This is a genomic window from Nocardia sp. 2TAF39 (genome assembly GCF_052114905.1).
GTDB lineage: Bacteria > Actinomycetota > Actinomycetes > Mycobacteriales > Mycobacteriaceae > Nocardia.
Window position 1 is genome coordinate 115,344 of the sequence record NZ_JBFRFQ010000004.1, and the last position, 56,632, is coordinate 171,975.

Annotated in this window: 51 protein-coding genes (1 of these 51 running past the window's edge); 31 read left to right on the forward strand and 20 right to left on the reverse strand. The window is 67.9% G+C overall.

The genetic code is table 11. From position 1 onward, the window contains the following. Nucleotides 1-981 precede the first annotated feature (981 nt). Both AB4Z47_RS04110 and AB4Z47_RS04115 read right to left on the reverse strand, forming a co-directional pair. Nucleotides 982-1,446 (reverse strand): hypothetical protein, encoded by a 465-nt coding sequence (locus AB4Z47_RS04110; RefSeq protein ID WP_441947925.1) that lies wholly within the window; start codon nt 1,444-1,446, stop codon nt 982-984. A 142-nt stretch (nt 1,447-1,588) separates the two neighbouring features. After that, entirely contained in the window at nt 1,589-3,265 is a 1,677-nt protein-coding gene (locus AB4Z47_RS04115; RefSeq protein WP_441947926.1) for a fumarate hydratase, read from the reverse strand. Between the two features lie 278 nt (nt 3,266-3,543). Between AB4Z47_RS04115 and AB4Z47_RS04120 the strand changes: the two genes are divergently transcribed. Beyond that, on the forward strand, nt 3,544-4,014 hold the full coding sequence (locus AB4Z47_RS04120) for a MarR family winged helix-turn-helix transcriptional regulator (protein ID WP_441947927.1): 471 nt from the start codon (nt 3,544-3,546) through the stop codon (nt 4,012-4,014). 4 nt (nt 4,015-4,018) lie between these two features. On the opposite strand, the gene mftD is transcribed toward AB4Z47_RS04120, so the two are convergent. Both mftD and mftE read right to left on the reverse strand, forming a co-directional pair. Then, nucleotides 4,019-5,257, reverse strand: coding sequence for a pre-mycofactocin synthase MftD (gene mftD, locus AB4Z47_RS04125; protein ID WP_441947928.1), 1,239 nt, complete (start codon nt 5,255-5,257; stop codon nt 4,019-4,021). Continuing rightward, on the reverse strand, nt 5,254-5,955 hold the full coding sequence (mftE, locus tag AB4Z47_RS04130) for a mycofactocin biosynthesis peptidyl-dipeptidase MftE (protein WP_441947929.1): 702 nt from the start codon (nt 5,953-5,955) through the stop codon (nt 5,254-5,256). Before mftE ends, mftD begins: the two co-directional genes overlap by 4 nt. Nucleotides 5,956-5,995: 40 nt before the next feature. On the opposite strand from mftE, the gene mftR reads away from it, so the two are divergent. The 6 genes from mftR (at nt 5,996) to AB4Z47_RS04160 (ending at nt 11,364) form a co-directional block, all read left to right on the forward strand. Beyond that, nucleotides 5,996-6,616 (forward strand): mycofactocin system transcriptional regulator, encoded by a 621-nt coding sequence (gene mftR / locus AB4Z47_RS04135; RefSeq protein ID WP_441947931.1) that lies wholly within the window; start codon nt 5,996-5,998, stop codon nt 6,614-6,616. A gap of 141 nt (nt 6,617-6,757) precedes the next feature. Then, nucleotides 6,758-7,651 carry an STAS domain-containing protein gene (locus AB4Z47_RS04140; RefSeq protein ID WP_327118405.1) on the forward strand — a complete coding sequence of 298 codons (894 nt, stop codon included), beginning with the start codon at nt 6,758-6,760 and terminating at the stop codon, nt 7,649-7,651. A gap of 13 nt (nt 7,652-7,664) precedes the next feature. After that, nucleotides 7,665-8,054 (forward strand): STAS domain-containing protein, encoded by a 390-nt coding sequence (locus AB4Z47_RS04145; protein ID WP_040779629.1) that lies wholly within the window; start codon nt 7,665-7,667, stop codon nt 8,052-8,054. After that, on the forward strand, nt 8,044-8,457 hold the full coding sequence (locus AB4Z47_RS04150; RefSeq protein WP_357262434.1) for an ATP-binding protein: 414 nt from the start codon (nt 8,044-8,046) through the stop codon (nt 8,455-8,457). Before AB4Z47_RS04145 ends, AB4Z47_RS04150 begins: the two co-directional genes overlap by 11 nt. Continuing rightward, nucleotides 8,450-9,082: a SpoIIE family protein phosphatase gene (locus tag AB4Z47_RS04155; RefSeq protein WP_441947932.1), complete on the forward strand. Its 633-nt coding sequence runs from the start codon at nt 8,450-8,452 to the stop codon at nt 9,080-9,082. The genes AB4Z47_RS04150 and AB4Z47_RS04155 overlap by 8 nt, the downstream gene beginning before the upstream one ends. Continuing rightward, nucleotides 9,079-11,364: a SpoIIE family protein phosphatase gene (locus AB4Z47_RS04160; protein ID WP_441947934.1), complete on the forward strand. Its 2,286-nt coding sequence runs from the start codon at nt 9,079-9,081 to the stop codon at nt 11,362-11,364. Before AB4Z47_RS04155 ends, AB4Z47_RS04160 begins: the two co-directional genes overlap by 4 nt. 216 nt (nt 11,365-11,580) lie before the next feature. Here AB4Z47_RS04160 and AB4Z47_RS04165 read toward each other — a convergent pair whose 3' ends face one another. Then, a complete protein-coding gene (locus tag AB4Z47_RS04165) occupies nt 11,581-12,753 on the reverse strand; it encodes an ROK family protein (protein ID WP_441947935.1) in 1,173 nt (390 codons plus the stop codon). A gap of 81 nt (nt 12,754-12,834) precedes the next feature. Here AB4Z47_RS04165 and AB4Z47_RS04170 point away from each other — a divergent pair, with 81 nt between their 5' ends. The 6 genes from AB4Z47_RS04170 (at nt 12,835) to AB4Z47_RS04195 (ending at nt 18,989) form a co-directional block, all read left to right on the forward strand. Beyond that, nucleotides 12,835-14,145 (forward strand): ABC transporter substrate-binding protein, encoded by a 1,311-nt coding sequence (locus AB4Z47_RS04170; RefSeq protein WP_441947936.1) that lies wholly within the window; start codon nt 12,835-12,837, stop codon nt 14,143-14,145. Nucleotides 14,146-14,147: 2 nt separating this feature from the next. Beyond that, nucleotides 14,148-14,993 (forward strand): carbohydrate ABC transporter permease, encoded by an 846-nt coding sequence (locus AB4Z47_RS04175; protein ID WP_441947937.1) that lies wholly within the window; start codon nt 14,148-14,150, stop codon nt 14,991-14,993. 67 nt (nt 14,994-15,060) lie between these two features. Beyond that, a complete protein-coding gene (locus tag AB4Z47_RS04180; RefSeq protein ID WP_441947939.1) occupies nt 15,061-15,930 on the forward strand; it encodes a carbohydrate ABC transporter permease in 870 nt (289 codons plus the stop codon). Between the two features lie 13 nt (nt 15,931-15,943). Then, nucleotides 15,944-17,032, forward strand: coding sequence for an ABC transporter ATP-binding protein (locus AB4Z47_RS04185; protein WP_441947940.1), 1,089 nt, complete (start codon nt 15,944-15,946; stop codon nt 17,030-17,032). A gap of 67 nt (nt 17,033-17,099) precedes the next feature. After that, complete coding sequence (gene ggh, locus AB4Z47_RS04190; RefSeq protein ID WP_441947941.1) at nt 17,100-18,461, forward strand: glucosylglycerate hydrolase; 1,362 nt, start codon at nt 17,100-17,102, stop codon at nt 18,459-18,461. A 63-nt stretch (nt 18,462-18,524) separates the two neighbouring features. Continuing rightward, complete coding sequence (locus tag AB4Z47_RS04195; protein ID WP_441947943.1) at nt 18,525-18,989, forward strand: PPOX class F420-dependent oxidoreductase; 465 nt, start codon at nt 18,525-18,527, stop codon at nt 18,987-18,989. A gap of 1,456 nt (nt 18,990-20,445) precedes the next feature. Here the strand turns inward: AB4Z47_RS04195 and AB4Z47_RS04200 are convergent. Continuing rightward, nucleotides 20,446-20,598: a hypothetical protein gene (locus AB4Z47_RS04200; RefSeq protein WP_441947944.1), complete on the reverse strand. Its 153-nt coding sequence runs from the start codon at nt 20,596-20,598 to the stop codon at nt 20,446-20,448. A 76-nt stretch (nt 20,599-20,674) separates the two neighbouring features. Between AB4Z47_RS04200 and AB4Z47_RS04205 the strand changes: the two genes are divergently transcribed. Then, nucleotides 20,675-21,205: a DUF2165 domain-containing protein gene (locus tag AB4Z47_RS04205; RefSeq protein WP_441947945.1), complete on the forward strand. Its 531-nt coding sequence runs from the start codon at nt 20,675-20,677 to the stop codon at nt 21,203-21,205. A gap of 152 nt (nt 21,206-21,357) precedes the next feature. On the opposite strand, the gene AB4Z47_RS04210 is transcribed toward AB4Z47_RS04205, so the two are convergent. After that, entirely contained in the window at nt 21,358-21,990 is a 633-nt protein-coding gene (locus AB4Z47_RS04210; RefSeq protein ID WP_441947947.1) for a PadR family transcriptional regulator, read from the reverse strand. Nucleotides 21,991-22,601: 611 nt separating this feature from the next. Here AB4Z47_RS04210 and AB4Z47_RS04215 point away from each other — a divergent pair. The 3 genes from AB4Z47_RS04215 (at nt 22,602) to AB4Z47_RS04225 (ending at nt 23,969) form a co-directional block, all read left to right on the forward strand. Further along, entirely contained in the window at nt 22,602-22,808 is a 207-nt protein-coding gene (locus AB4Z47_RS04215) for a hypothetical protein (protein WP_441947948.1), read from the forward strand. A gap of 144 nt (nt 22,809-22,952) precedes the next feature. Beyond that, nucleotides 22,953-23,114, forward strand: coding sequence for a hypothetical protein (locus AB4Z47_RS04220; protein ID WP_441947950.1), 162 nt, complete (start codon nt 22,953-22,955; stop codon nt 23,112-23,114). Nucleotides 23,115-23,630: 516 nt separating this feature from the next. Then, nucleotides 23,631-23,969 carry an STAS domain-containing protein gene (locus AB4Z47_RS04225; protein WP_441948048.1) on the forward strand — a complete coding sequence of 113 codons (339 nt, stop codon included), beginning with the start codon at nt 23,631-23,633 and terminating at the stop codon, nt 23,967-23,969. Between the two features lie 46 nt (nt 23,970-24,015). On the opposite strand, the gene AB4Z47_RS04230 is transcribed toward AB4Z47_RS04225, so the two are convergent. After that, nucleotides 24,016-25,053, reverse strand: a complete 1,038-nt coding sequence (locus AB4Z47_RS04230; protein WP_441947951.1) for an LLM class F420-dependent oxidoreductase — start codon at nt 25,051-25,053, stop codon at nt 24,016-24,018. Between the two features lie 150 nt (nt 25,054-25,203). Here AB4Z47_RS04230 and AB4Z47_RS04235 point away from each other — a divergent pair, with 150 nt between their 5' ends. Continuing rightward, nucleotides 25,204-25,863, forward strand: a complete 660-nt coding sequence (locus AB4Z47_RS04235; RefSeq protein WP_441947952.1) for a cyclodeaminase/cyclohydrolase family protein — start codon at nt 25,204-25,206, stop codon at nt 25,861-25,863. Between the two features lie 62 nt (nt 25,864-25,925). Here the strand turns inward: AB4Z47_RS04235 and AB4Z47_RS04240 are convergent, their stop codons facing one another. Next, nucleotides 25,926-26,828: an NADP-dependent oxidoreductase gene (locus AB4Z47_RS04240; RefSeq protein ID WP_441947954.1), complete on the reverse strand. Its 903-nt coding sequence runs from the start codon at nt 26,826-26,828 to the stop codon at nt 25,926-25,928. Between the two features lie 66 nt (nt 26,829-26,894). On the opposite strand from AB4Z47_RS04240, the gene AB4Z47_RS04245 reads away from it, so the two are divergent. From AB4Z47_RS04245 to AB4Z47_RS04255, 3 genes are all read left to right on the forward strand, one after another. Then, nucleotides 26,895-27,329 carry a winged helix-turn-helix transcriptional regulator gene (locus AB4Z47_RS04245; RefSeq protein ID WP_441947955.1) on the forward strand — a complete coding sequence of 145 codons (435 nt, stop codon included), beginning with the start codon at nt 26,895-26,897 and terminating at the stop codon, nt 27,327-27,329. Between the two features lie 195 nt (nt 27,330-27,524). Next, complete coding sequence (locus AB4Z47_RS04250; RefSeq protein ID WP_441947956.1) at nt 27,525-28,277, forward strand: L,D-transpeptidase; 753 nt, start codon at nt 27,525-27,527, stop codon at nt 28,275-28,277. 381 nt (nt 28,278-28,658) lie between these two features. After that, nucleotides 28,659-29,408 carry a hypothetical protein gene (locus AB4Z47_RS04255; RefSeq protein WP_441947958.1) on the forward strand — a complete coding sequence of 250 codons (750 nt, stop codon included), beginning with the start codon at nt 28,659-28,661 and terminating at the stop codon, nt 29,406-29,408. 135 nt (nt 29,409-29,543) lie between these two features. On the opposite strand, the gene AB4Z47_RS04260 is transcribed toward AB4Z47_RS04255, so the two are convergent. After that, complete coding sequence (locus AB4Z47_RS04260) at nt 29,544-30,398, reverse strand: bifunctional 5,10-methylenetetrahydrofolate dehydrogenase/5,10-methenyltetrahydrofolate cyclohydrolase (protein ID WP_441947960.1); 855 nt, start codon at nt 30,396-30,398, stop codon at nt 29,544-29,546. Between the two features lie 206 nt (nt 30,399-30,604). Here AB4Z47_RS04260 and AB4Z47_RS04265 point away from each other — a divergent pair, with 206 nt between their 5' ends. Together AB4Z47_RS04265 and AB4Z47_RS04270 are read left to right on the forward strand one after the other, a co-directional pair. Beyond that, entirely contained in the window at nt 30,605-31,477 is an 873-nt protein-coding gene (locus AB4Z47_RS04265) for a YdcF family protein (RefSeq protein WP_441947962.1), read from the forward strand. A gap of 110 nt (nt 31,478-31,587) precedes the next feature. Continuing rightward, nucleotides 31,588-32,388: a putative protein N(5)-glutamine methyltransferase gene (locus AB4Z47_RS04270; RefSeq protein WP_441947964.1), complete on the forward strand. Its 801-nt coding sequence runs from the start codon at nt 31,588-31,590 to the stop codon at nt 32,386-32,388. Between the two features lie 99 nt (nt 32,389-32,487). On the opposite strand, the gene AB4Z47_RS04275 is transcribed toward AB4Z47_RS04270, so the two are convergent. Beyond that, nucleotides 32,488-33,318: an SDR family NAD(P)-dependent oxidoreductase gene (locus AB4Z47_RS04275; protein ID WP_441947966.1), complete on the reverse strand. Its 831-nt coding sequence runs from the start codon at nt 33,316-33,318 to the stop codon at nt 32,488-32,490. Nucleotides 33,319-33,350: 32 nt separating this feature from the next. Further along, nucleotides 33,351-34,922 (reverse strand): succinic semialdehyde dehydrogenase, encoded by a 1,572-nt coding sequence (locus AB4Z47_RS04280; protein WP_441947967.1) that lies wholly within the window; start codon nt 34,920-34,922, stop codon nt 33,351-33,353. Between the two features lie 149 nt (nt 34,923-35,071). On the opposite strand from AB4Z47_RS04280, the gene AB4Z47_RS04285 reads away from it, so the two are divergent. After that, nucleotides 35,072-35,755 carry a TetR/AcrR family transcriptional regulator gene (locus tag AB4Z47_RS04285; protein WP_441947968.1) on the forward strand — a complete coding sequence of 228 codons (684 nt, stop codon included), beginning with the start codon at nt 35,072-35,074 and terminating at the stop codon, nt 35,753-35,755. A 16-nt stretch (nt 35,756-35,771) separates the two neighbouring features. Here AB4Z47_RS04285 and AB4Z47_RS04290 read toward each other — a convergent pair whose 3' ends face one another. From AB4Z47_RS04290 to AB4Z47_RS04305, 4 genes are read right to left on the reverse strand one after another with little or no spacing between them, the layout of a single operon-like run. Further along, nucleotides 35,772-36,686: a short-chain dehydrogenase/reductase gene (locus AB4Z47_RS04290; RefSeq protein WP_441948050.1), complete on the reverse strand. Its 915-nt coding sequence runs from the start codon at nt 36,684-36,686 to the stop codon at nt 35,772-35,774. Nucleotides 36,687-36,691: 5 nt separating this feature from the next. Continuing rightward, nucleotides 36,692-37,234 (reverse strand): hypothetical protein, encoded by a 543-nt coding sequence (locus AB4Z47_RS04295; RefSeq protein WP_441947969.1) that lies wholly within the window; start codon nt 37,232-37,234, stop codon nt 36,692-36,694. A 12-nt stretch (nt 37,235-37,246) separates the two neighbouring features. After that, on the reverse strand, nt 37,247-38,317 hold the full coding sequence (locus AB4Z47_RS04300; protein WP_441947971.1) for a PDR/VanB family oxidoreductase: 1,071 nt from the start codon (nt 38,315-38,317) through the stop codon (nt 37,247-37,249). After that, nucleotides 38,314-39,189: a metal-dependent hydrolase gene (locus AB4Z47_RS04305; RefSeq protein WP_441947972.1), complete on the reverse strand. Its 876-nt coding sequence runs from the start codon at nt 39,187-39,189 to the stop codon at nt 38,314-38,316. Before AB4Z47_RS04305 ends, AB4Z47_RS04300 begins: the two co-directional genes overlap by 4 nt. A 104-nt stretch (nt 39,190-39,293) precedes the next feature. Here AB4Z47_RS04305 and AB4Z47_RS04310 point away from each other — a divergent pair, with 104 nt between their 5' ends. From AB4Z47_RS04310 to AB4Z47_RS04320, 3 genes are all read left to right on the forward strand, one after another. Next, nucleotides 39,294-39,947, forward strand: coding sequence for a TetR/AcrR family transcriptional regulator (locus AB4Z47_RS04310; RefSeq protein WP_441947973.1), 654 nt, complete (start codon nt 39,294-39,296; stop codon nt 39,945-39,947). A gap of 232 nt (nt 39,948-40,179) precedes the next feature. After that, the gene (locus AB4Z47_RS04315; RefSeq protein ID WP_441947974.1) at nt 40,180-41,118 is read left to right on the forward strand and encodes an undecaprenyl-diphosphate phosphatase; all 939 of its coding nucleotides are present in this window, start codon (nt 40,180-40,182) and stop codon (nt 41,116-41,118) included. A 364-nt stretch (nt 41,119-41,482) separates the two neighbouring features. After that, nucleotides 41,483-41,788 (forward strand): nitroreductase/quinone reductase family protein, encoded by a 306-nt coding sequence (locus AB4Z47_RS04320; RefSeq protein ID WP_441947975.1) that lies wholly within the window; start codon nt 41,483-41,485, stop codon nt 41,786-41,788. Nucleotides 41,789-42,120: 332 nt separating this feature from the next. On the opposite strand, the gene recD is transcribed toward AB4Z47_RS04320, so the two are convergent. The 3 genes from recD to recC all read right to left on the reverse strand — a co-directional run bounded on the left by recD (nt 42,121) and on the right by recC (nt 51,045). After that, the gene (gene recD / locus AB4Z47_RS04325) at nt 42,121-44,025 is read right to left on the reverse strand and encodes an exodeoxyribonuclease V subunit alpha (RefSeq protein WP_441947976.1); all 1,905 of its coding nucleotides are present in this window, start codon (nt 44,023-44,025) and stop codon (nt 42,121-42,123) included. After that, nucleotides 44,022-47,426 carry a UvrD-helicase domain-containing protein gene (locus tag AB4Z47_RS04330; protein WP_441947978.1) on the reverse strand — a complete coding sequence of 1,135 codons (3,405 nt, stop codon included), beginning with the start codon at nt 47,424-47,426 and terminating at the stop codon, nt 44,022-44,024. The genes recD and AB4Z47_RS04330 overlap by 4 nt, the downstream gene beginning before the upstream one ends. Nucleotides 47,427-47,658: 232 nt before the next feature. Continuing rightward, nucleotides 47,659-51,045 carry an exodeoxyribonuclease V subunit gamma gene (gene recC, locus AB4Z47_RS04335; protein WP_441947979.1) on the reverse strand — a complete coding sequence of 1,129 codons (3,387 nt, stop codon included), beginning with the start codon at nt 51,043-51,045 and terminating at the stop codon, nt 47,659-47,661. Nucleotides 51,046-51,312: 267 nt separating this feature from the next. On the opposite strand from recC, the gene AB4Z47_RS04340 reads away from it, so the two are divergent. Together AB4Z47_RS04340 and AB4Z47_RS04345 are read left to right on the forward strand one after the other, a co-directional pair. Then, entirely contained in the window at nt 51,313-51,519 is a 207-nt protein-coding gene (locus tag AB4Z47_RS04340) for a hypothetical protein (protein WP_441947980.1), read from the forward strand. 211 nt (nt 51,520-51,730) lie between these two features. Then, on the forward strand, nt 51,731-52,516 hold the full coding sequence (locus AB4Z47_RS04345) for a tat pathway signal sequence (RefSeq protein ID WP_441948052.1): 786 nt from the start codon (nt 51,731-51,733) through the stop codon (nt 52,514-52,516). A gap of 35 nt (nt 52,517-52,551) precedes the next feature. Here AB4Z47_RS04345 and AB4Z47_RS04350 read toward each other — a convergent pair whose 3' ends face one another. Then, nucleotides 52,552-54,048 (reverse strand): cytochrome P450, encoded by a 1,497-nt coding sequence (locus AB4Z47_RS04350; RefSeq protein WP_441947982.1) that lies wholly within the window; start codon nt 54,046-54,048, stop codon nt 52,552-52,554. A 224-nt stretch (nt 54,049-54,272) separates the two neighbouring features. Between AB4Z47_RS04350 and AB4Z47_RS04355 the strand changes: the two genes are divergently transcribed. Together AB4Z47_RS04355 and AB4Z47_RS04360 are read left to right on the forward strand one after the other, a co-directional pair. Then, on the forward strand, nt 54,273-55,697 hold the full coding sequence (locus AB4Z47_RS04355; RefSeq protein ID WP_441947983.1) for an NAD(P)/FAD-dependent oxidoreductase: 1,425 nt from the start codon (nt 54,273-54,275) through the stop codon (nt 55,695-55,697). A gap of 440 nt (nt 55,698-56,137) precedes the next feature. Then, nucleotides 56,138-56,632, forward strand: the 5' portion of a protein-coding gene (locus tag AB4Z47_RS04360; RefSeq protein ID WP_441947984.1) for a hypothetical protein. It continues 432 nt past the right edge of the window; only the first 495 of its 927 coding nucleotides appear in the window; the start codon lies at nt 56,138-56,140; the stop codon falls past the right edge of the window.

A 56,632-nucleotide genomic window follows, 5' to 3' on the forward strand; every position in this document is an offset into this window, starting at 1 on the left:
GTATATTGGACCAGTCAGCAAGCGCGACCAGGTGATCGGCGTGGTTCGAGCGCTGACGCTGGCGCTGCCACGTCGGAGGAGACTGCACCCACAGGACGCAGGTGGCGGGTATCAGGGCGTTCGCCGCGAGTTCGGCCGTTGGGTTGTACGGCCGATGACCGGGCCAGGATCGCGCCGTTGGATCAGTAAGCCGGCCTATGCGACCCGAGCCATCCCCGCGAATGACCTCAAAGCAGCCGAGGATTGGATGTTGGCGGCTCTGGGAATCTGACAACGTCCTGAAACGCAAAAGACCCCGCCCTGGGCGGGTTCACGCGATCGTCGCAACACTCTCGAATTTCAGAGGTTGCGGCGATCGTATCGTTTGCGGAGGAGTTGCGGGGTGCCGAACGGGTCGACTGATCCGGATACGTTCAGGTCTGTCGCCCACGCCGACTGCCCATACAGAAGCGGACGGCGGCTACGCGACGACCGCGCCGAGCTGCTTCAGTGTGCCCGCAAGCACGGCGACCGGCCGCACTGATTTGAAGCAGCGACCCTGTGGACAACATCTGGCGAATCACACTGCAAACAGCACGATTCGGATACACAGGGCACATGACGTGATGCCATAGCTATGAGACATGTCCGATTTCGAGTCAGCTATCCCCAGCTGGCTAACATTACGCTCACAGGGAAATCTCGTTGTTCACAATCTATTCCAGTGCTGTGGATCACATGAAGAAAGGATTGCTATTAATCCGGATTGTCGGAATCCGCCGACCTGCACGCGAATCGCGACCGCATTATCACCCACAGTCGACGCTGAAGCACGAAACTCGTTGCTTTCCAACCCCTCCAAATCAAGCCGGACGTACCGCGGACGGCTCCCGGCCAACGCCGGGTAGCCGTCCGCAGGTCGAGCGGTCTATCCAGAAACACGAGTTTCCACATTCGCTCCCCAACATGTGAAGAGCCACTACACCGGACAATCCGGCCGAATCACACGCACGCCGGACCGTCCAGCGCGCTCGGCCGCGCCCGCGCTGCCATCACCCGCGCGCGTGCGCGGCGAATCGCTTCCACCGCTTGGCGATTGCGCCCGATCCGCTCGAGGATCTCGCCGCCGTGCGCGCGGGCGTAGGCGACGGCGACCCTGATCCGGCCGATGGTCAGGTCCGATTTCGCACCGAGGATTTCGATGCGGCGTTCCACCGGACCATCCAATTCCCGTAGACGCGCAACGACTTCCCAGACCGCGGGGCCTGCCGCCAGCGCGGCGCGGCGGTCGTTCATCGGACCACGGAAGACGATCCCGGGATGGTCCAGCTGATCGACACCTTCCCGGATCAGGCGATCGAGTAGTGCGGTGCAGCTCGTTCCCTCCCGGGCGGCGCGCTCGGCCAATCGCCGAGCCGCCGACTCGGAGATACACAACGACATCGGTACAGCCCTGGATGTACTCATTGCCCTCCTCGACATGCGTCGGCAGCCGGAATCAACGACGTACTTCGCTAAGGGTGCCCGGTGAAATGGCGACGCTACCCCGGTGATCGGGGGGACATCGCCGTGTCCGCGCGCTGCCACCGCGCGGGTTCGTACGACGGATTCAGATGCGCTCTCGGGAGCGGGTGCGCACGCGCAGCGCGATCGGCTTCTGGGTTTCGGCGAAAAAGTCGTTGCCCTTGTCATCGACGACGATGAACGCGGGAAAATCTTCGACCTCGATCTTCCACACGGCTTCCATGCCCAGTTCGGGGTACTCCAGCACCTCGACCGACTTGATGCAGTCCAGCGCCAGCCGTGCGGCGGGGCCGCCGATAGAGCCGAGGTAGAAGCCACCGTGCTCCTTGCATGCCTTGGTCACCTGCGCGGACCGATTGCCCTTGGCGAGCATGACGAACGAGCCGCCGGCGGCCTGGAACTGGTCGACGTAGGAGTCCATCCGGCCCGCCGTTGTCGGGCCGAAGGAGCCGGAGGCGTAGCCCTCGGGTGTCTTGGCCGGGCCCGCGTAGTAGACGGCCATGTCGCGCAGGTAGTCCGGCATCGACTCGCCCGCGTCGAGGCGCTCCTTGATCTTGGCATGCGCTATGTCGCGCGCGACCACGAGCGGCCCGGTCAGCGAAAGCCGGGTCTTCACCGGGTATTTCGAGAGCTCGGCGCGAATCTCGTCCATCGGCCGGTTCAGGTCGACCCGCACGACGTCACCGCCGAGGATGGCGTCGGTCTGCTCCGGCAGGTACTGAGCGGGCTCGCGCTCGAGCTGTTCCAGGAACACGCCCTCCGCGGTGATCTTGGCCAGCGCTTGCCGATCCGCCGAGCAGGACACCGCGATGGCCACCGGGCAGCTGGCGCCATGCCTCGGCAGACGCACCACGCGCACATCGTGGCAGAAGTACTTGCCGCCGAACTGCGCGCCGATGCCGAAGGACTGCGTCAGCTTGAAGACCTCCTCCTCCAGCTCCAGGTCGCGGAAGGCGTGCGCGGACAGTGATCCCTCGGTGGGCAGATTGTCCAGGTAGTGCGCGGAGGCGTACTTCGCCGTCTTCAAAGCGAACTCGGCACTGGTACCGCCGATGACGACCGCGAGGTGATACGGCGGGCAGGCCGCGGTGCCGAGCGAGCGGATCTTCTCGTCCAGGAACTCCAGCATCCGCGCGGGGTTCAGGATGGCCTTGGTCTCCTGGTACAGGAACGACTTGTTCGCCGAGCCCCCGCCCTTGGCCATGAACAGGAACTTGTAGGCCGGATGCGCCGAGTCGCCTGCCGTGGAGTACAGCTCGATCTGCGCCGGCAGGTTGGAGCCGGTGTTCTTCTCCTCCCACATCGTGATGGGCGCCAGCTGTGAGTAGCGCAGGTTCAGTTTGGTGTAGGCGTCGAAGACGCCGCGGCTGATCCATTCGGCGTCGTCGGCGCCGGTGAGCACTCCCTCGGACTTCTTGCCCATGACGATCGCGGTGCCGGTGTCCTGGCACATCGGCAGGATGCCGCCCGCGGAGATGTTGACGTTCTTCAGCAGGTCCAGCGCGACGAAGCGGTCATTGCCGCTGGACTCCGGGTCGTCGATGATCTTGCGCAGCTGGCCCAGGTGCGCGGGGCGCAGGTAGTGGCTGATGTCGTGCATGGCCGTTTCGGTGAGCTGTCGCAGCGCTTCCGGCTCGACCTGCAGGAACGTGCGGCCGTTGTGCACGAAGGTGCTGACGCCCTCGGTGGTGAGCAACCGGTAGGGGGTGTCATCCCCGCCGATCGGCAGCAGGTCTGAATAGCGGAAGTCCGGCGCGGTCACCAGTCGCACTCCTTTGGGTGGGCCCGAGCGCTGACGCACAGCCGGGCTGGTCGCGAGAACAGCGAGCCTAGCCACCGAGCCGCACCCCACCGATGGTTAGGCAACCCTATGTCGGACAATCGACTCAAAAGGTTGCACGTTCAACCCGGGTGGTGCTACCTCTCATCTCTGAGAAAGCGCTCGGGCGTCCCCTCGTCCGGCCGCGCGCAGACTGTTCGCGCGCCGCGCCAAGCGACGCGGAATGTTTGATGCCATATGTCAGAGTTTGGAGCGCTATCGTGACCGATCCCCATTGGCTCGATGACGTCGAGATGAGCGCCTGGGTAGGTTTCGTGCGCACCCGCGACCTCATCGCCGCGGCGGTCGGGCGGGACTCCACCAGGGAGTCCAACCTCACCTATGTCGAATACTCGGTCCTCGCCTACCTGGCGGAGAGCACCGATCACCGGCTCACCTTCGCCGCGCTGGCGGCCAAACTCGAGTGGTCGCAGAGCAGGCTCTCGCACCAGATAACCCGGATGGAGAAACGCGGCTTGGTGGTGCGCGAGCCGATCCCCGACGATGCCCGCCGCACCGCCGCGCGGCTCACCCCGCGCGGTGCCGAGGTGCTGACCGGCGCCGCGCCCGCACACGTGCAGAGCGTGCGCAGGCACATGATCGACATCCTCGATCGCCAGCAGCTGGCCGCGCTCGCCGACATCTACGACACGCTGCTCACGCACCATCGAAGAGCGGCGGCCGAGAGTTGAACCGTCAGGCGGACGTGGACGACGCCGGTTGCACCGCGCGCTCCGCAGGAGCGTCCGTCGCACCGGCCGATTCGGGTGTCCCGAGCGCCCGCTCGAACCCGGCGGGCACCACCAGATCCGAGCGGTCCAGCTCGGCGACGCTGGTCTTGCGCAAGCCGAGCAGCGCCGAATCGATGCCGCCGCGCAGGATGTCCAACACGTTCTCCACACCGGCCTGCCCGTTCGCGGCCAAACCCCACAGGTAGGCACGGCCGATCAGCACCGCCCGAGCGCCCAGCGCCACCGCCTTCACCACGTCGCTGCCGCGGCGGATGCCGCCGTCGAGTACCACCTCGATCTGCGAGCCCACCGCTTCCGCGATCACCGGCAGCGCCCGGATCGCGGCAGGAGTGCCGTCGAGATTGTTGCCGCCGTGGTTGGAGACCGAGATCGCCGCGACACCGGCGTCGACTGCGGCGTGGGCGTCGTCAACCCGCATGACGCCCTTGAGCAGCACCGGCCCGTCCCACTGCTCGCAAATCCACCGGACATCCGCCCAGTCCGGCGCGGGCGTACCCATCCATTCCCCGTAGGCGCCGAAGAAACCGGGGGCGGGACCGTCGCCGACAGCCATGTTCGGCGCGGTCAGATCGGGAATGTGGCCCGAGCGCACGTAGCCGGCCAGCCAACGCGGCCGCGCCAGCGTCTGCGGCGCGAACTTCAGCATGGTACGCAGGTCGAGCTTTTCCGGGATCGCCGGGCTGCCCCAGTCCCGGCCGTGCGAGAACGACCAGTCCAGGGTCAGGATCAAGCCGACCGCGCCCGCCGACTTCGCTCGGTGCATCCGCTGCAGGATCTCGTCCTTGCCGCCGCACCAGTACAGCTGGAAGAAGGTGACCGGGTTGGCCGCGATCACCTCTTCGATCGGTTTGCTGGCGAACGAGCTCAGGCCCATCGCGATGCCGCGCGCGGCCGCGGCGCGGGCGACGGCGACCTCACCGTCCGGATGCACCGCCTGCACGCCGGTCGGCGAGATCAGCACCGGCATCGAAAGCTTTTGTCCCAGTACGGTTGTAGCCTGATCCCGGAGCCCGATCGGCCCGGCGACGTGCGGCGCGAAGCCCAGTTCGGTGAACGCCTTCTGGTTCTCCTCGATGGTCTGGCCGCGCTCGGATCCGGCGATCAGCGCCCCGTACACCGACTTCGGGAGCCGCTTCTTCGCACGTCGCTGCGCCTCGGCGACAGTCTCGAACCACGGGTTCATGTTCCGGTCCTTTCCGGGGAGGCTACCGGCCACCAGAGCCGGGTTCGGTCGATCAAGTCGCTGGTGAGGTGTTCGAGCAGAGCGGCGCCCTCGCCAGCGGTCGCGCCCGCCGGGTCGCCGAGCACGCCGTTGGCGCTCACCGCGCGCACTCCCCCCGCGCGCAACAGCGGCAGCAACTCGGCCAGCGGACGGGTGTCGCCCGCGGCGGCAACATCGTCGCGGACCCGGTCGGGCGCGAGCGCCAGCTGGATTGCGGTCTCCGACCGCCCGGCATGCGCGTCGCCGTCGAAGCGCGGCAGATAGACGCGCACGTCGCGCGACTCGGTGCGCAGCAGATCCTTCGCCCTGCGCAGCGGTTCGATATTGCCGCCGTGCCAGTTGACCAGCAGGATCCGGTCGAAGGTCTCGGTCGCCGAGCGGCACAGCTCGACGATCAGCAGCTCCAGCGCCGCCTGTCCGATCGACAGTGTGCCGGGAAAGCCCGCGTGCTCACCGCTGGCGCCGTACGGAATCGCCGGTCCGACAAGCACATCGGGCCGCGCGGCGGCGAGCCGGGCGCACAATACCGCGGCGACGTCGGTGTCGGTGGACAGCGGCAGGTGCGGACCGTGCTGCTCGGTAGCCCCCACCGCCACGGCGAGGATCGCACCCGCGGCGGCCCGCGCGCCCGCTTCGGGCCAGGTGAGATCCGCCAACATGCCGCGAGATTATCGTCAGTCACTGACATAATCAAGGGCCGTGACCGCCGAGCAGAATCAGACGATGCGGGAGAACCGGACCACGCGCGGCCGCCCACGCGGCACCACCAAGCGCGAACTCGAACTGATCGCCATGCGGCTTTTCACCGAGCGGGGCTTCGACGACACCACCGTCGAGCAGATCGCTGCCGCGGCGGGCATCAGCGGACGCACCTTCTTCCGTTACTTTCCCACCAAGGCGGAGGTGCTCTGGTACCAGTTCGACGACGAAGTCGCCGCGCTGCGCGGAGCCTTCGCCACGGTGCCCGACGACGTTCCGATGATGACCGCTGTGCGCCGAGTCGTGGTGAACGCCAATCGATATCGCGCCGAAGACGTCCCCGAACTGCGCACCCGCATGCAGCTCGTCGCCACCATCCCCGCGCTGGCCGCCACCGCGGGCGCGCACTACGACGCCTGGGAGCGCGCGGTGAGCGCGTTCGCCGCGGGGCGGCTCGGCGAGCCGGAGGACGGCCTGATCCCCCTCGCCGTCGGGCGGACCACCCTCGCGGCGGCCCGCGCGGCGTTCGACGCCTGGCTCGCCCGTGCCGACAGCGACCTCACCGTGTACTTGGACGAGGCACTCGCGGCGTTGGAACGCGGATTCGCTACGGTGCCATGAGGTCCATGCCATCCGGATCGAGGGCGAACAAGCGGCAGGTTTCGGCGGCGACCCGGGTGGGGTATGACTAGGCTCGGTATCGGCTCGCAGCCGAAGCGTCCGAAGATCCCGACTCAACCGTCGAAAGGGGCAGGAGTTTCCATGTCCGAGGTGTCCATGAGCCTTTCGGCGGATTCGCTGACCGCGGGCCCGGTCGACAACCTGCTCCCGCAGCTGGTCGAGCATCTGCGCCAGAACCGCACCGCACTACGCGAGGAATGGGCCCGGCGAATCACCGACGCCCAACTGCTCACCGCGATGACCCCCGAGGAGATCTTCTCCGAAGCGACCTCGGTTTACGACAACTACGTCGAGGTGCTCGAGACCGGTAGCGTCGAGGCCCTGCAGGCCTACGCGCGGGACCTGTCCGAACGCATCATCCCGAGAGGAGTCGAGACCGACGAGGTGCTCGGCATCGTGCTGCTGCTGCGCGACGTGCTGGCCCGGTCCCTCTTCGAGAAGTACCAGGCCGACTTCGAGCTGCTCAACGCCGTGCTCGACGCGTACGAACCGGCCGCCAACCGCATCGCCAACACCGTAGGCGTCTCCTTCGTCCAAGAGCGCGAGCGCGTCATCCGCCAGCAGCAGGAGGCCATCCGCGAGCTGTCGACGCCGGTGCTCCAGGTGCGCGAGCAGCTGCTGATCCTGCCGATCATCGGCGTGCTGGACAGCCAGCGCGCCCGCCAGCTCACCGAGCAACTGCTACGGGCCATCCGGGCCAACCGCGCGAAGGTTGTCGTCATCGACATCACCGGTGTGCCCGCGATCGACTCCACGGTGGCCAATCACCTGGTGCAGACCGTCGACGCGTCCGGCCTGATGGGCGCGAACGTGATCATCACCGGCCTGTCCTCGGAGATCGCACTGACGCTGGTGACCATCGGCCTGGATCTGTCGAAGATGAACGCGGTCGGCGACCTTCAGGGTGGTATCGAAGAGGCGGAACGTCTCCTAGGCTACGAGGTTTCCCGGGTCTCCGAACGCGACGGCCGCTGATCAGGCGGACCTGATGCCGGTTCCGATTCTCAAACAGGGTACGTATCTCATCGCGTCGGTCCAGTCCGCCCTGACCGACGCTGATACCGAGCGCCTGCAGGACGATCTGATGAAACAGGTCAGCAAATATCGGGCACACGGCATCATCGTGGATGTCACCGCGATCGACGTGATGGATTCGTTCGCGGCGAGATCGTTGCGTACCATCGCGCACATGACGCAGCTGCGCGGCGCCGAAACGGTGATCGTCGGGCTGCAACCGGAAGTCGCGTTCGCCATGGTGCAGCTCGGGCTCACGTTCGAAGACATGCACACCGCCCTCGATCTGGAAGAGGGCCTCGCCTGGTTGGACCGAAAGACCCCAGCCCGTCGCCAGCGAGACGGTCGTGACAGTGGCCGCTGAGAACGTGGTGATCGCGGTCAGGGTGTCGGGTGACATCGTGATCGCACGTCAAGCCGGACGTGAACTGGCAGCAAAGCTCGGATTCACACTGACCGACCGGACCATGATCTCCACGGCGATCTCCGAAATCGCCCGCAACATCACCAGTTACGCGGGAAGCGGCGAAATACGTTTGCTGGTCGATGACCGCGAGGGTCGCCAGGCGCTGGTGGTGCAGGCCGAGGACCAGGGACCGGGCATCCTCGATATAACTCGCGCGCTGGAGGACGGCTACTCCACCGGGCGCGGTCTGGGGCTCGGCCTCCCCGGCGCCCGACGATTGATGGACCGGCTCACCGTCGACTCGGCGCCGGGACGCGGCACGCTGGTGGAGATGTGGAAGTGGGTACCCAACGGTGCATGAGGACGGGTTCATCGGCCGGATCGAGTGGGCGGTGGCCGGTCGCGCACTGCCGGGTCAAGATGTCTCCGGTGATCGCGGGGTTGTCCTCGACACCGGCGGCGGCACAGTCCTTTTCGCCGTCCTGGACGGACTCGGGCACGGCGCCGCCGCTGCCGACGCCGCGGGCCGTGCGGCGCAGGTGCTCGCGGAGAACCGCGCCGAGCCCTTGGATGTGCTGATGGTGCTCTGTCACCGCGCGCTGGCCGACACCCGGGGGGCAGCGATCTCGCTCGCCCACTTCGAGGAGGGCGACAGGGTGCGCTGGCTCGGTGTCGGCAACGTCGAATCCCGGGTGCTCACCGCGGGTCCCATCGGTCTGAGCGTGCACGCCACCGTGCTGCTCACCGCGGGCATCGTCGGTTATCGGCTACCGGCGCACCTTCAACCGCAGTCCGTTTCGGTCCGCCCCGGCGATCTGCTCTTGATGTCCACCGACGGCATCGTCACCGAATCCGCCGAGCGGGTCGACCTTTCCAAGTCCACCGCCGACATCACCAGCGAGATCCTGGCCAGGGACGCGAAGGACACCGACGACGCACTCGTGCTGGCCGCCCGGCATCGCGGCACAGCAGGCCGGACGACATGAGTGAGCTGCTGGCCGATTTCCTCAACGCCTACGCCGACGCGCTACGGCGGCACCTGGGTTCGCCTACCCAGGCCGGCCTCGCCGAGGGCTATGAGCTCGGTCGGCGCGCGCTGGTGGAGGGCATCAGCCTGCTCGACCTCACCGAGAACCACTTCCGGGTGGTCCAGGACGAACAGCAACGGCACGAGATCCCGTCCGAGAGCGGCGAATCCGACAGCCGCCTGCCCGAGACGGCGCTGGAATTCCTGTTGCAGACTCTCGTCCCGCTGGACATCGCCACCCGCGGTTATCTCGACGGCACCCGCCGCTATGAGCAACAGCGTTCACGCGCCGACGATCTCGCCGGACGCGACGCGTTCCGCACCGCGCTGGTCGAATCGCTGCAGGACGGGTTCTTCGTCGCCGACGCGCAGGGCACCATCATCGAGGTCAACACCGCCTTCGGCGCGCTGACCGGCTACGGCGCCGCCGAAATCCCCTACCCGCTTCCGCATCCGTGGTCTTCCCCGGACGGTCCGCGCTATCCCCATCTCGGGACCGAGGCACAGCGTTTCGTCATCTCGATCCGGCACCGGGACGGGCGCAACGTGTGGCTCGCGGTGAGTACCAGCGCGCTGATCAAGCCGGAGGGCAACGAGCGGATCTTCGTCGGCACCATTCGTGACGTCACCGCCGAGCACGACGCCCAAGCCCGCGACCAAGCGGCGTCCCGGCTCGCCACCGCGGTCGGCGCGGCGACCAGCGTGGTCGAGGTGCTCGCCGTCGGGCTCGACGAGTTGCGGCGCACGGTGGGCGCGGAGACCGCGGTGGTGGCGGTGTGGCCGAGCCGCAACGCCGCACCCGAGGTGTACGTCTCCGGCGTGGGGGCCGACAGCACCTCGCGCGACGGGGATGGCACGCTCGACGAGCGCTCGCGGGCGCTGCTCGGCCGGGCCCGGCGCAGGCCCGCCCGCAGTCTGTTGGCCATTCCCGAGGGCGCCGAGAGCTCCGAGGGTATCGTCGCCCCGCTCGGTGAGACCGGCGATGCGGCGATGTGGTTGCGCTTCGCCGCGCCACGGGCGATCAGCGCCGCTGACTGGACGCTGTTCTCCCTCCTGATCGGCCATCTCAGCCTCGCGGTGCAGCGGGCGCGGAACTTCGACCAGGCGCGCGCCACCTCACTCACCCTGCAGCGCGCCATGCTCGGCCCGATCGAGCTGCCGCCGCGGTTCTCGGTGCACTACGAGCCCGCGCTGCCGCCGCTGGAGATCGGTGGCGACTGGTACGACGTGGTGCCGTTGCGCGACGGCACCATCGGCGTCGTGGTCGGCGACTGCGTCGGACGTGGCCTGTCCGCCGCCGTCGTCATGGGCCAGCTGCGGACGGCCGCGCGGGCGTTGCTGCTGCGCGGCGCCGGACCGGCGCAGCTGCTGGCCGAACTCGACACCGTCGCCGCACGCATCCCCGGCGCCATGTGCACCACGGTGTGCGCCGCCGTGCTCGACCCCGTACGCGGGCTCGTCCGCTACAGCAGCGCCGGGCACATGCCGCCGATCCTCGCCGATGTCGCCGCGACCGGCAGGCTGCTCGAGGGCGGCCGTGCGGTGCCGCTGGCGACGTTCGACACGCCGAGGCGGCCAGAGGCCACCACGGCGCTGACACCCGGCTCGACGCTGGTGCTGTTCACCGACGGGCTGGTCGAACAGCGCGGCGTCGACATCGATGACGGATTCGCCAAGATCGCGGCAGTGCTCGCCGACACCTCGGGACGGCTGCCACGCGAGGTGGCGGACGCCGTGCTCTCCCGGCTGCGGCCCGCGGCAGGATACGACGACGACGTCGCGATGGTGGTCTACCGCCAGCCGCCCGCACCGCTGCGACTGGACGTGCCCGCGCACGCGGACGAACTCGCGGTGCTGCGGCGCACCCTGAAGGGCTGGCTTGCCACCGCGGCGGTGCCATACGACCTGGCTTCCGATCTGGTCGCGGCGGCCAACGAGGCGTGCAGTAACAGCATCGAGCACGCCTACCGCAACGGCGACGGCGGACGGGTCCAGCTGTCGGCCACCTGCGACATCGATACCGTGGTCATCATGGTCACCGACTCGGGCAACTGGAAGCCGCGCGCCTCCGATCCCGGCTATCGCGGCCGCGGAATCGAGATGATGCGCGCGCTGACCGAGGAACTCGACATCGACCACTCCGGACCAGGCACGACGGTCCGTATGTCGGTGACGCTGCCAGCGATTACATTCCCGGTGGCCAATCCGTTGCGTGACACGCAACGGCGGATTTCTGGGTGATGCAGCAGGAATCGAATCCCCGTCATCAGCCGAACCCGCAACCCGAGCGCGCTGCCCTGAGGTCTTGGCCGCCACACACAGTCATGAAACCGCAGCGCGAGCTCGACCCCAGCGGTGGGTACCCGCCCTCGAGGGCCTGGTTCGCGGGCGGAATTCGGCTGACCTGAATAGCCGCGGGCATGCTCGCGTCCCCGAGCTCCCGCTCGGGCATCGGCCCTACCGCGCGGCGACCATCGCGTCCACCGTCTCCGGGGACAGCATCTCGTCGGCCACCAAGCCCGCCAATCCCACGAACGCGCCGTTCTCCCCCAGCTGCGATGGGCCGATGTCGAGGTTGCGCAGTGCACTCGAGTGAGCGTTCGCCTCGACGGTGCGCCGCAGCCCCTCGAGAAACGGGGGCAGTACGCCCACCGCTCCCCCCACGCGGACGTATGTCGGATCAACGATCGACACCATCGTCGCGACCACAGTCCCGACGAGCCGCCCGGCCTTCTCCGTCGCCCGGATCGCGGCGGGCCTGCCCTCGTCGACCAGCCGGACGACATCGGCCACCGTGCGCACTCCGAGGGGTCGCAGGTCGCGAGTCAGCGCCTGCCCGCTGGCACTGGCCGCGACACATCCGCGGCGGCCACAGCTGCACTGCTGGTGGCTGCCTTCGATCCGCATGTGCCCGATCTCGCCCGCGGAGCCGCTCTTGCCGCGGTGAACGCGCCCCGAGATCACTACGCCCGCACCGATTCCGGTCCCCACCTTGACCCCGACGAGTGTCGCTGCGGGACGGCCCAACGCACAGAAGTCGCCGAGTGCCAACGCGTTCGCGTCGTTCTCCAGCAGGACAGGCACGCCGAGCGCGGCGGCGAACGGCTCGCGCAGCGGTGCACCGTTCCAGTCCGGCATGGTCGGTGGTGCCAGGGTGACCCCGCGCTCATGGTCGATCTGCCCTGGGACCGACAGCGCCATCGCACACAGGGTGTCAGCACGCTCGGTGCGCCGCAATAGTTTCCGACCCGCGTCGAGTAGCACCGGCACGATCTCGCGCGGGCTGTGCCGCATGGGCAGCCGGTGGTCCTCACGCGCGAATACCGTCCCACGAAGGTCGACCACCGCCAGCGTCGCGTGGCTCTGTCCGAGGTCGGCGACGAGCGCGGTGCGGCCGGTGTCGTTGACCTCGAGCACTTCCGCGCGCCTGCCGCCACTCGACTCCCGATGTCCGGCTTGGCGGACGAGCCCGAGACTGCGCAGAACGTCCAGCCGCTCAACCAAGGTCACCCTCGACAGCCCCACACGTTCCTGCAGCTCGAGCCGCGTCAGTGGGCCCGCCGCGCGCAGCAGGGCGAGCACGTGTCCCGAAGAGGTGGGGCTCGAGGGCGTCGATGTGGTCACGAGCATGTTGACAATATCCCCCACTCCACTTACGTTAACCAAACTGACAAAAGTTCGAAACATAGTGTGACAGCACAGGAGTCATGGATGCTGGTATCCGGCCTGACGCGCAGATCCTTCTTGCGCGCTGCGGGCGTCGGCGCGGCCGCACTCTCCGCTGCGGCCTGCACCGGCTTCGCCACCAGCGGAAATGGCGGCATGATCTTCCTGTCCACGCAGTTCCGGCCCGCCGACGAGGCCGAGCGGTTCCGCAGCCTGCTCGCCAAGACCGCACCCGGCGTCGGCTACGTGACCATCGAGGAGAGCCCGTTCTCGAGCCAGGTGCGCAGCCAGGTCGACGCGGGCTCGACACAGATCGGTCTGCTCGGCGGGCTGCACGGCGACGTCGCGCCGCTCGCCGACGGCTACCTCCAAGATCTCAGCGGCCTGCTCGCCGATCTCGGCGACCGCGGCTGGTCTCGCGAATACCTGCAACTCGCCAAGGCGGGCACCGACCACACCTGGTACATCCCGTGGGCCACCGCGAGCTACGTTCTCGCCGCACACGCCGACGCGCTCGAACACCTGCCGTCCGGCGCCGACGCCACGTCGCTCACCTACGACCAGTTCCTCGACTGGGCCATCGCCGCCCGCCGCGCCAACGGGAACCGGCCTATGCTCGGCCTGCCCGCGGGCCCGAAGGGTCTGCTGCACCGCTTCGCACAAGGCTTCCTGCTGCCCTCGTTCACCGGTGGTCAGATCACCACGTTTCGCTCGAATGAGGCAGTGACGGCGTGGCAGTACTTCCGCGAGCTGTGGGCGAACTGTGCGTCGTCGAGCACCAACTACGACTTCATGCAGGAGCCGCTGGAGAGCGGCGAAGTGCGCATGGCGTGGGACCACGTCGTACGCCTCGTCCACGCGCCCGAGCGCGACCCACAGAACTGGCGCATGCTGCCCGCCCCGCGCGGCGCGCACGGCCTCGGCTACATGGCCGTGATCGCCGGGCTCGCGATCCCCAAGGGCAGCCCCGACCCCGAACTCGCGCAACGGGCGATCAGCGCACTCACCCGTCCGGAAACACAGATCCAGCTGCTGCGCTCCAACGGCTTCTTCCCGTCCGTCGACACAACGATCCCGGACGACCTGCCACCGGCCATCAAACTAGAGGCGGACGCGGTGCGCAGACAGCAGGAAGCGAAGGGCACCATCCTCTCCCTGCCGCCGGTGGGCCTCGGCCAGCGCGAGGGAGAGGTGAGCAAGGTGTTCAAGGACAGCTTTCGCTCGATCGTGCTGGACCGAGCCGATATTCGATCCACGCTGGACCAGCAGGCACGGGTGCTACAGGGCATCCTCGACGACCTGAAGGTGCCGTGCTGGGCTCCCGACCCGGCCGCCGACATCTGCAAGGTGGGGTAGACATGATTTCACGACTGCGCTCGCCGTGGATCCTGCTGTTGCCGTCGATGATGCTGATGCTGACGCTGTTCGGCTGGCCGCTCATGCAGGGCGTCCTGGAGGCATTCCGTGGCGACGACGGCTTCACGCTCGCCAACTGGGACCGATTGTTCAACGATCCCTACATCTTCACCGCGCTGCGGAACACGCTCGTGCTGATCGTCATCGTCGTACCGATCCAGCTCGTGCTCGCCATCGGCATGGCTCTGCTCATGCAGGCACGGCCGAGATTTGCCAGCGGCCACTTCTATCTGTGGTGCCTCCCGCTGGCGATCTCCGAGCTGGCCGCGGGTCTGGTGTGGCTGTCCATTTTCGACAACCGCGGTTACCTGAACTCGCTGCTCGTCTCACTCGGTCTTTCGGACGACGGCGTGCAGTGGCTCGGTTATCAGAACACCGGCACGATGCTGCTCGCGGTGGTGATCGCCGAGGTCTGGCGCGCGACCTCGCTCGTCTTCGTCATCGTGGTGGCGGGCGTCCAGATGATTCCGCGCGATTACGACGAGGCCGCGCAGGTGTTCGGCGCGAACTTCTGGCAGCGGCTACGGCATGTCACGCTGCCGCTGCTCGGGCCGAGCCTGCAGGTGGCATTGATCCTGCGGACGATCCTCGCGTTGCAGGCGTTCGCGGTCGCGCAGGCCCTGACCGGGCGCGACTTCCCGCTACTCGTCGGCGAGACATACGAGTGGTATTCGAACCTGCAGAACCCCGCGGTAGCCAGCGCCGTCTCGCTGATCGTGCTGGCGATCTCACTCGCCACCGCCGTGTTCTACCTGCGGACGGTCCGGCAGCCGGAGGAGGCGCGGTGAGACACAATCGCGCAGCGCTCATCGAGCCGACGGGGCGCGGGAACCCCGGCGAGATACAGGGGTCGCGATGAACAAGGCCGAGGCGCCGCCGAAGACCGTGCTGCCACCCGTCGACCGTGCGCCGCTGCGCAGGCGCCGCTGGCGCGCGATATGGGTTCAGGTGGCGTGTATCGCGGTGACCCTGTTCATGGCGCTGCCGATCGTGCTCATCGGGCTCTCCGCGGTGTCCTCGCGTGACGCGCTCAACGAGTTTCCGAAGTCGTTGATCCCCGATGAGTTCTCCACCGAGACGTTGGTCGCGTTCTTCCGGGCCACGGGAACCATTCCAGCACTGGGTAACTCGGTGCTCGTCGGCATCTACACGGTGTTCTTGTCACTCGTCGTCGGCGCGCCCGCGGGATACGCGTTGGCGCGCCACGCGTTTCGCGGCAAGGATACCTACCAGGTATTCATTCTTTTCGTGCGCGCGTTGCCGATCGTGGTGCTCTCGGTGCCGCTCGCCACGATGTTTCTCCGGATCGAGGTCTACGACACGGTGTTCGCCGTGACGCTCGTGCACACCACGCTCGCGTTGCCGACCACCGTGCTCATCACGGCGAGTATCTTCGTCTCGGTTCCGGCCGACCTCGAGGAGGCCGCGCAGGTCTTCGGCTGCACACGCTGGCAGGCCGCACGCAAGATCGTGGTGCCGCTCGCACTGCCGGGCCTTGCCGCGTCCTCGATCTTCACGTTCGTCTTGTCCTGGAACGAGATTCTCGGCGCGACGATCGTCACACTCGGGCACCGCACGCTTCCGGCGCAGGTGCTCACGGCGCTCGGCGAGGCGTCGACCGCGTACCGCTTCGCTGGCGGTTTCGCGTTGATCATTCCGGCGCTGGTTTTCATCTTCGTGATGCGGCGCTACCTGGTGAACATGTGGGGGACGACGCTCAGATGACAGGGGTTCGCTAATGGCCGAGGTGGTTGTCCGGAATCTGGTGAAGACCTATCCCGGTGGTACGACGCGTGCCACCGACGAGGTATCGCTCGAGGTCGCGGACGGCGAGTTCATGGTGCTGCTAGGGCCGTCCGGCTGCGGTAAGACGACTTTGCTGCGCATGATCGCCGGATTGGAGCTCCCGGACTCCGGGCAGATCGTGATCGGCGGCAAGGACGTCACCTATCTCGAGCCGCGGCGGCGCAACCTGTCGATGGTGTTCCAGTCCTACGCCGTATTCCCCAACAAGAAGGTCGCCGACAACATCGGCTTCGGCCTTCGGGTGCACGGCGTGCCCGCCGACGAGATCAGCCGCAAGGTCGCCTGGGCCGCGGAGCTGCTGCAGCTGACGCCGTACCTGGACAGGTACCCGGCGCGGCTGTCGGGCGGGCAACGCCAGCGTGTCGCCGTGGCGCGGGCGATCGTGATGGACGCCGACGTGCTGCTCATGGACGAGCCGCTGTCCAACCTGGACGCGCTGCTGCGGCTGTCGTTCCGCGCGGACCTGAAGAAGCTCGTCGCCGAGCTCGGCACCACCACGATCTACGTCACCCACGACCAGGTCGAGGCGCTGTCGCTGGGCAACCGCGTCGCCGTGATGCGCGCCGGGGCGATCGCCCAGTGTGGCCCGCCCACAGAGGTCTACGACGGCCCCGCGACGGAGTTCGTCGGCGGCTTCCTCGGCAGCCCGCCGATGAACTTCCTCACCGGCCAGGTCGCGGCGGGCGAAGCCGGGCCGCGCATCGACCTGGGTGGGCAGTCACTCGCCGTGCCCCGAGCGCTGTCGTCGTTCGTGGGAAGGACGCTCCGGCTCGGTATCCGCCCCGAGGCCATTGTGGTGGGCAGCGAGCCCGTAGTCGACGTGGTCCGCGGCGAGCTCCAGGTGCTCGAACCGCTCGGCTCGTCGACCCTGCTGACCACCGACGTCAGCGGGCAGACCGTGAAAGTTCAAGCGGCGCCGGGCTTCCGCGCCGACGAAGGCGGCACGCTGAGCTTGCACATGCCGCCAGAGGCATGCCGCTGGTACGACCCGGAAACCGGATTGCTGCTGGAGGCTCGATGAGACACAATCGCGCAGCGCTCATCGAGCCGACGGGGCGCGGGAACCCCCGCAAGACACAGGAGGTCGGATGATCACCGCCGCGGGCGACCGCGATATCCATTTCCAGCCCGCCCGCCTTGTCGCCAAGGCCACGCTGGTTCTGCGCGACAACGACACAGGCACGCTCGTCACCGCCGCCCCCAAGCTGTACCCGCACATGTGGAGCTGGGATGCCGCGTTCATCTCGATCGGACTGGCATACCTCGACGTGAGCCGCGCTGTCACGGAGCTGAGCACACTGTTGGACGCGCAGTGGGGCGACGGGATGATCCCGCACATCGTGTTCACCAGCGACAGCAACTACTTCCCGGGCCCGGACCGCTGGCGAACCGATTCCGCGCCGCAGGCACCGTCCGATGTTCGCACGTCTGGGATTTGCCAGCCGCCGGTGCACGCGATCGCACTACGGCGGATCGTCGAGATCGCGCGCAAGACCTCGCAGGCCGACGCGGAGCTGGCCGAGCGGTTCGCCGAACGCGCGTGGCCCGCACTGTATCGCTGGCATCGGTGGATCGCGCGGCACCGCATGCCCGACGCGAGCGGATTGGTGGCGATCGTGCACGGGTGGGAGTCCGGAATGGACAACTCGCCGCGCTGGGATGAGCCGTACGCGGCCGTCGTTCCCGGCGCGGATCTGCCGCCGTACGTACGGCTCGACCTGCAGCAGGTGAACGACGCGAGCGAGCGTCCCAGCAGCGAAGAATACGACCGATACCTGTGGCTCATCGAGCAGATGAGGCGCGTGAACTACCAGCCCGACGAGGTCGTGCGCACGTCGAGCTTCCTGGTGGGCGACGTGTTCACCACGGCGGTATTCGCCCTGGCCAGCGATGCGCTCGCCAGGGTCGGCGCGGACCTCGGATGTGATCCCGGGCAGATCGGCGAACTCCGCAGGTGGGCTGCGCGGGCGCGGGACGCGGTTGCCGGCAGCGTCGACCCCGAGACCGGCATGGCGCGCGACCGCGACATCAGGCACGGTCGATGGCTCACCACCGAGTCGATCGCCGGGTTCGCGCCGCTGCTGTGCGGGGGCCTGCCCGGCGACGTCGAGAAGCAACTCATGTCGACCCTGGACGGAACGAACTGGTCAGGTAACCCGCACCTGCTCGCCGCAGTGCCACCGTCGATTTCGCCGTCGTCGCCGGACTTCGACTCGCGCTGCTACTGGCGTGGTCCACAGTGGCCGGTCATCACGTGGCTGTTCGGCTGGGCGTTCGAGCAGCGCGACTGGCCGAGGCACGCAAGCGAGTTCCGTGCCCAGGGTTTGCATCTGGTGTCGGACGGCTCGTTCGGCGAGTATTACGAGCCCTTCACGGGCGAGCCGCTGGGCAGTACGAACCAGTCGTGGACCGCCGCCGTGGTGCTCGACTGGCTGTGCGGCGTGTGGTAGCGACGGCGGCGGCCACTGGTCCTTGCCTGCCCCGGTGCCGGCATCACCGATTAGGATCGGGATATGCCACGCATCGCCACCGCGGACAAGGTAGAGCGGCCCGCACTACTCGAGTTTCTGCGCCCGCGTCACCAGGGCGTGCTGGTCACCACTCGAGCCGACGGACGTCCGCAGATTTCGCCCGTAACCTGCGGGGTCGATCCGGACGGGCGCATTGTGGTGTCGACCTATCCTGTCCGCGTCAAGACCCGCAATATCCGTCGCGACCCGCAAGTGTCGATGTGCGTCATCTCCGACGACTGGAACGGCCCCTACGTCCAGATCGACGGGCGCGCCGAGGTTCTGGACATGCCGCAGGCACTGGACGGTCTCGTCGAGTACTTCCGCTGTATTTCCGGTGAGCACCCCGACTGGAACGAGTACCGCGAAGCGATGGCCCAGCAGAACAAGTCGCTGATCCGCATCCATATCGACCGGTGGGGACCAATCGCCACAGGCGGATTCCCACCCCAACTCGCGCAGTCCTGACCCGACCACCGGCATCGGCTCATCGACACAGCTGTTCACCGGCATCGGTGACGACGATCATCACTTGTCCCACGCGTGCGCGCCTCGTACGGCGCACAGTCGGGCTCCTATCGGCTCATCGATCCGCGCATACCGGCTGCAACTCGACATCTCGGGATATCAATAAAAATAATTCGACATTTCGGGCAGTGTCAGCCATGAATAGTCGAGGATTTGCACGGCTTTCATGCACACGCCCGTCCGAACCCCAGCGCAGTGCCGATACGCAGCCGCTACCTCGCCAATTGCCCTGCTCCGGGAGAGCTGAAATAAGCCTCGATCTCCGGCGCGCAATAGTTATGCGCGAACCCTCCGGCTGGTCGGCTTCGGCCGGTTTGCGGAGGATGTAAGAGTCCAGCGGGATGGTACCAGAGCACCCACCGGCTGACCCGCGAATACATCACGGGTGACCGCCCTGTTACGTCACCTTCCGGAACTTGACATTTCCTTGTCTAGCTTCCGCGGTCATGTAGGCGAACACTAAGAGTTGTGAGTGATTGACGAAAGCCGTTCATCCACCCGACCAGAAGGATGCAAGATGTCTACCACAGCAATCAAAATCGCCGCAGCGACAGCAATGACCCTGTCTCTGGGCGCCGTCGCAGCTCCTATGGCTTCGGCAAACACGACTCCCTCCGTTGTGTCGCAATCGAACTCAGCCGCCCCCGTCGGGGGATCCGTCGTGCTATGTTTCCCGCTCGGCAGTGTTGTCTTCTGCATCTGAGGTAACCGGCGATGATCCTCGCTACCAAGTCCGTCCTCGACAATATGGGCAAAGTAGTGGGGAGGGCGCCGTCAACGCGAAATGAGGCCTGCGAGGGGAGGGCTCCGGCCTGACCCGCACAGCTTCGCATCATGACCGAACTACCATTAAGACCCACTCAGAACTCTTTTCTCGCGACCAACGACCAGAAAACCGACGCACCTGACCGAATGATGTTGGCGCAGAAATAGTTCGTGCCGGTCGCCAGAAGATCTCTGGCCCAGAGCATTTCGATCAGGAATCGGTGGGCGAAAGGCAGTCACCCGATCGGAGTGCATTGCGCGAGAGGCGATTCAGATAATTCCTTCGACGAATGATGTACGTCTCCCAGCGGTTTCGACGAGGCCGTCTGCACGCCGCAGTCGATACGGGTTCGAATGGCCGGAATGCACGCCAAGCCAGTAGGTTACCGCGACGATACCGACCACGAACCGTCGACACCGCGGCGTGCAGGCGGCCGTGCCGTCGCCCAGCGGATACGAGAATATCTGCGGTGGTTTCATTTTCGGAGAGCCACCCGGTTTCATGTGATGTCCTCGTCAAAGCGTCTCCCACCTATGCGGGAGTGCGGACGCGGGCCGAGGCCTCACCACGCCACAAACTTCTCGTGGTCGAGTCACGAAGAGGCAACATGCCCCCGGTGACCGGCCTGAATCACGCCCCCGTGCGATACTCCCTGTCGCGATGTCCTCGGGCGACAACGATGAGCGCAAGCGAGTCGCCGGGCAGCACCGGCCGGAGTTCTGCTGCGGCATCGGCGTTCTCCTTGAGATAATCCGTGACGTCGGCGCCGAGATGGCCCGACATTGGTGATTGTCGACCTGAGGTAGGGCATGTGAGACGCAGCGGTACAAGGATTCTCGACGTAGTAGGTAGCCGTCGGATGGCGGTGGCGATGCTGGCGACGATCACCGGGTTCTACTATCTATTCGTCGCGGTCACCAACTGCATGGACACCGACACCAACCGGCACGGCGTCGCCGCCGTACTGTCGATGAGATCGACGATCCACAATGCCGGAACGGACTGGCGGGCGATCACCAGCGGCAGCGTCGCCCTTGTCGCCTACATTCTTGTGGTGATCTGGGAGTTTTCGATCGCCTTCGTGCTGCTTGCCGCCGCGGGTGTGTGGGGCCGCGTACTGGCGGGGCGCCCGCGCCGGCTTCGAGCCGGGGTGGACGTGGCCGTGAAACTGTCGAGCCTGGGCTGGACCATGGCGATGCTGCTGTTCGCGGGCGGGTTCCTCACGGTCGCGGGTGAATGGTTCCGAATGTGGGCCAACAAGGAGGTGAACGCGTCGTCGGCCGCGCTGCAGAACTTCCTGATCGCCGCCGTCGGCCTGATCCTCGTTCACCTGCCGGAGTCGATCGCACCACCACAGGCGACGTCATCGGGGCAATCGCCTCGACGGTGAGTCAACTCGCGGCAGGCCGGTCGAGAGACTGCGATCTACTCACCGCCTCCGCGAGCCACCGACGCGGCGTGCATCGGCCCGAAGAACACTCCCGCCCGACGATGGGAACGCCATCGCCTTCGTGCCGGGGTCTCGGCATTTCAGGTCGACGATCACAAGGGAGGCCGCACCGTCGCATCAGGGAAAGCGATGTCCGTGGGGCGGTCTTGCGACAAGCGGTCGACGAGTTCGAGTCCGTTTCTGGCCCAGTCGATTTCGGCTCGGCTGCGCGCGATCATTCCTTCGTAGGTGTACGCCTTGTAGGCAATTATTCGTGCGTGCTCATGGTCGGGGTAATTGCCGAGGCGGCGGACGATCACGGGATCGGTTCCGGCTCGGATGCCGTCACGGACATCCGTGAGCAGTTCGACGTGGGTCGTGTAGTACTCGATGTGGCGGCGCAGGATTTCACGAGCATGCTCGGGGTCGGCCCATTCGAAGTACGCCGCCTGCATATGGTGTACATCGCGCTCGGGAGCATGGTCGAGCGGAGTATTCATCCACTGACGGAACGCGGCGATACCGTCCTCGGTGATCCGGTACTGCGTCTTGGTGCTGCGTGGCCCCCACGGGACCTGCTCGGATTCGACCAAGCCTTCCTTGTGCATGCGGCGCAGTTCCGGGTAGATGTGGGAATCGGGGGCGTGCCAGACGTGTCCCACTGATCCGCCGAACCGCTTCGCGGCGTCGTAGCCGGTGGCCGGGCCAGCGGTCAGCATGGCCAATAGGGCGTAACGAAGGCTCATGTCTCCTCACTGACCAGTCCGTCCTTGCCAACCACTATATCGGTAGATAGTGTGTGTCCCACATCACCGGATAACTATCAGCGTAGATATTGACTCGATTGCTTCCGGTGACGACTTCCGAGGACATTGCATGACCGATTTGCAGCCCGGCGACACAACCGCCAAGCACATTGCCCTTGCCCCCCGGACACCGATTACACCGCCACCACAGTCTGTGCGCACCTCGCCGAGGTCGACGAGGTGGATCCCGACATGTTCCAGATGAACTCCCCCAAGTGGGCCAGCGCCAGCCTCATCACCCAGCGCGTGATCGACGCCGAGTGCATGCGAACCACGAACGTGGATGCTTCGGACCTTTCGTTCTCGTCAGCTGAATGGCCAACACGATCCTCATGGCAGCACCGGCGTGCAGTCCCTGGGAGGGTCGAGGATAGTTCCCCATGCCGGACTGCGATAGGACTCGGCAGATATCTTCCCTGCGACGACAGGGGGTAATCGGGACATGATAAGCAACGAACTGATGATTTACGGCTCGCTGGCCTTCACGATTGATGGGAACCCAAATTTTCGCCCGACGCCAGACGCTGACGAAACCGAAGATGGATAATCAGATGTCTCCGCAGCCCGAGGAAGAGGACGTGCACCTGGTGGTGCAACTCGGTGATGTGCTCTTCCATTTCACGGCTTGCGTCACCGCGGCTTTGTTGTTCATACAAGATTGCCGTGCCCAACGGTATCCGAAGCATGTCGCAGTCACCTCGGTAGACACCGGTAGCTACCCACGCTTGCCCAATGAGCGCCTATATCTGGCGCACTGAACCATGACATCTTCTCAATAAACCGCGTTGACCCAGTTGTCGTTTCTTCGGGTCGGCGATCTTGTACATCCACGGCGGCGCATTCATTACCTGCGGTCTCAATACGCCCCGCGGACTCGCCGCCAGAATCGGCTAGCCGCCGACATGCCCGTACTCGATATCGCCTACCGGCAGCTGCCCCACGCACACACCACGGCACAGTCGACGACGGCATCAGCGCCTATCGGCTACCTACTCGACGAAGAGGTTTTCCCGCACACAGAATCCTCCTGGCAGGCGACGCGGTGCGCGGCGGACCGCTCCTGACAGCTGTCAGGACCCGCGATGTCCGCTGGAATCGTTGCGCTGTCACCATTCGGCGACCTCGAAAACACCCACCCAACGCCGGCGGCTCGCGCAACGTCGTGCTGAAACCGAGGTGCGGTGCGCGCTATAAATGTGGGACCGCGCACCACACGTGTTCCGAGCCGCCGCAGATCTGCTTCCCGAAGGCCGCCCCGCCGTCAATACCATCGCCACCTTCGCACGCCGACAAACCCACCACAATTCGGCCTCCGGAAGCACCGGGTCAATGGTTGAAAATGTTTGTGATGGCCAGCGCTCGGCAAGCTGGCAGGATGCGTTCGACCTCGTCGGCCGTACCCTTGCCGAACTCGATGGCCCAATCGGGCCGCGTTCCACACCTCCGGCCACCGGCGGGCCAGTCGAGCTACGAGGTATGTTCAACCCTATGAACACTCCAAAGTTGCGGATTCGCCGCGACTTGTGTGTTGTGGAGATGTGACCAATACTTCCGGAGACGCGTATCCCCTCGCGGACACGATGACCACCACGATCGCGGCGCAGGACGGCGCGACGGTGCTGACGGTGGCCGGCGAGGTCGATCTGGCGACAGCCCCGGCGCTGGAGAACGCGATCGAGGCCATCCTCAGCGGCAAACCCGCGGCCCTGATCATCGACCTCACCGCGGTCAGCTTCCTCGCCTCGGCGGGCATGGCGACGCTCGTCGCGGCCCACCAGCGCGCGGGTGCCGCGACCGCGATCGCCGTCGTCGCCGAGGGCCCCGCGACCAGCCGCCAGCTCAAGATGACGAGCCTGGATCAGGTGTTCGCGCTACATTCCACCCTGGACGCCGCGCTGGCGGCGTTCCGGCAGAGCTGACCGGAACCGTTGCCGCCGCCATCCCCGACAGCGGCAACGGCTCTTCTCACACCAACTCGCGCAGCTGTTCGATCAGCTTGATCCGCTCGGCGGAGGTCGCCGCCATCGGGACGACGTTCAACACCGTGACGCCCGCCTCCTTGAAGGCCGCGACCCGCTCCTTGACGTAGCTCGCAGGGCCGACCAGGGAGATGTCACGTACCAGGTCGTCCGGCACCGCCTTCGCGGCCTCGTCCTTCTTGCCCGCCAGGTACAGCTCCTGGATGCGGTCGGCCTCGGCGCCGTAGCCGTACTTCGTTGCCAGGGCGTGGTAGAAGTTCTTGCTCTTGGCGCCCATGCCGCCGATGTAGAGCGCCAGATGCGGCTTCACGAACTCGAGCAAGGGTTCGACGTTCTCGCCGATGGCCAGTGCCGGACCGGCGTAGACATCCAGTTCGCCGAGCCCGGGATCGCGCTTGGCCGAGCCGGCCGCGAGCGAATCGCCCCACACCTGCTTCGCCCGCTCCGGCAGGAAGAAGATCGGCTGCCAGCCCTCGGCGATCTCGGCGGCCAACTCCACGTTCTTCGGGCCGAGCGCGGCAAGCAGCACCGGAATGCGTTCCCGTACCGGGTGATTGATCAACTTCAGGGGCTTGCCGAGTCCGGTCCCCTGCCCGGTGGGCAGCGGGATCTGATAGTACTTGCCCTGGTATTCCAGGCGTTCGCGCCGCCAAACCTTCCGGCAGATCTCTACCAGCTCCCTGGTGCGGCCGATCGGCGCGTCGTACGGCACGCCATGGAATCCTTCGACCACCTGCGGGCCCGATGCGCCGAGACCGAGCACATAGCGTCCGTCGGAGACGAAGTCCAGGCCTGCCGCGGTCATCGCGGTCAGGCTCGGGGTCCTCGTGTAGATCTGCAGGATCCCCGAGGCCAGCTGCAAGCGCGTGGTCTTGGCCGCCAGGTAGCCGAGCGCGCTCACCGCATCGAACGAGTACGCCTCGGGGACGAACACGATGTCCAGACCGGCCCGTTCGAGGTCCGCGACTTCCGCCGCGGCCTCCTTGAATCCGCCCGAGTAGTTGATGCCCAATCCGATCCGCATAGCACTCAACATAACGGCGGGTACGCGGCGCCCGCGCACCGGCCACGGGGAACGCGCGACAGGCGGTGGTGTCGGCCGGGGCCTGCGGCGCAACCGAGTAGCGTTTACCTTTGACCACCTCCTCGCCGTAGAACGAAAGGCAACACTCTCGTGTCGCAGCCCAGCACCTCGTCCGCGGAAACTGCGTCGTCCTTCGGCAGGGCAAACCTCGCTCAGTACCTGAGCGATCTGGCCGCCAAGATTCCCGCACCGGGCGGTGGCGCGGTGGCCGCGCTGCACGCCGCGCAGGCGGCCGCGCTGGTGGCGATGGTCGCGCGCTACACCACCCGCGCCAAGGATGCCGACAACCGCCCGGTGGTCGATCGCATCATCGAGGCCGCCGACGCCGCCCGCGACCGGGCTCTCGCGCTGGCCGATGCCGACGCCGCCGCGTTCACGGCCGTCGGCGCCGCCTACAAGCTGCCGAAAGACAGCCCGGAAGACCGCGCCGCCCGCACTGCCGCGATCAATACCGCGCTCGTCGAAGCCGCGCGCGTGCCCGCCGCGGTCGTCGACGAGGCCGACGAGGTGCTGACGCTGGCCGCGGAGCTGTTCCCGATCGGGAACCCGAACGTGGTCACCGACATCGGCGCCGCCGCCGACGCGTGCCGCGCCGCCGCGGCGAGTTCGCAGCTCAACATCGAGATCAACGTGTCGTCGCTGCCCGCGGTCGAGGGCGATCGCTTCGCCGCCGTCCTGATTCGCATCGACGAACTGACCGCTCGCGCGGACGCCCTGCACGCCGACGTCGTGCACGCCCTGCGCGGGTAGCGCCGGCTTCGGGGCGGCGCCGGTGGTCGAGTCGCCACCGGCGCCATTGCGTTGCGCCGTTGTCAAGCAGGCGGATTCCAGGGAACCAGCACGATCTTGCCGCGCACCCGGCCGGATTCGCTGATCTCGTGGGCCTTCGCGACCTCCGCGAGCGGAAGCACCTGGTCGATCGTGACGCCCAGATACCCGCGCTCGACCATGGTGGTGATCTCGCGCAGCGAGACCCCGGACGGTTCGACATAGAAGCGCTCGTAGCGCGGGTCGTCCTCCGCGTCCGAGCCCTGTGTGTCGATCAACCTGCCGTCGGGACGCAGCACCCGCGCCGAACGGGAACCGTATTCGCCGCCGACCAGGTCCAGCACGATATCCAGGTCGCGCACTGCGGTGCCGAAATCTGTTGCGGTGTAATCGATCAGCTCGTCGGCGCCCAGCCCGCGCAGGAACTCGTGGTTGGCGGCGCGGGCGGTGCCGACTACGTACGCGCCGCGATGCTTCGCCATCTGCACCGCGAGATGTCCCACCCCGCCGGCGGCCGCGTGCACGAGGATGCGCTGGCCCGCACCGATCGCGGCCAGCGCCTGCCACGCCGTCAGCGCGGCCGTCGGCAATGCCGCCGCGTGCACGTGGTCGATGCGCTGCGGCTTCGGCGCCAACGTATGTGCCTGCACCACAACATATTCGGCGTTTGCACCACCGAAAACCATGCCGTACACCGCATCACCCACACCGAACCGGTCCACCCCGGGTCCGAGTTCCTCGATGATGCCGGAGACGTCGAAGCCGAGCGTGAGCGGTGATTCACCGATCCTGCCGACGAGCCCCGCGCGCACCTTCCAGTCGGCCGGGTTGACGGTCGTCGCGGCTACCCGAACCAGCACCTCCCCCGCGCCGGGGCGTGGTCGATCGACCTCCTCGATGGCGAGTACTTCCGGACCACCGAACACTTTCTGCGTTATTGCGAGCATGCGACGATTCTGTGGGCACCTGGTACCTTTTGGAAAGAAGGCACCTTCTTGATACCGAGGTTCCCCATGGATACTGTGTGTGGCCGGTCCGATTCTCCGAGCCTGGTCGAGAGCTATTTGCACCACTGCCCGGCGCGCGAGATGCTGGTCGTCCTCGCCGACAAGTGGGTCATTCTGGTGCTGAGCGTGCTGCGCGGCAGCAACGGACCGGTCCGCTTCAACGAACTGCGCCGCCGCCTGGACGGCATTACCCAGAAGATGCTCACCCGCACCCTGCGTAACCTCGAACGTGAGGGCCTGGTCCGCCGTGCTGTCTACCCCACGGTGCCGCCGCGGGTGGAGTACTCCCTCAGCGAGCTCGGCGCGAGCATCGGCGAACTCAGCCACGCCATGGGTGTCTGGGCGGTGCAGCACCAGGACCAAATCCTCGCCGCACGGGCGGAATTCGACGCGCGGGCGATCACCGAGCCGAAGCCGCTCACGTCCCGTCCCTCCCGCTGACCGGGTCACCACGCTTCCCCGACACCGTGCCTGCGTCAGCGCTGGTTTCCTTCGCATCCCACCGGGTAGCCGATCAGTGTAGGCAGGTCCGCCGGGTCACAACTGGACCACAGACCAGGTCATCGGTGATCGAGTTGATCATGCGGGCCTAGAATGTTTCTTTGCCTACCACACCATTTCGAAGGGGTGGAAGCCATGAGGAGCGCAATTCGGTACTTGTTCCTCGCGACCGTGATCGTGGCACTGGCCGCGTTCGGGTCGGGCGCGGCGACAGCGACGCTGATCGGAACGCCCTCCGCGCAGGCGGTGGCAACGATCGGACCTTCGAACGGCCAAGTGGTGGGCATCGCTCATCCCGTGACCATTCGTTTCGCCGCTCCCGTCCCGGATCGCGCACGCGCGGAAAAATCCATAGATATCAGAGCTACCCAACCAGTCGCGGGCACATTCGCGTGGACCGACGACCGTGCTGCGGTGTGGACGCCGACCGGCTTCCTGCCCGCCAACGCCCGTATCGTTGTCGCAGTCGGTAACGCGCGCACGGACTTCCGAACCAACGCGGGCGTCTTCGGCGACGCGGACATGTCAGCGCATACGTTCACCCTGAGCGTCGGCGGCAATGTCGTGCGGACGATGCCCGCCTCCATGGGTAAGCCGGGCTGGGACACACCGGCGGGGACCTGGCCGGTGCTGGAGAAGTTCCGTTCGGTGGTGTTCGACTCGCGCACCATCGGCATTCCGCTGAGCTCGCCGGAGGGCTACGTCATCAAGGGTGAATTCGCCGAACGCCTCACCTGGAGTGGGGTTTTCATTCATTCCGCCCCGTGGTCGGTGGAGCAGCAGGGCAATTCGAACGTCAGCCACGGCTGCATCAACTTGGCGCCCGATGACGCCGAATGGGTCTACCACGCGATCGGCGTCGGCGACCCGGTGGTCACGCACTGGTAACCGGGCACGCGCGCTGCGGCAAGGTCTCAGCGGCGGGAGCGGTCACGCGTTCGCCCGGCCCCGTCAACCGCCGCGCAGCCCTGGTCACACCGGCCGACGAGGGCCGCGCCGCGCTGACCGGCATGACCGAGGCGCGTCGCGCGGCCGCCGAGGAACTGCTCGTGACACCCTCGGCCACCCAGCGCAAAACCCTGCGCGACCTGCTCGCCGCACTCGACACGCCCGCCTGCTGAGCACCCGCGGACGTACTCGGACCGGGTATCGGGCAGTATTCTCCCAGGGAGCGTGTGGATTCGGCTGGACGAACGCGGCAGAGCGTGCGCGCCGGTGCGGATCACCTGACGGTGACCTGATGAAGGTGGGGCGATGGATCGACCGGAGATGAGCACACGACCCGGCTACGACCGCGGGAATCCTCAGCTCACCGGACCTGGTGGGCCGGACAAGCCCACCACGGGCGGCGAGGAGTACCAGGGCGACTGGTCCGCGTGGGTCGACAAGCTACCCACCGCACCGCAGCTCACCGCACCGCAGCCCCCGCCGCCCGAACCCGAGCGCTACGAGGACGAATTCTCCGGTCTGATCGATCGCTCCCGCCCGCGGCGCACGAAGCGCCGTTGGGCGCCACCGCTTCTCGGTACGCTCGCCATCGCCGCTCTGACCTTCGCGGCCTTCATGCAGTTCTCGGACGGCGGCTCCGACCAGCAGGCCGGACCGCCAGCGCCGACACAGGCGAACGCACCCGCGGCACGACCCGGCATCCAGTGCCCGGCCGAGCGAGTCGGCAGCCGGATCCAGGGCAACGGCATCGGCGGTTTCGACTCCGGGCCGGCCGCAATCTTCGCCTTCCAACACGCCTACTACGTGGCCCGCTCCGGCGAGCAGGCCCGTGCCACCGCCACCGCCAGCGCCGCGGTCCCCACCGCCGACGCGATTCAGGAGGGCATCGACTCCATTCCGGCGGGCACCACCCACTGCCTGGCAATCACTCCCGGCGCGTTCGCGGGTCAGTACGTCGTCGTGATCACGGAATATCGCCCCGGCCACGGCCCGATCGCCTACAACCCGCAGATAGTCTCCACCGCCAAAGAAGGCAATCGCACGTTGATCAGCGCGATCAGCCGGGGTTGAATTCGCTGCCGCACGAACCTGAGCCAGGTACGTTGAGGCACAAGACATTCGGGCCGCCCTGCCCAGTACTATCGCCCCGATTCCCCGGCCCGAGGCGGTGTGTCGACCCGGAAGGATCGACGCTTGGCGGCAGCCTCAACTCATCCGCGCGTTTTCCGCGGCAACCACTACGTGGCGCATCAGCAGGGCGGTGGTGACCGGGCCGACGCCGCCCGGCACCGGGCTGAGTCCGGCGGCCCTGCCGCGCACCGACTCCGCGTCGACATCGCCGACGATCTTGCCGTCGGGCGCCTCGTTGGTGCCGACGTCGACTACCACCGCACCGTCTCGGACGTGTTTGCCGGAGAGCAGGCCGATGCGGCCCGCCGCGGCGACCACGATATCGGCGGTGACGGTGACCGCCGCCAGGTCGGCGGTACGGGAATGGCACACCGTGACGGTGGCGTCCTCGGCGAGCAACAGTTGGGCGAGCGGCTTCCCGACAATATTCGAGCGGCCGACGACCACCACATGCCGACCGGAGAGCGGGATTTCGTGATGCTTCAGCAGTTCGACCACCGCCTCGGATGTGGCGGGGACGAAACCAGCGAGTCCCGCCGCGAGCAGGCCGAGCGACAGCGGGCTCACGCCGTCGACATCCTTGGTCGCGACGATCGCGGAGCTCACGTCGTCCAGGGTGATGCCGCTGGGGAGGGGGGTCTGCAGCATGATCGCGTCGGTGGCGCTGTCCGTGCCGCGCGCGGCGAGCTCCTGACGGATCGCGTCGATGCTCGCGTCAACGCCGAGATCGACAGTGTCGCACGCGATTCCGAGACGCCCGGCCGCCTTGCGCAGTGAGTTCACATACCAGGCGCTGGCGGGGTCGTCGTTCGCCACGATCAAGGCAAGGCGCGGCGCCGGTCCGCGGCCGGTGAGCGCGGCGGCGCGGTCCTTGGTGTCGGCGTTGATGGCGGCGGCGAGTTCCTTGCCGGACAGCGAAACGGTATCCACGTTGACACACCCTATCCCGGTCGGCCTACCGGCTTGCGCGCAGTCCACCGGCGCGCCCGTGCGTACCTGCGCCGAGAATAGGTCGAAGAATCCTCCTGGCAATTGCACTATATCGAGGTCAGGCGCCCGTATTGTGATATGCACTTTGTTCCGCTAACTGTCAGCAAATGTCAACCGGTTTCCTCCGCGGAAAGGTGTCGACTGTAGTGAAGAACTCGAGGCATTGGAAATTTCTTGTCGCGACGGCGTTCGCGGCCTGCACCATCACCGGTCTCGCCGGTGTTCCCGCACACGCGGCGCCGGACACCGACGCCCTCTACAACTCCGCCCAGCGCAACTTCACCGACGGCAACGACGCCGCGGGCCGCGCCGACCTGCGTACCCTCATCGGGGCGGATCCCAATCACGCCGAAGCGCTGGCCCTGCAAGCCATCTGGTCCGACTACGCGGGCGACCTCCCCGCGTTCGCCGGCGCGATAGGACGGCTGCACATCGTCGACCCGGCAATGGCGCGGGACACCGACAACGTCCTCGGCGCCATCCGCGCCGCGGTCGGCACCCTGCCCAATCCACTGCCGGCGCTGGCCGGGCCGCAGACCGGCATCGTCGTCCTCGGTTACGGCCTGCTCCCGGACGGCTCGTTGCGCCCCGAGCTGGAGAACCGGTTGACCGCCGCCTGGCTGCAGTCGCTCGCGGCTCCCGGTTCGCCCATCGTGGTCACCGGCGGCAACCCCCAGAACGGCATCACCGAGGCCGAGGCCATGCGCAACTGGCTGGTCGGCCACGGCGTGCCGCAATCGCGTATCAATGTGGAGACCCGTGCGAGCTCTACCGTGCAAAACGCCCTGTTCAGCACCAGGATGCTGCGGGACGCGGGCGCGACAAGCGCGATCGTGGTCACCTCGCCCAACCACGTCCGCCGCGCCGTCGCCGATTTCATCGTCGCGGGCACACGGGTCGTCGGGGCGATGACCTCGCTCGAGCAGCTCGTCTCGCACCTACCGCCGCCCGCCAAGCCATCCCAGCGCGGCATCTATCTCGACGCTATACGCACCTTCCAGCAGAACACCGCCGGCTGATCGCGCGGAGATCCGCACCCGCTCGAGGGTCTGTGCGGTGCGGGTCCCCGACCGGGTGCGCCGAAATCCGTTGGCGGGATCATCGGGGCGCACGGCAGGATGGATCGGTGATGCCAGCCGGACGTAGCGATGTGGTCGGTCAACTGCGGGCGGCGGGCTGCGTGTTCGCGGAGGACGAGGCGCGGCTGCTCACCGCGGCCGCCGCGGAGACCGGTGCCGCACTCGAGGTGCTCGTCGCGCAGCGTGTCTCCGGTACACCGCTGGAGCATCTGCTCGGCTGGGCCGAGTTCCACGGGCTCCGGATCGCCGTGGCCCCGGGCGTCTTCGTGCCGAGGCAACGGACCGCATTCCTCGTCGACGAAGCGGCCGACCTGATCCGTGCCAAGCCCGGCCACCCGGTGGTCGTCGACCTGTGTTGCGGCTCGGGCGCTCTGGGCACCGCGGTCGCCACGATCATCACCGCCGAGGCGCGCCCGGTGACACTGGCGGCGGCCGACATCGATCCGGTCGCGGTCGAGTGCGCCCGCCGAAATCTCACCCCGCTCGGCGCCCCGGTCTATCAGGGCGACCTTTTCGAACCCTTGCCCGGCGAGCTGTGCGGCTGCATCGACATCCTGCTCTGCAATACCCCGTATGTGCCCTCGGAGATGATCGCGCGGATGCCCCCGGAGGCCCGCGACCACGAACCGCGTATCGCCCTCGACGGCGGCCCCGACGGACTCGACATCTTCCGCCGCGTCGTCGCCGAGGCACCCTCCTGGCTCGCCCCGGGCGGGCACCTGCTCGTCGAGTCCAGCGAGCAGCAGGCGCCGGTCGCGCTCGCCGTGCTGGCAAGACATGGACTCGCGGGCCGAATCGCGGAGTCCGACGAGCACTACGCGACCGTCGTGATCGGCACCCGCCCCGCCTGACCGACGTCGGCCACGATAGTCAGCGATGGCTGGCGAATCACCAGCCGACCGCACCGGACAGCAAACGCGCGACCGCGGCGACGGACATGCTGTGGCGCACTACTTCTTGTGTCCGGTGAACTCATCCATCGAGTGGTAGACGCCGACCGCGCTCAGGAACAGGTCACGCAGTTTGATCGGGAGCAACCCGGAGATGGCCTTGTTCAGCCGCGAAGTCCACGGCAGCACCACCAAGGGCGTGCCGTTCTTCATCTCGCGCCACGACGTCTCGACCACGGCGTCCTGTTCCAGGATCGGGGTGAACAGGAATCCCTTGGCGCCTTGGAACATTCCGGTATCGATGTAGGTCGGGCAGACCGTGGTGACCTTCACATGGTCGTGACCGGCCTGCTCCAGCTCGATGCGAACCGAGTCCGACCAGCCCAGTGCCGCCCACTTGGACGCGGCGTAGACGCTCATTCGCGGATTGGCGACCAGGCCCGCGGACGACGCGATGGTCAGCACCCGCGCCTCGGCGGAGCCCGCCACCATGGCCGGCAGGAACTCGAGGGTGACATACATCGGGGCCAGCGAGTTGATCGCCATCGTTTTGTCGATGTCGCGGCGGTTCTCGGTTTCCCAGAAGTAGCTGTTGCCGCGCACGATGCCTGCGTTGTTGACCAGGATGTCGATTCCGCCGACCTCGTGACGCACGGTCCCCGCCGCCTCGACGATCGCCGCTGGCACGGACACGTCGACCACGTAGTGGTGGACGGCGCCGCCGAGCCCCGTCAGCTCGGCGGCGGTGTCCTTCAGCGCGTCCTCGTCGACGTCCCACAACACCACCGCCGCGGCGCCCTCACGCACCGCGCGTTCGGCAAACAGCTTGCCGAGACCCATCGCGGCGCCGGTGACCAGAACCCTCTTGCCCGCAACCGTGCCCAGTCCCATCCGTCTCTTTCCTGATCCCTGAGTCGTGCGAGCTATTTCTGTCGCAGCGCTTTCATGACGCCGAAGTACAGCGTCATGGTCTTGGCCCACACCGCATCGGACATGCCGGGCAGCGGTGCGATCGGCAGTACCCGCTGCACCGCGATGGTCTGGGTGTCGATGTACTTCAGCAGCCCTTCGGGACCGTGTCTGCGCCCGGTTCCGGAGATACCGAGCCCACCGGACGGCGCGTCGGCGCTGCCCCACGCGGCGATGAAACCCTCGTTGACGTTCACCGAGCCGGCGTTGATCCGCGCGGCCAGCGTGCGGCCGCGGCCGGTGTCCCTTGTCCACACGCTGGCGTTGAGTCCGTAGGCGGTGTCGTTGGCCTGCGCGACCGCCTCGTCGTCGCTGCCGACCCGGTAGATCGAGACCACCGGCCCGAAGGTCTCCTCGCGGTAGACCGTCATGCCGGGCCGCACGTCGGCCAATACCGTCGGCTCGTAGAAGTACGGGCCGAGATCCGGGCGGGCGCGACCGCCCGCCAGCACGGTGGCCCCCTTCGCGACCGCGTCGTCGACGTGCGCGGTGACCGTGTCCAGTTGCCGCTGGAAGGTCAGCGATCCCATGTCGCTGTCGTAGTCCAGCCCGCCGCCCAGCTCGATGGCCTCGACGTGCCCGATGAATTCGCTCACGAAGCGGTCGTACACGCTGTCGTGGACGTAGATCCGCTCCATCGACTCGCACAGCTGCCCCGCCGAGGCGAAGCAGGCGCGGATGGCGATTTTGGCCGCGCGCGAGACGTCCGCGTCGGCGAGCACCAGCAGCGGGTTCTTGCCGCCGAGCTCGAGCGAGCACCCGATCAGCCGCTCGCCTGCCTGCTGGGCGATGGTCCGGCCGGTCGCACTGGAGCCGGTGTAGTCGACATAGTCGGCGCGGGCGATCACTTCGCCACCGATCACGGAACCGCGTCCGAGCACCGCCTGCCACAGCCCGCGTGGCAGGCCGGCTCGCTCGGCGGCGTCGATCGCCCACAGTGCGGTGAGCGCGGTCTGGTTGTCCGGCCGCGCCACCACCGCATTGCCCGCGACGAGAGCGGGCAGCGCGTCGGAGGCGGCCAGCGCCAGCGGATAGTTCCACGGCGAGATGACCGCGACCACACCCTTGGGCCGGTACCGGACGTCGACCCGGGTGAGGGCCGGAAGCACACCGCGCCGCTTGCGGGTGGCAAGCAGCCGGTTGGCGACCGTGGCGTAGTACCTGGCGTTGACCGCCACATCGCCGACTTCATCGAAGGCGTGCGCGCGCGACTTGCCGGTCTCGGTCTGCACGATGTCGAGGATGGTGTCCTGCTCGGCGAGGACGATGTCGTGGAACCGGCGCAGCACCGCGGTCCGTTGCCGGATCGGTCGCCGCGCCCACTCGCGTTGCGCTTCCCGCGTGGTCGCAAACGCGGTCTCGATGTCGCCGGTGGACGATTGCGGCAGGTCGGCGATCTTCGTGCCGGTCGAGGGCGCGAACACCTCGACCGCAGGGGCGCCGCCCGCGACGGCGTGCGCGAGCAGCGGCTGTACCAGCGACGATGGCAGCGCGTCGGCGCCGGCCAGCTCGGGGGCGGTCGTCATGGTCGGGCCTCTCGAAAGATGGTGGATGCGGCGGATTCACATCCATTTAACTGAACATCAGTGTTAGATTAATGTGGATGCCGCTCCTCGTGTCAAGCTGTTCGTTGTGGGACGCAGGTATCCCGACAACAGCGCTGTGAGGCATCACCATGTCCGCTGAGACCACGGCCGCGCGGCGCGGACGGCCGCCCCAGACCCAGGAGCAAGCCGAAGAGGTACGCGCCAGAATCGTGTTCGCCACCGCGCAGGTGTTCACCCACCACGGTTCGCGCGGGCTGAGTGTCGCGCAGATCATCGAGCAGGCCGGGCTGGCCCGGCCTACCTTCTACCGCTATTTCGGCAACGCGACCGAACCGCTCCACGTGGTGCTCGACAGCTCCAACGAGCGGCTGGTCAACGGTATCCGCACGGCGCTGACCGGCACGGACGAACCAGTCGAGCTCGGCATTCGGCTGATCGACGCCTACCTGGACTGGGCCCGCGGCCATGGCCCCATGCTGCGGCCGCTGTTCGCCGAGCTGCATGATCCGGGCTCCCCGGTCTCGGCGTACCGGGAGCGTGCGCTCGACGACATCCGCGCTCTGGTGCGCGACACCTTCGCCGAACTCGACCGCCCGGCACCGAGCCCGCTGGACCTGGACGCCGCCCTGCACGTCTGTGAGTACGTGGTCTACCGGATTTCTTCGGGCGCCGCGCCCGGCACCGAACCGGACGCCGACACTGTCGCGGCCGCGCGCCTCACGATGATCCGGGTGCTGCTCACCACTCTTGGCACCCGAACCGACCTCGAATACGCGCTGGCGCTCCCGGGAATCTTTCCCACCGCCCTGTGATCGACGAGCCCGCGGCTCAGTGCGGCACGGGGCTGATCGGACGACTTTCGGCGATCCGCTGTTCGACGCGGTGGATCAGAGCGTGCACGCGCGGATCGCGCGCGAGCTGGTTGTCGAGCACCACGTTGATCACGCCGCGGAACAGGGCGTAGAGTTCCCACTGCGGCGGCGCGATGGTGCGCGGCGCACGGTGCGCGATGCCCTGCGCGAGAGATTCGGCCGCCTCCCGCACTGTGATCCGCTGGTTCAGCGGCCAGGGCAGCAGCGCTCCGAGATCGGCGCCCAGCTCGTCCTCGTCGAGGGTGCCGTGCGTCATCGCGGTGTCGACGATGCCGAAATACGCGACACCGGCGGTGGCCCCGACCGCGGCCAGCTCGACCCGCAATGCCCGCCCGAACTGCTCGACCGCGGCCTTGCTCACCATGTAGGGCGAGCCGCCCATCCCCGGCGCGAATGCCGCGGCGGATGAGACCACCACGACATGTCCCTTGGCGGCGATGACGTCGTCCAGCGCCGGGTGCACGGTGTTGAACACGCCGGTCACGTTGATGCCGATGACGCGATCGAAATCACCGGGGTTCATCGTCCGGATCGTCGCAGGCTGGGGCACCACCCCCGCGTTGGCGACCACCACATCGATCCGGCCGAATCGGGCACGCACCCGGGACATGGCCTCGCGCATGCCGATTCGATCGGACACGTCCGCACGCACGACCAGCGCGCGCTCCCCCATCGAGCGTCCGACCGCCGCCGCGGCGGCCTGGTCGATGTCGATCAGCGCCAGCGAAGCGCCCGTGGCGTAGAGCTTCTCGGCGAGGGCCCGGCCGATGCCGGTGCCCGCACCGGTGATCGCGACCACCCGTCCCCGCACGTCCAGTGTTTCCGCGGCGAACGGGGCGGGCAGCGGCAGCACCTGACGCAGCAGGCCCATGACGCTCACCGGACCCGCACCTCGTAGGACTCCGGATCGAACCGGCTTGTGCGCCGCCGATATTCGAAGCTCCAGTTCGGATATAGCCCCGCGTAGCCGCCATCGGCCGTCAGGTAGTAGCTGCGGCAGCCGCCGGTGAGCCAGGCGGTGTCGCGGCTGCGTTCGCTCACCTCGTCGAGGAAGGCCCGCTGGACCTTCTCACGCACATCGATCCGGCGAATGTTCTGCGCACGCATGGTGGTCACGGCATCGACGATATAGCGAACCTGCGCCTCGATCATAGAGATCGCGGGCGGATTGCCCGCCACACCGAACGGCCCGAGCGCACCGAAGAAGTTCGGGAATCCCGCGAGCGTCGCGCCGAAGTAGCTGCTCAAACGTTCTCGGTAGCGGTCGCAGATCGAGCGTCCGTCGGTGCCGTGCTCGCGGTCGAAAACCCTCGGCAACACGCCGAATCCAGTGCCCCGGATGATCGTGTCCGCCTCGTGCTCGACACCGTCGGCGCTGAGGACGGAGTTGGCGCGGATCTCCTCGATACCCTCGGTCATTGCCCGCCGAACTCACAGATCCAGTTCGAGTTCGCCACCGCGCGAACGGGAGACGCAGGTCAACATCGCGTGCTCGCGTTCGGCGTCGGGCAGCAGGAGGTCCCGGTGCTCCACCACACCCGCCCGCACCCGGGTCTTGCAGGTGCCACAGAAGCCCTGTTGGCAGGAGTACGCGACGCCGGGCAGCACCCGGCGGACCGCCGTGAGCGCGGACTCGTCGGCAGCCACCTCCACGTCGAATCCACTGCGGTGCAGACGGATACGGAACGGCTCGCCGTTTCGCACGGGCAGCGGCGAGAACCGCTCGGTGTGCAGCGAGACCGAGGGGTCGTGCAGCGCGAGCACCGCTCGCGCTGCCTCGGCCAGCGGAGGCGGCCCGCAGACATACACCGCGGCACCGGTCGGCGCCTGCTCGAAGATCATCCTGGCGTGCGGGGCGCCGAACTCGTCGTCCGGCCGCACCACGACATCGCCGCCGGTGCACTGGGCGAGCTCGTACAGAAACGGCATCCGCGACCTGGTGCGGCCCAGATACATCAGCCGCCAGGGCACTCCTGCACGTTCGGCTGCGGCGACCATCGGCAGGATCGGCGTGATCCCGATGCCGCCCGCGACGAACAGATAGCAGGGCGCCTCGACGAACGCGAAGGCGTTGCGCGGCCCCCGCACACGGAGCCGGTCGCCCGCCCGCAGCCGCCGGTGGATCTCCACGGAGCCGCCATCGCCGCCGACGATGAGGCGCACCGCGATCCGGTAGGAGCGGCGGTCGTCCGGGTCGCCGGTGAGCGAGTACTGCCGCTGACGACCCGATGGCAGGAAGACGTCGAGATGCGCGCCGGGCGTCCAGGCGGGGAGCGGCGCACCGTCGGGGTCGCGCAGCGTCAGGCTGACCACCTCGTCGGCCTCCTGCTCGATCCGCTCGACGACCACCTCGAAGTCGTAGCCGGTGCGCCGCACCGGATGCGGTCGCGAAAGCAGCTGCGCGGCATCGCCTTCGACAAAGATTCGCTTGTACGCGTCGGCCGCCGAACCGATCAGCCGCAGCGCGGCGCCGGGACGGAACCGCTCGCCGACGGCCGTCATGCGTCCGCCGCCCGTGCCGCGGGCGATTGGGCGAGGTAGCGCAGCGCGTTGTCCTTCGGACCCAGCTGCGACGGGTGGAAGCCCGGCCGCAGGTAACGCGGGATTTCGGTGAAGAAGGTGGTGAGGCTGGGCACCACCCCCCGGACCGACGCGCTGGCCAGCTGTAGCGGCCAGAAGCGCCCCTTGTTCCTGGACGGGTCCTTGTGGAACAAATAGCCGCCCGAGATGACGAACAGGACGAGCAATCCCGAACTGGCGATGAGCGCCTGCCGTGCCTTACGGCCGTAGCCGCCGTCGACGTACATGTACGCGTCGTAGACCACGTTGCGGTGCTCGACCTCCTCGGCCCCGTGCCAGCGGATGAGGTCCAGCATCGCCGGGTGCATGCCCTTGGCATCCAGTTTGTCGTTGGTCAGCAACCATTCGCCGATCACGGCGGTGTAGTGCTCCATGCCGGCGAACAGCGCCAGCCGCTCGCACAGCCACTCGTGCTTCGCCCGACCGGTCAGCCCGTGGTCACCGAGCACCCGGTCGATCAGCCATGCGACACTCTCGACCATCGGGCCGACCTCGAGGCCGAGCCGTTCCAGCTGCCGCCGCGCCTTCTCGTGCGAGTTCGCGTGCATGGCCTCCTGGCCGATGAAGCCGCGGACTTCCTCGCGTAGCCGCTCGTCCTCGATCAGGGGTAGCGCTTCGGCGAGCGTCTGCGCCATCGCGCGTTCGCCTTCCGGTAGCACCAGGTGCATCACGTTGATGATGTGCGTGGCCATCGCCTCGCCGGGGATGTAATGCATCGGCACCGTGGTGAAATCGAAGTCGACGGCGCGCGCGTTGATCGCGTGTGCCTGGTCGACGTAGGCGGCAGGCCCCATATCACACCCCTCATCATTGGTCGTCCTTCTCGCAATCTATTGATGACATCACATGCTGTCAACATCACATGATGTCAACTCAGGAGCTATGAGAGGATGGCGCCATGGTCGAAGCGGACGGATCGGTTCCGGGTATGCGTCACTGGCGCGGACGCTCTCCCGCCGATCGGGTCGCCGCCCGGCGGGAACAGCTGATCGAAGCGTGCACGGAGTTGATGGCCACCATCGGCGCCGCGGAGACCTCGATGCGCGGCGTGTGCAGGCAGGCCGGGCTGACGGAGCGCTACTTCTACGAGAGCTTCCCCAACCTGGACGCGCTGCTGACCACCGTGCTCGACACCGTGGTCGTCGGCGCACGCGACCGGCTGCTCGAGGAGCTACCCCATGCGCCGATCGAACGCGACGCGATGTTCCGCCACATGGTCGGCGTCTTCACCGACTACCTGGTGGAGGACCGCCGCCGCGGCCGGATCATGTTCGTGGAATCTCAGGCCACGCCGGTGCTGATGCCGCACGCCCACGAGCTCATCGGATTGTTCACCGCGCCGATCGCACTGATCATCGGCGCGAGCGACTCGGTGCCCGACGAGTTCGACAACGCGCTCAACGCCAGTGCCATCTTCGGCGCCCTCGCCTACCTCTACCCACCGTGGCTGGACGGCGAGATACCCGTTCCGCGAAAACGTTTCGACGAGCATGCCGCGAATGTCATCGAACGGATCGCCACGGCGCGCTCCGCACCGCATAACGAGGCTTAGTCCCTCGTCCCGACCGGCCCGGACCGCCGCGCACGCTCGAAACGCACGGCGCGGTCGGCGACCGAACCGTGCCGGAGCACGACCAGGTCGCGCAGATAGGTCCCACGTTTCCACCCGGGTTCGCGCGACTCTCCAACGAGACGAAAGTTACTGAAGGAAAAGGCGTTCGGACATGCCGGCTCAGGAAAGGGCCCTCCGGCCGTTTCGTTGGGCCCATGCGAGACTCGTCACGATGCTCACCTACTTTCAAGCGACTGTCATCGGCGCGGTGCAGGGTGTCACCGAACTGTTCCCGATCTCGAGCCTCGGGCACTCCGTGTTGGTTGCCGCATGGCTCGGAGGCGATTGGAAGAAGTTGGCCAACCAAGGCGAATCCGTCACGGGCACACCATATCTGGCTTTCGTGGTCGGGTTGCACGTGGCGACGGCGGTGGCGCTACTCGGCTACTACTGGCGCGACTGGTGTGCCATCGGCGCCGGTTTCATCACCACGCTGCAGACCAGGCGCCTCGACACCGTGCCCCAGCGGCTCGCGTGGCTGATCGTGATCGCCACCATGCCGGTCGGTGTCCTCGGGCCGTTGCTGGAACATCCGCTGCACGCTCTGTTCGCGGCGCCGACCTACGCCAGCGTTTTCCTGACCCTGAACGGTGTCGTGCTGATTCTCGGTGAGGGACTGCGCCGACGGAACGCGCCGTCACTGGCGGAATACGGGCGACGGTTCGCTCGACGGGAGGCACGCAGAGGCGTTCTCACCGCTGAAGCGGAAACGTGCCGCCAATCCGACCGGCCACTGGCCGCCCTCGGGGTCGGGGACGCCGTCGGCATCGGCTTCGCCCAAGTCGGCGCGCTGCTGACCGGGTTCAGCCGGGCAGGTCTCACCATGGTCGGCGGTTTGTGGCGTGGTCTCGAACACGAGCACGCCGCCAAATTCGCCTTCCTGCTTGCCACTCCGGCGATCCTGGGTGCGGGGATAGTGGAGTTACCGGAACTTGTCGGGCCGAACACCGACGGCATCCGCGGACCGATGCTGGTCGGCGCGCTCGTGTCCGGGGTGTCGTCGTGGCTGGCAGTGCGGTTCCTGGAGCGGTACTTCCACACCCGCACGCTGCTGCCGTTCGCGGTGTACTGCCTGGTCGCCGGGCTGCTCTCGATTGTCCGATTCAGCTGAGGTCGCCTCCGACGCAGGCCGAATTCGACAATTGCGTAGTGTGGCCGCACAACCGGGGACGGCCACTTCGCCCACAAACGCCACGACATGCTGTCGGGCCGAATCCGCCAATACCTGCCATGGGCAGCGGAATCAACGTCACACCGTAATCACGCTCGAACTGTGCGCGCTCACGTCGAGCGCGATGCCGCGCGGGGCCAGTGACTGTGCTGCGCGTCGACCGCGGCGGATACCGACACCGAGGTGAGCTACCGCTGCGGTGGGTTAGGGTGGCGGTGTTCGGATATTTCCGCCTGCTGACCGGGAGAACACTGTGGGGCTGAAAACGGGGCTGGGTCGCGTCGCGCGAGGATTCAATACCGGGGTGGCCGCCCTCCTCGAGGTGCCGGTGCTCGGGCCTCTGATGGGCAAGGGGTTCGTGGTGATCACGTATGTGGGGCGGCGGTCCGGGCGGACATTCAGCACGCCTGTGAACTACCGACGAAAGGGCAACGAGCTCCTCATCGGAGTCGCCATGCCGGACAAGAAGAGCTGGTGGCGGAACTTCCTCGGTGAGGGCGGTTCGATCACACTGCATTTGAATGGTGCCGATAGGCGCGGACATGCCGTGGCGCGGCGCGACGAACGCGGCCGTGTCATGGTGAAGGTGCGGCTCGACGAGGCGAGCTGAACGGACCATGCCACGACGAGGCGTGCGTCGGCGATCGGTCGTGGAATGAGGGGGCGCACATACCAATCGAGCCCCGGACCGATCTGCGTCGGTTCGGGGCTCGTTCGGGGGTATTCGCGCCTACCGACCGATCGCTCAATGGTTGACGAGACGAATGTACCTCGCAGCATTGAGCATTGCCGAATCGGTGCAGCCCCCTGGCCACAATCACGATGCTACGGCCGAACGATGCAACTGTCGGCACCGGTGCGCTCGCTTCGCTCGCTCATGCGACGCCTCCATATTCAGTAGTGCGTTCTTCGCGCCGACGGCTCCACGAACATGAGATTCCGTCATCGAGCGCCCGGTTCCCCTTCTCTGCGCGATAGTCCACTAGCACGCAGCACTCGACGCGCAATGCCCGCCCGGACCGATTCGTCGGTCCCGATGATCCGCACGTGGCGGCGGGCACGGGTGATCGCGGTGTAGAGCAGTTCCCTGGTGAGCAGGGTCGATTCGGGCTCGGGCAGCACGACCGAGACGGTGTCGTACTGGCTGCCCTGGCTACGGTGGATGGTCATCGCGAACACCGTCACCACCGCGGGGAACTGCGTGGGGTGAACCAGGTATGGCTCGCTGCCGCGTTGCAGTGCCGCACGCAGCGAGCCGTCGGGCATGCGCACGACGACACCGGTGTCGCCGTTGTAGATGCGGGCCTCGTGATCATTCGCGGTGACCAGCAACGGCTGGCCGGGATACCACGGCGCTTGGTGCGATTCGGCCCCCGCTCCCGCGGCGGCGGCCCACTCGGCGGCCATGCCATCCCAGCGTTCGACGCCGAAGGGGCCCTGGCGGTGCGCACACAGCAGCCGGTGCGATTCGAGGGCGGTGAGCGCGCCGGCTGCGTCCCCGTCGAGCGCCGCGGCCGTGACCGCGTGAGCGGCCCGCGCGACGTCGGCGCGCACCGCGGCCATGTCGTCGGGCGCGCTCAGCGACAGTTCGGTACCGCTCGCACGCAACAGTTCGAGCGCGGTGTCGGCGTCGCCGGCCCGTACCGCGACGGCAAGGTCCGCGATCCGGCCGCCGAACCTGCGTCCGCGCGTCAACCGGACGATGCCGCCACGCAGACGGGTCCGTTCCAGCGTGGTCAGTGCCTCCGGATGAGCTTCGGGCGCAGCCGATTCCGGGCCGAGGATCTCCTCGAGCACCGGGTTCGGGGCGCCCGCGACAGGTCCGGCGACCAGGTCCGCGAGCACCGCGCCCGCATCGACCGAAGCGAGCTGGTCCGGGTCGCCGACCAGGACCAGGCGGGTGTCGGGGCGCAGCGCGGCCAGCAGTCTGCTCATCATCGTCAGCGAGACCATCGACGTCTCGTCCACGACGATCACGTCGTAGGGCAGCCGGTTGAATTCGTGGTGCTTGAATCGGGTGGTGCGACCGCGCTGCCAGCCGAGCAGCCGGTGCAGGGTGGCGGCGGTGAGCTCGGGCAGCCCGAGCGACCCGGCTTGCTCGCGCACGGCTTCCTGCAGGCGAGCTGCTGCCTTGCCGGTCGGGGCGGCCAGCGCGATGCGCAGCGCGGGCAGCTTCGGGGTGGCCTTGCGATGTGCGTCCAGCAACGCGATGATCCGCGCGATGGTGTGGGTTTTGCCGGTGCCGGGTCCGCCTGCGACCACGGTGGTCCACTGCGTCGCGGCGAGCGCGGCCGCCAGACGCTGGCGGTCGGGCGTCGCACCGGTCGGCGTCTCGAACAACCGGTCCAGTTCGCGGCGCACAATCTCCGGATCGACCACCGGGTGATTGCCGGACCGTTCGGTGAGCACCCGACGGATGGTCTGCTCCTGCTGGTAATACCGGTCCAGGTAGAGCAGCGGCCCGGAATCGTCCGCACTCTGCGATTCGACCAGTCGCAACGGCCGCAACGGCCCCGCCGGTCCGCCGCGCACCAGCGGGCTGACCCGCAGCTCGGCCACCACTGCGGCGATGTCCGGCCACGGCAGCGTCGCCGGATCTATTCCCGCGTCCCAGGTTTCGTCGGCGTCGACACCGATCTCCCGCATCCGGTGTAGCTCGAGGCACACCGACCCGGACCGCACCGCGCGCACGGCCAGCGCCGCGACGAACAGCACCTGCTCGGACGGCTCCCGGCCCAGCCTGCCCAGCCTGAGCGCCACGTGCACGTCGGCGGCCGACAACACGCCCGCCTCGTTGAACGTGCGCAACAGCCCGGTTCCCCGCTGCGCCAGCTGGATCGAGGTCATCGCCGGTCCTCCCCGGCCAGCAGCGCCGACAGCGCGACGATCAGGTCGACGGGCGGGTTCCAGTCGAATACACCGCAGCCCGCGGGCGTGTGCGGTCCGATCATGCCGCGCACGAACAGGTATCGTGCGCCGCCGAGGTGGCGGGCCGGGTCGTAGCCCGGCAGTCGCCAGCGCAGATATCGATGCAGTGCAACGGAATACAGCAGTGCCTGCAACGGATAGTGGGAACGCATCATCTCGCCGGCCATGCGATCGCGGGTGTAGTGCGCGACGGTGAGGTCGCCGGTGCCGAGCCGGTTGGTCTTGTAGTCGACTATGACGAAGCGCGGGCCCGCGCCATCGGTAACGCGCAGGACGGCGTCGATGCTGCCGGTCAGGTACCCGCGCAGCGGAATGTCCTCCAGCGCCGCCAGATGGTCCGCGTACTCGAACAGGTCGTCGTCCGACGGCAGGTGGGCACGCAGCACGTCGGCGATTCGCCGCAGCGTCGCCGCGGCGGCGCCGGGCCGGTCGCCGCCCGCCAGCGGCAGTTCGAATTCCAGCTCGTTGAGCCGGTCGCGGCAGGGGATATCAGCGAGGCAGCCGCGATCGAGCGGAGTGCGCAGCACGGCCAGCAGCGCGGTGGCGAGGAGCTCCGGGTCCGCCTCGGCCATCAGTTCGGTCACGGCCTCGCGGCACCGGTCGCGCACCTCGGTATCCAGATCCACGGTGTCGGTGTCGATCCGTTCCAGCACGCCGTGCACGAGGGTGCCGAACTCCGCGCCATAGGGCAGCGCGTTCATCAGCGAGGCGACACCCGCCTGCTCTGGGTTCGATTCGGCGACCGGTGGGGTGCCGGTGGGCTCGTCATCGACACCCGTGGCGCCCTCGGGCTCGCTGTCGACCTCCGGCGCGGCCGGTCCGTGCGCGGAGGCGGTCAGTGCCGAATACGAGGTGCGCCGCCACTGCTGGTCCAAGACTCGGTCGAACCGCGCGGCCGCCAGCTCGCCGGTCGCGGGTTCGGGGCGCACTCGCCGGATCGCGATATCGTCGGCACGGGCCACCACCGTCACCGCGATCGCCTCCGGGACGCTTGCCGCCCATGCCGAAAGGGCCGACGCCGCAACGGCATCCGCCGGGACCGCGGCGCGGGCAGGCACCGCGGCACCGCCCTCCGTCCGCCCGAACACCATCCGGTGCAGCGGAGAGGCCGCCGTGCTGATCGCGGGCGCCCACCATGCGACTATCTGGCACATAGCCCTGGTCAGCGCGACGTACAGCAGCCGAAGCTCCTCCCCCGACTCCTCGAATTCGCAGCGCCCCTTGCGTTCGGCGTATCCCGGGGCGTCCGGACCACCCACGTCGAGGACGCGCGCACCGTCGTCGGCGTGGAACAGCAACGTTGCCGGATACGGGTTCTTCGCGCTGTCCCACGCGAAAGGCACATAGACGACGGGGAATTCGAGTCCCTTACTGGCGTGCACGGTAGCGATCTGAACGGCGGCGGCATCGCGGTCGAGCCTGCGGCTGCGATCGGCCACGGCGCCGGAGGCGGGATCACGCACCCGGTCGGCCAGCCACCTGGTCAGCGCGGTCAGCCCGAGTCCCTCGGTGAGCGCGACCTGATCGAGCAGCTGCGCGAGGTGGCGGAGGTCGGTGAGCTGACGTTCCCCGTTCTCGACGGCGAGCAGCCGTTGCGCGAGACGCGCTTCGGCGGAGATCTTCTCGAAAACGGCGGCGAAACCCGCACGGGCGAACAACCGCGCCGCGTCGCGCAGTTGCGCGCTGATCCGACCGACCAGATCGGCGCCGCCGCTGTCGATCTCGGCCGCCGTGACGCCGAGCAGCGGCGTGCACGCGGCAAGCCGCACCCGGTCGCCGCGGTGCGGCTGTTCCAGCGCCCGCAGCAGCCACAGCCAGTCCGTCGCGCTGCTGGTCGCGAAGACGCTGGTACCGCCGGCGAGCACGGAGGCGACACCGACCCGGTCCAGCGCGGCGCGCACCACGTCGATCTGCGACCGGGTCCGCACCAGGACCGCGATATCGCCGGGCCCGAGCGGCGTGCGCACCGCGCCGCCGGGCGTCGTGAGCCCACTGGCATCGGCGGCGACAACGGGTTCGGCCTTCGCGTCGAGCAGGACACCGGATTCGAGCAGGCGGACGATGTCTGCGGCCAGATCCGCGGCGACCTCGGCCCGCATCCGGCCGACCGTCGGGAAGCCGGACTTGTTCAGCGGACCCGCACCGGTCCGCGGCAAGCACCGCACCCGCATCGGGGTGGTCAGCTCACCGGGGCCGGACAGACGCGACCACGGTCTGGTCGCGTCGACCGGGTGCACGCTGATCTCCGGGTGCCCCAACGCCGCACCGCCTTGCAGGTGGTCCAGCGCGGCAAGGAGCCCCGCGTCACTGCGCCAGTTGGTGGTGAGTTCCATGCGCGTGTCGGCGTGCGCGACCGCGTCCAGGTAGCTGAGCACCTCGGCGCCACGAAAGGCGTAGATCGCCTGCTTCGGGTCGCCGACCAGCACCAGGGTGGCGTGCCCGTGGAAGGACGTGCGCAGGATGTCCCACTGCAGCGGGTCGGTGTCTTGGAACTCGTCGACGAGGGCGACGCGGTACCGCGCGCGAATGCGGCGGCAAGCGCGCGGGCCGTGCTCGGGATCGGCGAGCACGTCGTGCAGCAAGACCAGCAGGTCGTCGAAGTCGCGCAGCCCGGCCAGCCGTTTGCGGCGCTCGGTCTCCGCGCGCACCGCGCGCGCGAACGCCACCCGATCACCCGCCGCGGACTCGTCGTCCGGAACCAGCACCGCGTGGCGGTCCCGCACCGCGGCCACCGCCAGGGTGCGTGCCTCTTTCAGAGAGAAGCGCGGTTCGGCGCGGGCGTAGCGGTCGAGGTACACATCGTCGGCGACAATGCCGACGAGATCGTCCACGGTCTCCACCAGCCGGGTACCGGGATCGTGTTCTCCCGCGAGACCGAGTTCGTCGAGCATGCGCTGACAGAAGCTGTGGGTGGTGGCGATGGTGCCCGCGTCGAAATCCGAGAGCGCGGTCAGCAATCGGCGCCGCCGCAGCCGCACCTCGTCGTCGTCAGCCCGCGCCAGATATCGGATCAGGTCGTCGGCGTGTGCCCGCGCCGAGTCCGGATCCGCCAGCCCCGCCGCGACGGCGACGAACCGGTCGCGCGTGCGTTCCCGCAGCTCCTGTGTCGCCGCCCGGCTGAACGTCACCAGCAGCAGCTGCGACACCTCGATGCCGGCTTCGGCGACGAACCGTACGGCGAGACCGACGATGGCGTGCGTCTTGCCGGTGCCCGCGCTGGCCTCCAGCACGGTCGTCCCCGTCGGCAGCGGACCATACAGCTGGAACGGGTCGGTAGCCTCGAATCCGGGCGTGGCGAACGAGGTCTCCTGCACGGTCACGCGTGCCTCCCTCCTGCGCCCGGTGTCGCACGCTCGGCAGGCGGCACAAGGGTTTTCGGCCAGCCGGGGTCGCAGGCCGCTGGGACGATCCCCGGATTTCGGGCCGGACGCCCGAGCTGCCATTCTGCCGGGCAGGAGACGACGACCCGGCGACCGACACGCGGCGCGGGCGCGGCGGGCGCGGCACGTAGGAACGTGCCGAACGGATGGTCACCGATCGCGCTGTGGCCGTTCACGGCTGACCCTGGCTTTCCGCGCCGAGCAGCGGAGCCCACATCCGTCGCGCCAGCGCGCCGAAGCGGGTGGCCTCGCCGGGGTCGCCCGCGGGAGCGGGCGCGGCCATCAGGTCGGCGAGACGCGGTGCCGGGCCCAACACGTAGCGCAGATGCCGGTCGGTGTGATCGCCGAACGGGCCGGGACCGTTGGGGCCGCCGTCGAATTCGCGTTCGGCCGCGGCGACGGCGTCGTCGATGCTCGCGCCCCGGAAGCGGCGTTCGGCGTAGACCGCGGTGGCGGCGGGTGCGATGGGCAGCGGCTCGGTCAGTCCCAGATCGCGCATGGCGACAAGCTTCCGCAAAATCTCCCTGGCCACGGGCACATCGGGGGCGGTGAGCTCGCAACGCCATGCGGGGCGGCCGAATCGGCCGCGGCCGGTGCTCACCGCACGCCAGGACCGATCCTCGGTGACGGCGAGGGCGAGCAGCGAAACCCACGCGCCGATGCGATGTTTCGGGGCCAGCCGGGAGAAAGTGGTGCGAACCAGGGTGTCGCCGCGCACCTCGGGCACAGTGCCCGTCAGCCTGCGGCCGTTCCCCAGATCCACCACCACGTCCACAGCCCGCGGAGTACCCGCGTAGTCGGCCTGCGCGGCGCGGACCAGCCGGTCCACGGTGTGCTCGACCTCGTCGAGAACGGCGGCGCCGAAACCGAAGGGCGGCAGCGTACCGCGCCGCCACTCCGCCGCGCGCAACCCCGCCGGGTCGGCGCCGGTCAGACGGGCCGCCAGGAGACGCTCGCCCAGCTCCCACTTCGCCAAACCGTCGAGTTCGATGGGCAGCCGGTCCGCGATGTCCTCCTCGTGCTCCGGGACCCGCAGGCCGAGCCGCTGCCACAGGAACGCGCGCACCGGATGCTCGACGAACGAGATCAGATCGGCCAGTGCCACATCCGCGGTCTCCGGCGCGGGCAGCGGCACCGCGAGGAACGGGGGCCGCGCTTGCGTGGGCCGCCCGACCGCGTGCGCACCGGCCAACGCCACGGCGTCGAAGCTGAACGGCCGCTCGGCACGGAAATTGCGAAGGTCGAAGGGCTGCAACGGATGCCGTGTTACCACTCCATCCATCGCCGCGGCGCCGACATGGGCCCGTAGCGCGTCCAGCAGCTCGGCGACCGGGATAGCGGGCGGGCGGTGTGCACCGCTGACCGGGTCCGCGCCGGTGTGGAGCACCAGCAGTGTGTCGCGCGCCGCGAGGACCGCGTCCAGCAACAGCTGCCGGTCCTCGCTGCGCGGATCCCGTTCCCCGAGCAGCGGTTCCCTGGCAAGCACGTCGTCGCCGTCGACACCGCCCGCGCGTGGGAACACGTCGTCGTCCAGTCCGAGCAGCACCACCACCCGGTGCGGCACCGACCGCATCGGCACCATCGTGCACACGGTCAGCTCGCCGGTGCGGAAGTTGGCCCGCGTCGGCCGCGCCGCCAGCCGCGAGCGCAGCAGCACCGCGACGTCGGCCAGCCGCAACGGCACCTCGCCCGCGTGGTCGGTGGCGGCGGCGATCTCCTGCCTGGCCTCGGTACGCACCCAGGCCTGGGCGTCCGCCACGTCCGTCAGCAGGTCGAGCGCGCGGCCGAGCACCGCGGCCCACTCGTGCGCCGGGCGGGGACCACGCAGGTCGCGCAGGCACACGGCGAGCCGATCGATGAACTCGGCGAAACGTCCGGCCAGATCGATGTCGTTGCTGTCCACGTCGTCCAGCGGGAGCGCGAGATCCAGCCAGTCGTCCGAGGTTTCGCCCGCCGTGACGCCGAGCAGGATCCGATCCACCGCGCTGTTGAGCGTGTTCTGAGCGAAGTCGGCAAGCCCGAACGCCTGCCGCTGGCGCTGTCCGATCCCCCACCGCGCGCCCGATTCGGCCGACCACTCGCGCAGCCGCTCGATGTCCTCGTCATCGAATCCGCATCGGCGCCGGACCGTTTCGGCGGCTGCGAGGTCGAGCACCTGGGTGACGGTCACCCGGCCGTCGGCCAGCTCGAGCAGGACGCCGATTACCGCGAGCAACGGGTTGGTCACGCCGCGCCCCCGGTCGGCGAGGCGCACCCGGAGCCGATGCGCCGGATGCTCCGAATCGCCCTGCGGCTCAGTCGATCCCGGCATGCGCTGACCGAACGCGGCGAGCACCAGCGGCGCGTACGCCTCCACCTCGGGACACATGACGAGCACATCCCGCGGCTCCAGAGTCTCGTCGGCCGCGAACAGCCCGAGCAGGCACTCCCGCAATACCTCGACCTGCCGCGCGGGACCGTGACACGCGTGCACCCGCACGGTGCCGTCCGCGCCGACCTCGCCGGTCCTCGGCGGCCAGCGATCGTCCCGGATCCCCGCCTGCAGCGCGCGCAGCAACGTCTTGGGCGGCGATTCTGCTTCCAGCGCAGTGACTTCCGCCGAAAGAGCAGTGACTTCCTTCGAGGGATGGTAAATGTCGGTGCCCGTTGCGGCGGGTTCGGACAGCCGCTGCTGGAGTTCCCGGACGTCACGGGCAAGTCCCGCGAGCAGCGGATGCGCCACCGCTGTCGCGGTGCGATCGTCGGCGCGCCTGCGCACCGCGGGCGCCCGGTCCAGGAGCGACCACATGGCCGGGCTCGGATGGGCCAGCCACAGGTGGATCTCGCGGCCCGCGGCCAGCGCCGACAGCACCGCGAGCTGATCGCTGGGAAGCCGGGTCACGCCGAACAGCGACAGCCGCGGCGGCAGCGTCACCAGACCTGGTTCCGCGCGCAGCCGCGCGCACACGGCATCCAGCCGCTCGGCCGGACTCGGCACCCCGACCTCCGCGCGCAGCCCGCGCCACAGCATCGGTTGCCAGCGCAGGTCGTCGGGCACCTGACCGCCCGCCCCGTCGACATCCCGGCCCGCCGCCCATGCAGTGAGCAGCTCTGGGCGCTGCGATCCGTAGCTGTCGAACAGCGCGGCCAGGTGCGCCGCGGTGGCGTACCGCCTGCCGACGCGGGGCTCGCGAGCCGAGGGGTCCTGCGCGCCGAGATGCCTGGCCAGTACGTCGCACCACGGTTCGGACAGCGAAGCATCGATCACCCGCAGCAGGCTCCACACCACCCGCTCCTGCGCCCACGGATCATCCGCGGGGCGCACCCCGCTCGCCGCGGCGAGCACTTCCGCGACCAGCGCGGCCGGGGACGGGAAGGCGATATTCGCACAGACACCGTCCTCCGCGTGGCCTGCCCCGAGCACCGCCGACAGCGTCTGCGTCAGCCATCGCTCGACACCCTTCGCGGGCACCGCCACCACCTCGCCGGCGAACGGGTCCGCCTGCGGCGTCGCCAGCGCACCGGCGAGCGCCTCGGCAAGCACGTCGGCGCGCTCGGCACGGTGGATGTGCAGCGGCATCTGCGCCCTCTCGGTCGATGTGTCGGACTGCGCTGGAACTTCGCGGCTCCCTGGTTGCTCGGGGATGGCGCGGCGCCTTGGGCTTCGTGCACGTTTATACGCCCAGCGACCGACGCGCAACTGCACCGCCCCGGCCGGGCAGGAGTGAAATAGACCACACGAGAACGGATTCCTTCGCCGTGTCACGCAGGGTCCACGCGCCTGATGTGCGACAGTGCTGGACCGGGGAGGAACGAGAGAGCTGCACCGAAAGGCTGGTTCGCGTTCATGGATGCGATGGTGATTCCCTTGGTTCCGAGAGGCGGGTTCACGGTCCGCCGGGTCGGTGACTGCTGGGAGCTCGTCCACTCGCGCCACTACGGTCGCACCGTCGTCCTCCATTCTTGGCCCCGCGACCGGCACAGCGAGGCGTTCGAGCACTGCTACCGCCTCAACGGACGCACCGTCGAAGAGCTGCGCGCCGCTTTCCGCTGACATGCTCATGGCCGAAACCCGCTGCGGCGCAACTGCGCAACTAGCGCTAGCACAACCCGCGGCCGAGCTCAAGACGTGCGTCCAGGGCCGGGATGTGCGATCGTGGTCCCTCGTGCGTTACCCGTCCCCCGCCACCCGGGCCATCCCCCGCGTAGCCACCTCAGCCTGTGTCCTCGCCGCCGCGGCGATCCTCGTTCCGAGCGTGCCCGCCATGCTCCCGACCGCGGGCGCGGCGCCGCTCGCGCATACGCAAGCGTGCCTGCCCGGTTTCGACTGCGATATGAGCAGCCGCATCGCCAGTGTCGACGCCTACCTGAACAGCCGTCCCGGCATCACCGGCTACGTCGTGCGCGACCGGGTCTCCGGCGGGGTCTATGCCAACGGCAATGCGGAGAACGCGGTCTGGACCGCGTCCACGATCAAACTCGCGATCGCCGCGGATCTGCTGAACCGCGCACGCGTCGGGGCGATCACGCTGTCGCCGGACGATCGCGGGCTGATGGAATCGATGCTGGCCACCTCCAATGACGGCGCCGCGGACCGGCTGTGGGTCAAATACTCGGGCCTCGACCGGATGGCGTTCAACAACGCGTTCCGCGCCAACGGGATGTCCACGCTGGAGCCACAGCCGACCAACACCGCGCTCTTCCCGGACTGGTCGTTCCAGAAATGCACCGCCGCCGACCTGGATCGGCTGATGGACTACATCCTCGGCCAGATGCACCCCGACGACCGCAACTACCTGGTCGACCGGATGCGTGCAGTGGACTCCAATCAGCACTGGGGCGTGTGGGGCGCGGGCGAGCAGATGCGTCCCGGCCTGAAGAACGGCTGGTCCGCCGAGCAAGGTGGTTGGGTCGTGAACTCGGTCGGCTTCGCCGGGCCGGGCGAGCGCTACACCCTGGCCATCATGAGTTCGCTGGGTGACGCCGGCGGCTACGCAGAGGGCGCCGACACCGACACCAAGGTCGCCCAGCTGCTCTTCGCCGGACGCTGACGCGCGGCGCCTGGCGGGGTTGTTGTGCTCTCCCGTCAGGCGGCCGAGTGCCGACGCAGCGTCATCGGCGCACCGTCCCTCGGGAAAGGGATCGTGGTGAATCCCCAGGGCATTCGATATTTCTCCGGGATGAACCACTCGTACTCGCGCACCAGTGCGGCGGTCACCGTCTTCACCTCGAATGTGCCGAAGTGCATCCCGATGCACTTGTGCGCGCCCGCGCCGAACGGCAGCCAGGCCAGGCGGTGCGATTTGTCCTCGCGCCGCTGCTCGCCGAACCGCTCGGGATCGAACACCTCCGGCCGCGTCCACAGCTCAGGTAGCAGGTGATTGACCTGGTAGGCCACATCGACCGGGGCGCCCGCCGGAATGTAGTGGCCCGCGATCTCGGTGTCGCGCACGGCGCGGCGCGAGAATCCGGGAACCGGCGGCATCAGACGCAGGCTCTCCTTGACCACCAGATCGAGATCGCGCAGCCCCTCCAGGTCCGCGATGGTGGGCGGCGCGTCGCCGATCCGGTCGTCCAGTGCGCGCACCTCGGCGCGCACCCGTTCCTGCCATTCCGGATGTTTGCCCAGATAGTAGGCGACCGCGGTGGCAGTCGTCGTGGTGGTGTCGTGCGCGGCCATGATGAGGAAGATCATGTGGTTCACCACGTCGGCGTCACCGAAGACACCGCCGTCCTCGCTACGCGCGTGACACAGCCCGGAGAAGAAGTCCGGCGATACGGTGCGGCGCTTTTCCGGCAGCATCGCGGTGAAGTACTCCTCGAGTACCTTTCGGCCGCGCAGCCCGGCCCGCCAGTTGCCGCCCGGCACCGAGTGCCGGATGATGGCAAGCCCGGCGTGGGTGCAGTCGACGAAAGCGTCGATGAGCTGCTTGCGCCGTGCACCGACGTCGACACCCATGAAACTCTCGCCCGCGATATCGAGGGTCAGCTCCTTGATCATGGGATACAGGCCCACGGTGCGTTCGGCGTCGCGCCCCTGTGGAACCCACCGTCCGATGCTCGCGCGCACCACCGGGGTCAGCGCCGCGAGATGCGCCTCCAGCCGGTCTCTGGTAAAAGCCTGCTGCATGATCCTGCGGTGGAATTTGTGTTCGTCGAATTCCAGCAACAGCAATCCGCGACGGAAGAATGGACCGATGAAGTAGTCCCAGCCCTGCCCGAAATCGCGGCGCCTGCGGCCGAGCACCTCATCGATCGCGTCCGGACCGGCGACCAGCACCCGGTCGACGCCCAGCGAGGTGTTCAACGAGACCGGACCGTATCGGCGATAGCGCTCCATCATCTCGGCTGGACCCCAGCGCATGTAGTGCAACGCCCGGCCGAGATATGGCAGCCCGGCATCACCCTCCACCGGCGCGGTGGCGCTGCCCTGCGGCGGAGTGGCCAGCACCTGGTGCCGTTCCGGGAGCAGCCCGAGGGCCCGGTCGATCAGATGCCCATGCGGGACCTCGATCAGCGCTTGATTCTCGGATTCGGCCTGCACGCTGGGCTTTCGGCCGACCACACGGTCCCCGGCGACCATGGCAAACCTCCTGAGCGACAGTTCCTATCGTATTCTTCTTCGCGTATTCGCTCGGTCGGTTCGCGGAACGAGCCTCCCCACAATCCCCCTGCGGCGGTGAGATGTCGCACTGCGACATGCCAGGTCCGGGATCTCGTCGTGACGGTGGGTGGCGCGCCGACTACGGTTGGGCGTGTCAGGAACCGTCGCCGGGGAGCAACCCCGGTCCATCGAGGAGCAGGACGATGAGCACTCAGACTGTCGAGAACCGTCACCGGGTGGTGGTGATCGGTTCGGGCTTCGGCGGCCTGTTCGGCACCAAGCACCTCAAGCGCGCCGACGTCGATGTCACCCTGATCTCCAAGACCTCCACCCACCTGTTCCAGCCGCTGCTGTATCAGGTCGCCACGGGCATCCTGTCGACCGGCGAGATCGCGCCCGCCACCCGGCTCGTCCTGCGCAAGCAGAAGAACGCGCAGGTGCTGCTCGGCGAGGTCACCGGCATCGATCTGCAGAACAAGACGGTTACCTCGCGCCTGCTGGACCAGGACACCGTCACCCCGTTCGACAGCCTGATCGTGGCCACCGGCGCGCAGCAGTCCTACTTCGGCAACGACCGGTTCGCCACCTACGCTCCCGGCATGAAGACCATCGACGACGCACTCGAGCTGCGCGGGCGCATCCTCGGCGCGTTCGAACAGGCCGAGCTGGCCACCACCCAGGAGCAGCGCGACCGGCTGCTGACCTTCGTCATCGTCGGCGCGGGCCCCACGGGCGTCGAGTTGGCCGGGCAGATCGCCGAACTCGCCGATCGCACGCTGGAGGGCACTTTCCACAACATCGATCCGCGCGATGCGCGCGTCGTGCTGCTCGAGGGCGCGGGCGCCGTACTCGGACCGATGGGGCCGAAGCTCGGCGGCAAGGCCGAACGGCGGCTGGCGAAGATGGGCGTGGAGATCCAGCTCAACGCCATGGTGATCGATGTCGACGCGTTCGGCGTCACGGTCAAGGACTCCGACGGCACGGTGCGCCGCATCGAGTCGGCGTGCAAGGTGTGGTCGGCCGGGGTGCAGGCCAGCCCGCTGGGGAAGATGATCGCGGAACAATCCGATGGCACCGAGGTCGACCGGGCCGGGCGGGTCGTGGTCGAGCCGGATTTGACCGTCAAGGGCCACCCGAACGTCTTCGTGGTCGGCGATCTGATGTCGGTGCCGAATGTGCCGGGCCAGGCGCAGGGCGCAATTCAGGGCGCGACCTACGCCGCCAAGCAGATCAAAGCGGAGCTGAACGGCCAGACGGAGCGTAAGCCGTTCAAGTACTTCAACAAGGGCAGCATGGCCACCGTCTCGCGGTTCAGCGCCGTGTGCCAGGTGGGCAAGCTGGAATTCGGCGGGTTCCTCGCGTGGCTGGCCTGGCTCGGGCTGCACCTGTACTACCTCGTCGGCTACCGCAGCCGAATCATCACCGTCATCCAGTGGTTCGTCACCTTCCTCGGACGCACTCGCGGGCAGATGGCCGCCACCGAGCAGTGGGTATTCGCGCGGCTCGCCTTGGAAGCCATCAGTACCGGCGACGACGAGGATGCCGAAGAACTCGCCGCCACGCTCGGTGCCGCCAGCAACAGCCGGGTCGCGGTGGACAAAGCCATCAGGGATGCGAAGGCAGGCTGACGCCGGTTTTACGCCAATACGGCGGGCCTTCGTGGTCTGGTCGGCCTCGGTCACGCGCGACTCACCGACCGGCAGCATCGCCCGTCCCCTGGTAGCCGGTGGATCGCACCGGTCGACACCGCTCGACGGCACCTCCTGGTGACGCCGCTGCCCGGCACACTGCGCGCCGATAACACTCCCTTTCCGGCTCCCCGCCACAGGTTGCGTTCCCGCCCGTCGAGCGGGCCGATCCCGGGGGCCTGCTCGACGCCGAGACGGAAGGTTGCTCAAGCAACCACCCATTAGCAACTCTTCAGCTATGCTCGCGCTGTGTGTCACCGAGATACGACCAATCCGTGTGGCCAGCAGAAACGAATGTCGGCGTCGAAAGTCTCTTTCCGTATGAAAGGTGATCGATGGGCACAGGCAAGCACAGAGTTCCCGAACCGCAGCGACAGAAAATGAGTTCGATGGTCGTGGCGGTAGCGGTTCCACTGGCGCTACTGGTGGGGACCGGCACTGCGAACGCCGAGCCCGCTCCGTCCACCCCGCCGGTGACCCAGCCGGATCAGACGGACCCGCAGACCGACCCCCAAGCCGACCCGCACACCGACCAGACGGACCCACAAACCAACCAGACCGATCCACAAACCAACCAGACCGATCCACAAACCAACCAGACCGACCCACAAACCAACCAGACCGACCCACAAACCAACCAGACCGACCCACAGACCGACGAGTCGGCGCAGTGGCCCGCAGCCGAAGAGCCGAATGTGCGTCCATACAAGGGGCTGCGGATCCCGGACGGCACGCTGAGTTCACTGCAGTGGGCGCGGCCGATGCCGGACAGAAAGTACCTGGCACCGCTCGGCCCACTGCACGGGCCCGTTCCGGTCGCCCCGGTTCCGCCGATTGCGCCGCCACCCGGCAAGTTCCGCTTCGGTGACGTGGTG

Coding starts and splice junctions, on each gene's coding strand:
- AB4Z47_RS04110 (WP_441947925.1), bottom strand. CDS start 1,446: ATGAGTACATCCAGGGCTGTACCGATGTCGTTGTGTATCTCCGAGTCG.
- mftD (WP_441947928.1), bottom strand. CDS start 5,257: ATGAACCCGTGGTTCGAGACTGTCGCCGAGGCGCAGCGACGTGCGAAG.
- mftE (WP_441947929.1), bottom strand. CDS start 5,955: ATGTTGGCGGATCTCACCTGGCCCGAAGCGGGCGCGCGGGCCGCCGCG.
- AB4Z47_RS04140 (WP_327118405.1), top strand. CDS start 6,758: ATGTCCGAGGTGTCCATGAGCCTTTCGGCGGATTCGCTGACCGCGGGC.
- AB4Z47_RS04145 (WP_040779629.1), top strand. CDS start 7,665: ATGCCGGTTCCGATTCTCAAACAGGGTACGTATCTCATCGCGTCGGTC.
- AB4Z47_RS04160 (WP_441947934.1), top strand. CDS start 9,079: ATGAGTGAGCTGCTGGCCGATTTCCTCAACGCCTACGCCGACGCGCTA.
- AB4Z47_RS04165 (WP_441947935.1), bottom strand. CDS start 12,753: ATGCTCGTGACCACATCGACGCCCTCGAGCCCCACCTCTTCGGGACAC.
- AB4Z47_RS04170 (WP_441947936.1), top strand. CDS start 12,835: ATGCTGGTATCCGGCCTGACGCGCAGATCCTTCTTGCGCGCTGCGGGC.
- AB4Z47_RS04175 (WP_441947937.1), top strand. CDS start 14,148: ATGATTTCACGACTGCGCTCGCCGTGGATCCTGCTGTTGCCGTCGATG.
- AB4Z47_RS04180 (WP_441947939.1), top strand. CDS start 15,061: ATGAACAAGGCCGAGGCGCCGCCGAAGACCGTGCTGCCACCCGTCGAC.
- AB4Z47_RS04185 (WP_441947940.1), top strand. CDS start 15,944: ATGGCCGAGGTGGTTGTCCGGAATCTGGTGAAGACCTATCCCGGTGGT.
- ggh (WP_441947941.1), top strand. CDS start 17,100: ATGATCACCGCCGCGGGCGACCGCGATATCCATTTCCAGCCCGCCCGC.
- AB4Z47_RS04195 (WP_441947943.1), top strand. CDS start 18,525: ATGCCACGCATCGCCACCGCGGACAAGGTAGAGCGGCCCGCACTACTC.
- AB4Z47_RS04200 (WP_441947944.1), bottom strand. CDS start 20,598: ATGTCGGGCCATCTCGGCGCCGACGTCACGGATTATCTCAAGGAGAAC.
- AB4Z47_RS04205 (WP_441947945.1), top strand. CDS start 20,675: ATGGCGGTGGCGATGCTGGCGACGATCACCGGGTTCTACTATCTATTC.
- AB4Z47_RS04210 (WP_441947947.1), bottom strand. CDS start 21,990: ATGAGCCTTCGTTACGCCCTATTGGCCATGCTGACCGCTGGCCCGGCC.
- AB4Z47_RS04215 (WP_441947948.1), top strand. CDS start 22,602: ATGTCTCCGCAGCCCGAGGAAGAGGACGTGCACCTGGTGGTGCAACTC.
- AB4Z47_RS04220 (WP_441947950.1), top strand. CDS start 22,953: ATGCCCGTACTCGATATCGCCTACCGGCAGCTGCCCCACGCACACACC.
- AB4Z47_RS04225 (WP_441948048.1), top strand. CDS start 23,631: ATGACCACCACGATCGCGGCGCAGGACGGCGCGACGGTGCTGACGGTG.
- AB4Z47_RS04230 (WP_441947951.1), bottom strand. CDS start 25,053: ATGCGGATCGGATTGGGCATCAACTACTCGGGCGGATTCAAGGAGGCC.
- AB4Z47_RS04240 (WP_441947954.1), bottom strand. CDS start 26,828: ATGCTCGCAATAACGCAGAAAGTGTTCGGTGGTCCGGAAGTACTCGCC.
- AB4Z47_RS04245 (WP_441947955.1), top strand. CDS start 26,895: ATGGATACTGTGTGTGGCCGGTCCGATTCTCCGAGCCTGGTCGAGAGC.
- AB4Z47_RS04250 (WP_441947956.1), top strand. CDS start 27,525: ATGAGGAGCGCAATTCGGTACTTGTTCCTCGCGACCGTGATCGTGGCA.
- AB4Z47_RS04255 (WP_441947958.1), top strand. CDS start 28,659: ATGAGCACACGACCCGGCTACGACCGCGGGAATCCTCAGCTCACCGGA.
- AB4Z47_RS04270 (WP_441947964.1), top strand. CDS start 31,588: ATGCCAGCCGGACGTAGCGATGTGGTCGGTCAACTGCGGGCGGCGGGC.
- AB4Z47_RS04275 (WP_441947966.1), bottom strand. CDS start 33,318: ATGGGACTGGGCACGGTTGCGGGCAAGAGGGTTCTGGTCACCGGCGCC.
- AB4Z47_RS04280 (WP_441947967.1), bottom strand. CDS start 34,922: ATGACGACCGCCCCCGAGCTGGCCGGCGCCGACGCGCTGCCATCGTCG.
- AB4Z47_RS04285 (WP_441947968.1), top strand. CDS start 35,072: ATGTCCGCTGAGACCACGGCCGCGCGGCGCGGACGGCCGCCCCAGACC.
- AB4Z47_RS04290 (WP_441948050.1), bottom strand. CDS start 36,686: ATGGGCCTGCTGCGTCAGGTGCTGCCGCTGCCCGCCCCGTTCGCCGCG.
- AB4Z47_RS04295 (WP_441947969.1), bottom strand. CDS start 37,234: ATGACCGAGGGTATCGAGGAGATCCGCGCCAACTCCGTCCTCAGCGCC.
- AB4Z47_RS04300 (WP_441947971.1), bottom strand. CDS start 38,317: ATGACGGCCGTCGGCGAGCGGTTCCGTCCCGGCGCCGCGCTGCGGCTG.
- AB4Z47_RS04305 (WP_441947972.1), bottom strand. CDS start 39,189: ATGGGGCCTGCCGCCTACGTCGACCAGGCACACGCGATCAACGCGCGC.
- AB4Z47_RS04310 (WP_441947973.1), top strand. CDS start 39,294: ATGGTCGAAGCGGACGGATCGGTTCCGGGTATGCGTCACTGGCGCGGA.
- AB4Z47_RS04315 (WP_441947974.1), top strand. CDS start 40,180: ATGCTCACCTACTTTCAAGCGACTGTCATCGGCGCGGTGCAGGGTGTC.
- recD (WP_441947976.1), bottom strand. CDS start 44,025: ATGACCTCGATCCAGCTGGCGCAGCGGGGAACCGGGCTGTTGCGCACG.
- recC (WP_441947979.1), bottom strand. CDS start 51,045: ATGCCGCTGCACATCCACCGTGCCGAGCGCGCCGACGTGCTTGCCGAG.
- AB4Z47_RS04340 (WP_441947980.1), top strand. CDS start 51,313: ATGGATGCGATGGTGATTCCCTTGGTTCCGAGAGGCGGGTTCACGGTC.
- AB4Z47_RS04345 (WP_441948052.1), top strand. CDS start 51,731: ATGCTCCCGACCGCGGGCGCGGCGCCGCTCGCGCATACGCAAGCGTGC.
- AB4Z47_RS04350 (WP_441947982.1), bottom strand. CDS start 54,048: ATGGTCGCCGGGGACCGTGTGGTCGGCCGAAAGCCCAGCGTGCAGGCC.
- AB4Z47_RS04355 (WP_441947983.1), top strand. CDS start 54,273: ATGAGCACTCAGACTGTCGAGAACCGTCACCGGGTGGTGGTGATCGGT.